The sequence below is a fragment of the Bacillus sp. DJP31 genome (assembly GCF_049310945.1).
GTDB lineage: Bacteria > Bacillota > Bacilli > Bacillales > SA4 > Bacillus_BS.
Genome location: NZ_JBMERO010000006.1, coordinates 115,344 through 172,868, shown reverse-complemented (window position 1 = coordinate 172,868; position 57,525 = coordinate 115,344). Strand labels below are relative to the sequence as shown.

General features: G+C 37.7%; 63 protein-coding genes, 2 pseudogenes and 1 riboswitch (2 of these 66 running past the window's edge). Of the genes and pseudogenes, 26 read left to right on the top strand and 39 right to left on the bottom strand.

The features are described from left to right. The 5 genes from ACOI1C_RS08335 to ACOI1C_RS08315 all read left to right on the top strand — a co-directional run. On the top strand, positions 1–403 hold the 3' portion of the coding sequence (locus ACOI1C_RS08335; RefSeq protein WP_422509830.1) for an alpha/beta hydrolase. It extends 326 nt beyond the left edge of the window; only the last 403 of its 729 coding nucleotides appear in the window; the start codon falls outside the window, past its left edge; the stop codon is at positions 401–403. 95 nt (positions 404–498) lie between these two features. Then, positions 499–1,014 carry a YjcG family protein gene (locus ACOI1C_RS08330; protein WP_422509828.1) on the top strand — a complete coding sequence of 172 codons (516 nt, stop codon included), beginning with the start codon at positions 499–501 and terminating at the stop codon, positions 1,012–1,014. Between the two features lie 2 nt (positions 1,015–1,016). Then, positions 1,017–1,439, top strand: a complete 423-nt coding sequence (locus ACOI1C_RS08325) for a GNAT family N-acetyltransferase (protein ID WP_422509826.1) — start codon at positions 1,017–1,019, stop codon at positions 1,437–1,439. 129 nt (positions 1,440–1,568) lie between these two features. Beyond that, positions 1,569–2,000, top strand: coding sequence for an IS200/IS605 family transposase (gene tnpA / locus ACOI1C_RS08320; RefSeq protein ID WP_422509824.1), 432 nt, complete (start codon positions 1,569–1,571; stop codon positions 1,998–2,000). Between the two features lie 223 nt (positions 2,001–2,223). Next, positions 2,224–2,898, top strand: coding sequence for a DUF421 domain-containing protein (locus tag ACOI1C_RS08315; RefSeq protein WP_422509822.1), 675 nt, complete (start codon positions 2,224–2,226; stop codon positions 2,896–2,898). A gap of 54 nt (positions 2,899–2,952) precedes the next feature. On the opposite strand, the gene ACOI1C_RS08310 is transcribed toward ACOI1C_RS08315, so the two are convergent. From ACOI1C_RS08310 to ACOI1C_RS08280, 7 genes are all read right to left on the bottom strand, one after another. Beyond that, positions 2,953–3,234 (bottom strand): hypothetical protein, encoded by a 282-nt coding sequence (locus ACOI1C_RS08310; protein WP_422509820.1) that lies wholly within the window; start codon positions 3,232–3,234, stop codon positions 2,953–2,955. Positions 3,235–3,500: 266 nt separating this feature from the next. Beyond that, positions 3,501–3,590, bottom strand: coding sequence for a YjcZ family sporulation protein (locus ACOI1C_RS08305; RefSeq protein ID WP_422509818.1), 90 nt, complete (start codon positions 3,588–3,590; stop codon positions 3,501–3,503). 187 nt (positions 3,591–3,777) lie between these two features. After that, a complete protein-coding gene (locus tag ACOI1C_RS08300) occupies positions 3,778–4,638 on the bottom strand; it encodes a DUF421 domain-containing protein (protein WP_422509816.1) in 861 nt (286 codons plus the stop codon). A gap of 15 nt (positions 4,639–4,653) precedes the next feature. Further along, complete coding sequence (gene spoVAE, locus ACOI1C_RS08295; RefSeq protein WP_422509814.1) at positions 4,654–5,010, bottom strand: stage V sporulation protein AE; 357 nt, start codon at positions 5,008–5,010, stop codon at positions 4,654–4,656. Further along, positions 5,010–6,023 (bottom strand): stage V sporulation protein AD, encoded by a 1,014-nt coding sequence (gene spoVAD, locus ACOI1C_RS08290; protein ID WP_422509812.1) that lies wholly within the window; start codon positions 6,021–6,023, stop codon positions 5,010–5,012. The genes spoVAE and spoVAD overlap by 1 nt, the downstream gene beginning before the upstream one ends. Then, positions 6,024–6,503: a stage V sporulation protein AC gene (spoVAC, locus tag ACOI1C_RS08285; RefSeq protein WP_422509810.1), complete on the bottom strand. Its 480-nt coding sequence runs from the start codon at positions 6,501–6,503 to the stop codon at positions 6,024–6,026. 22 nt (positions 6,504–6,525) lie between these two features. Next, the gene (locus ACOI1C_RS08280; protein WP_422509809.1) at positions 6,526–6,990 is read right to left on the bottom strand and encodes a YhcN/YlaJ family sporulation lipoprotein; all 465 of its coding nucleotides are present in this window, start codon (positions 6,988–6,990) and stop codon (positions 6,526–6,528) included. A gap of 172 nt (positions 6,991–7,162) precedes the next feature. On the opposite strand from ACOI1C_RS08280, the gene ACOI1C_RS08275 reads away from it, so the two are divergent. Continuing rightward, positions 7,163–8,044 carry a vanadium-dependent haloperoxidase gene (locus ACOI1C_RS08275; RefSeq protein WP_422509807.1) on the top strand — a complete coding sequence of 294 codons (882 nt, stop codon included), beginning with the start codon at positions 7,163–7,165 and terminating at the stop codon, positions 8,042–8,044. A 281-nt stretch (positions 8,045–8,325) separates the two neighbouring features. Here the strand turns inward: ACOI1C_RS08275 and ACOI1C_RS08270 are convergent, their stop codons facing one another. The 7 genes from ACOI1C_RS08270 to ACOI1C_RS08240 form a co-directional block, all read right to left on the bottom strand. Continuing rightward, entirely contained in the window at positions 8,326–8,682 is a 357-nt protein-coding gene (locus ACOI1C_RS08270) for a DUF1360 domain-containing protein (protein ID WP_422509805.1), read from the bottom strand. A gap of 501 nt (positions 8,683–9,183) precedes the next feature. Further along, positions 9,184–9,405, bottom strand: coding sequence for a hypothetical protein (locus ACOI1C_RS08265; protein ID WP_422509803.1), 222 nt, complete (start codon positions 9,403–9,405; stop codon positions 9,184–9,186). Between the two features lie 102 nt (positions 9,406–9,507). Further along, the gene (locus tag ACOI1C_RS08260) at positions 9,508–10,353 is read right to left on the bottom strand and encodes a bifunctional 5,10-methylenetetrahydrofolate dehydrogenase/5,10-methenyltetrahydrofolate cyclohydrolase (RefSeq protein WP_422509801.1); all 846 of its coding nucleotides are present in this window, start codon (positions 10,351–10,353) and stop codon (positions 9,508–9,510) included. 46 nt (positions 10,354–10,399) lie between these two features. After that, positions 10,400–10,484, bottom strand: a riboswitch (ZMP/ZTP riboswitch). A 210-nt stretch (positions 10,485–10,694) separates the two neighbouring features. Further along, the gene (locus ACOI1C_RS08255; RefSeq protein ID WP_422509799.1) at positions 10,695–11,726 is read right to left on the bottom strand and encodes a YheC/YheD family protein; all 1,032 of its coding nucleotides are present in this window, start codon (positions 11,724–11,726) and stop codon (positions 10,695–10,697) included. A gap of 6 nt (positions 11,727–11,732) precedes the next feature. Further along, positions 11,733–12,956 carry an ATP-grasp domain-containing protein gene (locus ACOI1C_RS08250; protein ID WP_422509797.1) on the bottom strand — a complete coding sequence of 408 codons (1,224 nt, stop codon included), beginning with the start codon at positions 12,954–12,956 and terminating at the stop codon, positions 11,733–11,735. Between the two features lie 97 nt (positions 12,957–13,053). Further along, positions 13,054–13,506, bottom strand: a complete 453-nt coding sequence (locus ACOI1C_RS08245) for a CotY/CotZ family spore coat protein (RefSeq protein ID WP_422509795.1) — start codon at positions 13,504–13,506, stop codon at positions 13,054–13,056. 70 nt (positions 13,507–13,576) lie between these two features. Then, positions 13,577–14,590: a YheC/YheD family protein gene (locus ACOI1C_RS08240; protein WP_422509793.1), complete on the bottom strand. Its 1,014-nt coding sequence runs from the start codon at positions 14,588–14,590 to the stop codon at positions 13,577–13,579. A 261-nt stretch (positions 14,591–14,851) separates the two neighbouring features. Here ACOI1C_RS08240 and ACOI1C_RS08235 point away from each other — a divergent pair, with 261 nt between their 5' ends. The 4 genes from ACOI1C_RS08235 (at position 14,852) to ACOI1C_RS08220 (ending at position 17,032) form a co-directional block, all read left to right on the top strand. Continuing rightward, positions 14,852–15,022, top strand: coding sequence for a hypothetical protein (locus ACOI1C_RS08235; protein WP_422509791.1), 171 nt, complete (start codon positions 14,852–14,854; stop codon positions 15,020–15,022). 151 nt (positions 15,023–15,173) lie between these two features. Then, on the top strand, positions 15,174–15,536 hold the full coding sequence (locus tag ACOI1C_RS08230) for a hypothetical protein (protein WP_422509790.1): 363 nt from the start codon (positions 15,174–15,176) through the stop codon (positions 15,534–15,536). Between the two features lie 18 nt (positions 15,537–15,554). Continuing rightward, positions 15,555–16,097, top strand: a complete 543-nt coding sequence (locus ACOI1C_RS08225; protein WP_422509788.1) for a hypothetical protein — start codon at positions 15,555–15,557, stop codon at positions 16,095–16,097. A gap of 50 nt (positions 16,098–16,147) precedes the next feature. After that, entirely contained in the window at positions 16,148–17,032 is an 885-nt protein-coding gene (locus ACOI1C_RS08220; RefSeq protein WP_422509786.1) for a hypothetical protein, read from the top strand. 79 nt (positions 17,033–17,111) lie between these two features. Here the strand turns inward: ACOI1C_RS08220 and ACOI1C_RS08215 are convergent, their stop codons facing one another. The 5 genes from ACOI1C_RS08215 to ACOI1C_RS08195 all read right to left on the bottom strand — a co-directional run bounded on the left by ACOI1C_RS08215 (position 17,112) and on the right by ACOI1C_RS08195 (position 23,230). Then, a complete protein-coding gene (locus ACOI1C_RS08215) occupies positions 17,112–17,879 on the bottom strand; it encodes a hypothetical protein (protein WP_422509784.1) in 768 nt (255 codons plus the stop codon). Positions 17,880–18,098: 219 nt separating this feature from the next. Then, positions 18,099–21,743, bottom strand: a complete 3,645-nt coding sequence (locus tag ACOI1C_RS08210) for a copper oxidase (protein ID WP_422509782.1) — start codon at positions 21,741–21,743, stop codon at positions 18,099–18,101. 18 nt (positions 21,744–21,761) lie between these two features. Continuing rightward, positions 21,762–22,058 carry a hypothetical protein gene (locus ACOI1C_RS08205; RefSeq protein WP_422509780.1) on the bottom strand — a complete coding sequence of 99 codons (297 nt, stop codon included), beginning with the start codon at positions 22,056–22,058 and terminating at the stop codon, positions 21,762–21,764. Positions 22,059–22,073: 15 nt separating this feature from the next. Continuing rightward, a complete protein-coding gene (locus ACOI1C_RS08200) occupies positions 22,074–22,364 on the bottom strand; it encodes a hypothetical protein (RefSeq protein WP_422509778.1) in 291 nt (96 codons plus the stop codon). A gap of 95 nt (positions 22,365–22,459) precedes the next feature. Further along, positions 22,460–23,230 (bottom strand): hypothetical protein, encoded by a 771-nt coding sequence (locus ACOI1C_RS08195; protein ID WP_422509776.1) that lies wholly within the window; start codon positions 23,228–23,230, stop codon positions 22,460–22,462. Between the two features lie 194 nt (positions 23,231–23,424). On the opposite strand from ACOI1C_RS08195, the gene ACOI1C_RS08190 reads away from it, so the two are divergent. The 3 genes and pseudogenes from ACOI1C_RS08190 to ACOI1C_RS08180 all read left to right on the top strand — a co-directional run bounded on the left by ACOI1C_RS08190 (position 23,425) and on the right by ACOI1C_RS08180 (position 25,890). Then, positions 23,425–23,880 (top strand): CotY/CotZ family spore coat protein, encoded by a 456-nt coding sequence (locus ACOI1C_RS08190; protein WP_422509774.1) that lies wholly within the window; start codon positions 23,425–23,427, stop codon positions 23,878–23,880. Between the two features lie 141 nt (positions 23,881–24,021). After that, positions 24,022–24,462 (top strand): annotated as a pseudogene (locus ACOI1C_RS08185) (CotY/CotZ family spore coat protein); the annotation flags it as partial. Positions 24,463–24,798: 336 nt separating this feature from the next. Beyond that, a complete protein-coding gene (locus ACOI1C_RS08180) occupies positions 24,799–25,890 on the top strand; it encodes a glycosyltransferase (protein ID WP_422509772.1) in 1,092 nt (363 codons plus the stop codon). A 254-nt stretch (positions 25,891–26,144) separates the two neighbouring features. Here ACOI1C_RS08180 and ACOI1C_RS08175 read toward each other — a convergent pair whose 3' ends face one another. Continuing rightward, positions 26,145–28,508 (bottom strand): BclA C-terminal domain-containing protein, encoded by a 2,364-nt coding sequence (locus tag ACOI1C_RS08175; protein WP_422509770.1) that lies wholly within the window; start codon positions 28,506–28,508, stop codon positions 26,145–26,147. Between the two features lie 227 nt (positions 28,509–28,735). Between ACOI1C_RS08175 and ACOI1C_RS08170 the strand changes: the two genes are divergently transcribed. Further along, the gene (locus tag ACOI1C_RS08170) at positions 28,736–29,092 is read left to right on the top strand and encodes a transposase (protein ID WP_422509768.1); all 357 of its coding nucleotides are present in this window, start codon (positions 28,736–28,738) and stop codon (positions 29,090–29,092) included. A gap of 180 nt (positions 29,093–29,272) precedes the next feature. Here the strand turns inward: ACOI1C_RS08170 and ACOI1C_RS08165 are convergent, their stop codons facing one another. The 3 genes from ACOI1C_RS08165 to fabI form a co-directional block, all read right to left on the bottom strand. Then, entirely contained in the window at positions 29,273–29,719 is a 447-nt protein-coding gene (locus tag ACOI1C_RS08165) for a CotO family spore coat protein (protein ID WP_422509766.1), read from the bottom strand. Between the two features lie 164 nt (positions 29,720–29,883). After that, positions 29,884–30,282: a hypothetical protein gene (locus tag ACOI1C_RS08160; protein WP_422509764.1), complete on the bottom strand. Its 399-nt coding sequence runs from the start codon at positions 30,280–30,282 to the stop codon at positions 29,884–29,886. 229 nt (positions 30,283–30,511) lie between these two features. Next, on the bottom strand, positions 30,512–31,288 hold the full coding sequence (gene fabI, locus ACOI1C_RS08155) for an enoyl-ACP reductase FabI (protein ID WP_422509762.1): 777 nt from the start codon (positions 31,286–31,288) through the stop codon (positions 30,512–30,514). A gap of 187 nt (positions 31,289–31,475) precedes the next feature. On the opposite strand from fabI, the gene ACOI1C_RS08150 reads away from it, so the two are divergent. From ACOI1C_RS08150 to prpE, 3 genes are all read left to right on the top strand, one after another. After that, entirely contained in the window at positions 31,476–32,369 is an 894-nt protein-coding gene (locus ACOI1C_RS08150; protein ID WP_422509760.1) for a YitT family protein, read from the top strand. A gap of 348 nt (positions 32,370–32,717) precedes the next feature. Next, complete coding sequence (locus tag ACOI1C_RS08145; RefSeq protein WP_422509758.1) at positions 32,718–33,890, top strand: FtsW/RodA/SpoVE family cell cycle protein; 1,173 nt, start codon at positions 32,718–32,720, stop codon at positions 33,888–33,890. Positions 33,891–34,071: 181 nt separating this feature from the next. Continuing rightward, positions 34,072–34,821 carry a bis(5'-nucleosyl)-tetraphosphatase PrpE gene (gene prpE, locus ACOI1C_RS08140; RefSeq protein ID WP_422509756.1) on the top strand — a complete coding sequence of 250 codons (750 nt, stop codon included), beginning with the start codon at positions 34,072–34,074 and terminating at the stop codon, positions 34,819–34,821. A gap of 215 nt (positions 34,822–35,036) precedes the next feature. Here the strand turns inward: prpE and ACOI1C_RS08135 are convergent, their stop codons facing one another. Genes ACOI1C_RS08135 through ACOI1C_RS08120 form a run of 4 tightly spaced genes read right to left on the bottom strand, consistent with a single transcriptional unit; the run spans position 35,037 to position 37,819 of the window. After that, entirely contained in the window at positions 35,037–35,933 is an 897-nt protein-coding gene (locus tag ACOI1C_RS08135; protein ID WP_422509754.1) for an RluA family pseudouridine synthase, read from the bottom strand. A gap of 19 nt (positions 35,934–35,952) precedes the next feature. Next, positions 35,953–36,747, bottom strand: coding sequence for an NAD kinase (locus ACOI1C_RS08130; protein ID WP_422509752.1), 795 nt, complete (start codon positions 36,745–36,747; stop codon positions 35,953–35,955). Between the two features lie 20 nt (positions 36,748–36,767). After that, entirely contained in the window at positions 36,768–37,391 is a 624-nt protein-coding gene (locus ACOI1C_RS08125; protein WP_422509750.1) for a GTP pyrophosphokinase, read from the bottom strand. Positions 37,392–37,432: 41 nt separating this feature from the next. Beyond that, positions 37,433–37,819, bottom strand: coding sequence for a hypothetical protein (locus ACOI1C_RS08120; protein WP_422509748.1), 387 nt, complete (start codon positions 37,817–37,819; stop codon positions 37,433–37,435). A 138-nt stretch (positions 37,820–37,957) separates the two neighbouring features. Between ACOI1C_RS08120 and ACOI1C_RS08115 the strand changes: the two genes are divergently transcribed. The 6 genes and pseudogenes from ACOI1C_RS08115 (at position 37,958) to ACOI1C_RS08090 (ending at position 41,397) form a co-directional block, all read left to right on the top strand. Then, positions 37,958–38,554 (top strand): CYTH domain-containing protein, encoded by a 597-nt coding sequence (locus ACOI1C_RS08115; protein WP_422509746.1) that lies wholly within the window; start codon positions 37,958–37,960, stop codon positions 38,552–38,554. 5 nt (positions 38,555–38,559) lie between these two features. Beyond that, on the top strand, positions 38,560–39,183 hold the full coding sequence (locus tag ACOI1C_RS08110) for a lytic transglycosylase domain-containing protein (RefSeq protein WP_422509863.1): 624 nt from the start codon (positions 38,560–38,562) through the stop codon (positions 39,181–39,183). A 172-nt stretch (positions 39,184–39,355) separates the two neighbouring features. Beyond that, a pseudogene (locus ACOI1C_RS08105) lies at positions 39,356–39,664 on the top strand (MFS transporter); the annotation flags it as partial. Positions 39,665–39,814: 150 nt separating this feature from the next. Next, positions 39,815–40,228: a globin gene (locus tag ACOI1C_RS08100; protein WP_422509744.1), complete on the top strand. Its 414-nt coding sequence runs from the start codon at positions 39,815–39,817 to the stop codon at positions 40,226–40,228. Continuing rightward, entirely contained in the window at positions 40,221–41,078 is an 858-nt protein-coding gene (locus tag ACOI1C_RS08095) for a ClpXP adapter SpxH family protein (RefSeq protein WP_422509742.1), read from the top strand. The genes ACOI1C_RS08100 and ACOI1C_RS08095 overlap by 8 nt, the downstream gene beginning before the upstream one ends. A gap of 139 nt (positions 41,079–41,217) precedes the next feature. Continuing rightward, a complete protein-coding gene (locus ACOI1C_RS08090) occupies positions 41,218–41,397 on the top strand; it encodes a hypothetical protein (protein WP_422509740.1) in 180 nt (59 codons plus the stop codon). Between the two features lie 207 nt (positions 41,398–41,604). Here ACOI1C_RS08090 and pepF read toward each other — a convergent pair whose 3' ends face one another. After that, positions 41,605–43,428, bottom strand: coding sequence for an oligoendopeptidase F (pepF, locus tag ACOI1C_RS08085; RefSeq protein WP_422509738.1), 1,824 nt, complete (start codon positions 43,426–43,428; stop codon positions 41,605–41,607). A gap of 219 nt (positions 43,429–43,647) precedes the next feature. Here pepF and map point away from each other — a divergent pair, with 219 nt between their 5' ends. Continuing rightward, positions 43,648–44,397, top strand: coding sequence for a type I methionyl aminopeptidase (map, locus tag ACOI1C_RS08080; protein ID WP_422509736.1), 750 nt, complete (start codon positions 43,648–43,650; stop codon positions 44,395–44,397). A 371-nt stretch (positions 44,398–44,768) separates the two neighbouring features. Here map and ACOI1C_RS08075 read toward each other — a convergent pair whose 3' ends face one another. The 4 genes from ACOI1C_RS08075 to mecA all read right to left on the bottom strand — a co-directional run bounded on the left by ACOI1C_RS08075 (position 44,769) and on the right by mecA (position 48,588). Then, on the bottom strand, positions 44,769–44,906 hold the full coding sequence (locus ACOI1C_RS08075) for a hypothetical protein (protein WP_422509734.1): 138 nt from the start codon (positions 44,904–44,906) through the stop codon (positions 44,769–44,771). Between the two features lie 113 nt (positions 44,907–45,019). Further along, a complete protein-coding gene (locus ACOI1C_RS08070; RefSeq protein WP_422509732.1) occupies positions 45,020–46,213 on the bottom strand; it encodes a competence protein CoiA in 1,194 nt (397 codons plus the stop codon). Between the two features lie 103 nt (positions 46,214–46,316). After that, the gene (cls, locus tag ACOI1C_RS08065) at positions 46,317–47,828 is read right to left on the bottom strand and encodes a cardiolipin synthase (RefSeq protein ID WP_422509730.1); all 1,512 of its coding nucleotides are present in this window, start codon (positions 47,826–47,828) and stop codon (positions 46,317–46,319) included. Between the two features lie 67 nt (positions 47,829–47,895). Further along, entirely contained in the window at positions 47,896–48,588 is a 693-nt protein-coding gene (gene mecA / locus ACOI1C_RS08060) for an adaptor protein MecA (RefSeq protein WP_422509728.1), read from the bottom strand. A gap of 538 nt (positions 48,589–49,126) precedes the next feature. Between mecA and ACOI1C_RS08055 the strand changes: the two genes are divergently transcribed. Then, a complete protein-coding gene (locus ACOI1C_RS08055; protein WP_422509726.1) occupies positions 49,127–49,795 on the top strand; it encodes a TerC family protein in 669 nt (222 codons plus the stop codon). A 43-nt stretch (positions 49,796–49,838) separates the two neighbouring features. On the opposite strand, the gene spxA is transcribed toward ACOI1C_RS08055, so the two are convergent. Further along, on the bottom strand, positions 49,839–50,234 hold the full coding sequence (gene spxA, locus ACOI1C_RS08050; RefSeq protein WP_422509724.1) for a transcriptional regulator SpxA: 396 nt from the start codon (positions 50,232–50,234) through the stop codon (positions 49,839–49,841). A gap of 840 nt (positions 50,235–51,074) precedes the next feature. Then, positions 51,075–51,653: a GNAT family N-acetyltransferase gene (locus tag ACOI1C_RS08045; protein WP_422509722.1), complete on the bottom strand. Its 579-nt coding sequence runs from the start codon at positions 51,651–51,653 to the stop codon at positions 51,075–51,077. 282 nt (positions 51,654–51,935) lie between these two features. On the opposite strand from ACOI1C_RS08045, the gene ACOI1C_RS08040 reads away from it, so the two are divergent. Next, on the top strand, positions 51,936–52,127 hold the full coding sequence (locus tag ACOI1C_RS08040; RefSeq protein WP_422509720.1) for a hypothetical protein: 192 nt from the start codon (positions 51,936–51,938) through the stop codon (positions 52,125–52,127). A 49-nt stretch (positions 52,128–52,176) separates the two neighbouring features. On the opposite strand, the gene ACOI1C_RS08035 is transcribed toward ACOI1C_RS08040, so the two are convergent. The 5 genes from ACOI1C_RS08035 to opp3b form a co-directional block, all read right to left on the bottom strand. Next, positions 52,177–53,385 (bottom strand): putative glycoside hydrolase, encoded by a 1,209-nt coding sequence (locus tag ACOI1C_RS08035; RefSeq protein WP_422509719.1) that lies wholly within the window; start codon positions 53,383–53,385, stop codon positions 52,177–52,179. Positions 53,386–53,729: 344 nt separating this feature from the next. Beyond that, positions 53,730–54,665 (bottom strand): ABC transporter ATP-binding protein, encoded by a 936-nt coding sequence (locus ACOI1C_RS08030; protein ID WP_422509717.1) that lies wholly within the window; start codon positions 54,663–54,665, stop codon positions 53,730–53,732. Continuing rightward, positions 54,658–55,737, bottom strand: a complete 1,080-nt coding sequence (locus tag ACOI1C_RS08025; protein ID WP_422509715.1) for an ABC transporter ATP-binding protein — start codon at positions 55,735–55,737, stop codon at positions 54,658–54,660. The genes ACOI1C_RS08030 and ACOI1C_RS08025 overlap by 8 nt, the downstream gene beginning before the upstream one ends. Before the next feature lie 18 nt (positions 55,738–55,755). Next, on the bottom strand, positions 55,756–56,769 hold the full coding sequence (gene opp3C, locus ACOI1C_RS08020; protein WP_422509713.1) for an oligopeptide ABC transporter permease: 1,014 nt from the start codon (positions 56,767–56,769) through the stop codon (positions 55,756–55,758). Then, on the bottom strand, positions 56,769–57,525 hold the 3' portion of the coding sequence (gene opp3b, locus ACOI1C_RS08015) for an oligopeptide ABC transporter permease (RefSeq protein WP_422509711.1). It continues 173 nt past the right edge of the window; only the last 757 of its 930 coding nucleotides appear in the window; its start codon lies beyond the right edge, outside the window; it ends in the stop codon at positions 56,769–56,771. Before opp3b ends, opp3C begins: the two co-directional genes overlap by 1 nt.

The following is a 57,525-nucleotide window of genomic DNA, read 5'->3' as shown; positions in this document are numbered from 1 at the left end:
CCTTGACAATCACTACCCGACCTACCAAATGGGTCGAGGCAGAGCCTTAATTGGTGATTCTCTGGGTGGAACTGTTTCTCTATTAGCGGGCTTACAATACCCTCATACATTCGGGAAAATTGCCATGCAATCTCCTTTCATTAACGAATCTATAAAAAATAAAGTCATACATTTTCAATCCCCACATTTATTGCAGTTGTATCATGTTATTGGCACCATGGAAACGGCAGTTGAAACAACAGATGGTAAAGTCAAAGACTTCCTCACTCCTAATAGAGAGCTAGCTGAAGTAATTCACTCTAAAGGCTTTGAGTCATTCTTTGACGAGTTCGATGGAGACCATACCTGGACCTACTGGCAACCCGATTTAAGGAGAGCTTTAAAATATATCCTTAAGGATTAGTGTTCTATATTTTGAAAATTTGGTATAATGTTATCTAACATGAATGACCAAAATACTTTTCATCAAAAATGTATCTACTTGAAGGAGGTTAACCTATGAAATATGGAATTGCTTTATTTCCATCTAGAAAACTACAAGATTTAGTAAATTCTTATCGTAAGCGTTATGACACGAACTATGCACTGATCCCCCCCCATGTCACGTTAAAGAGTGGTTTTGAGGCTTCGGAAGACACAATTAAAGGAATAGCTCTAGAACTACATAAAATTGCAGCAGACATAAAGCCTTTTAATTTGAAGGTATACAAAGTAAGCTCTTTCCACCCTGTAAACAATGTCATTTACCTAGGTATTGAATCAACATCTGAGCTTGAAGAACTTCATAATAAAATGCATTCAGGTGCTTTTCCAACGGAGCGAGAATATGCGTATGTTCCGCACATTACAATAGGTCAAAAACTTTCAGATGACGAGCATTCAGATGTAGTGAATTCATTAAAAATGATGGATTTCAAACATGAAGAAATGGTTGATCGTTTTCAGTTGCTTTATCAATTAGAGAACGGTTCATGGACTGTTTATGAAACATTCCATCTTGGAAAGGAATGTTAACCTTGAAAGTTTTAGTGGTTTCGACGAAGAAAGAGTTTGAAGATGCCCTCCACGTAAGACGTGTTGTGTTCATAGAAGAACAGCAAGTACCAGAAGACGAAGAAATTGATCAATATGAAGATGAGTGTACACATGTTGTGGTGTACACTCAAAATCAACCGGTTGCGGCTGGGAGGCTACGTAACTATGATGGGATTGGTAAGATGGAGAGAATTTGCGTTATAGAATCACATCGAAAACTCGGTCTTGGTAAAGTAGTGATGGATCAACTCGAACTGCTAGCTAAAGAAAAAGGGTTCCAGAAACTAAAACTGAATGCACAAACCCATGCAGAAGCCTTCTATGAAGGACTTGGCTACCAAACTGTATCTGACATCTTTATGGATGCTGGCATCCCTCATGTTACGATGATTAAACAAATTTAATGAAAAGGATGCTATTTTTTATAGCATCCTTTGTTTAATTTACAAATGCGTGGTTTAAATCCACCGTCTTTAGACGGTATACGCTTTTAGCCTTATCTTTAAATGTCCATACTACAATAGAGGTGAAGTATGGACGGTTATCAAAAAAGTAGTCATGCTGTATTTGATATAAAATACCACGTTATCTGGGTCACAAAATATAGGTATAAGGTTTTCCATGGTCCAATTGCCAAAAGAACGCGAGAGCTAATAAGGCAAGGATGCGAAGCCAGAGGGTTCACTTTTCAGCAGGGAAGTGTGGGCAAAGGTCACATCCACCTGTTATTATCGTGTCCTCCAAGCCTTGCGCCAAGTAAGATTATGCAGTACCTAAAAGGACAATCATCCAGGCTTATACAAGATGAATTTCCAGAACTAAAGAAAAGATTCTGGGGACAACATTTGTGGGCAAGAGGGTACTTCTGTGCAACAGTTGGCAATGTCACTGAGGAAATTATTAGAAACTATATAGCTAACCAGTTTAGTGAGGGAAAAGATGAAATATTCAAGATTGAAGAATGAGTTTAGTCTAATTTAGTATGCTTTTAGCACAAGGACTTTGAGAAGACTTCAGTCTTGATATACGACTTTAGTCGTTGACATTTATGTCTAAATCCACCTGCTTTAGCAGGTGGTCGTTTAATTAATTGGTTTGGTTGATATTTCTACTTCGTCCTAATTTTTTCTCATAATTCTTTCATTCCCAGTACATCCTATTGATGAGTATGTGAGGATGGTGTCGAAAATGGATTTCATAGGAATTACCCTTAAATTAGTGATTGGATACATCGTACTAATGGTTACCACCAAAATCCTAGGGAAAACCCAAATTAATCAATTAACCCCTTTTGATTTTATATCTGCTTTAGTACTGGGGGAGTTAGTTGGAGGTGCCGTACACGATAAAGATCTCGATTATTTACATGTTATCTATGTTGTGGCGATTTGGGGATTTCTGATTTTCATTACTGAATTTATTACACAGAAATTCAAAAATACTAGGTCTCTACTAGAGGGAAGACCTGCCATTGTTATTCACAAAGGTAAAATAAATTATAAGGCATTAAAATCCAATAAGCTCGACTTAAATCAACTTCTAAACTTATTACGTAAAAAGGATGTCTTCTCAGTTAGAGAGGTTGAATTTGCCATCTTAGAATCAGATGGAACCGCTAGTGTGTTAAAGAAGTCTTACTTCGATAAGCCAACAAGAGCTGACTTAAACCTCAAAGAAAAACCCGTATACTTACCTATTGCTTTTGTCAGTGATGGAGAAATTATTGGAAATAACCTCAAAGAGGCTGGTTTCAATGAGGAGTGGCTTAGAAGCCAGCTTCAAGTTCATGGCTGTAACCGTGTTTCTGATTGCTTATATGCAGAGTGGAAAGAGGGAGAATCTCTTCATGTTATTAAGTACTAGGGGTCTTACTTATGTAATTTTCAAATCTATTAGTAAGGAAACTATGACTACAAATTAAATATACTCGTTTATATGTCTACCTTTTCCTGTAATTTCGGAAAGTAAATGGTAGTTCATTGCCGAAGCCTGTATAAGTGTATTCTTTTTTCTAGCTGACCTTGTTAGGTTTGAAGCTACTTCAATAAATTCGTGTGATTCACGATGTTCATCATTTAGCTTCTTCTCCATCGTTGCTTTTACTACAGAATTTATTACAAAAGGAGATTTTGTGGATTTCAACATCCTGTTTGCATACTGTATATACTGAAATTGAGTAATTGGTAGAATATAACCCATCCTTGTCTCCTCCTTTAGTTTTTATTGTTTTAAATTATTCGAACTTATCCTTTAGTTTATGACTGTATTACAATGAAGTTCTCATTTTGAATGCCTCGTAATTATAAGCTAAATTTTCCAAAAACATTGACGGAATCTGGAGCGAAAGCTGTAGAAAGAAGGAATCACAGTAAAAATTATTCGACAATCAACTCTTCACCTATCAGAAATTCTTTATCATTTAAAATCAAAAAACGGTCTTCTATTCGAAGACCGAAAAATTAGCATTAGTTATAGTAAACCGCACCAACGATGACCAACAGGATAAATAGTACAACGATTAATGCGAAACTATCACCATAGTCATATCCACCCATACTTATACCTCCTTATCTTTCAAGAGGAGAACCCTCGGTTCACTAATAAGATATGCTGGTACATAACAAAAGAACTGGACAAGAGTAGAGGGCTAGTGTGGATTTTTTTAGACAAATTACTATAACAAATAAGGCGGTAGGGTTCATAGAACCCTACCGCCTTATTTGTTAATGTATCCCGCTTTCTTTATTTTTTCTGATTATTAGTTACTTCTAGGATCAGTTGATCGATGTTATCTGCGTATTGCTTGTATAGAACTTTAGCATTTTGATTTTTTGTTTGTAGGGAAAAGAGTTCGAGATCTACTTTACATTTTGTCATTGATGCAAAGAGAAGCTCTGTTGCAACCGGTTCTGAAACCTCTCGTTTGTCATCATATAAATCTATGTGAAGTTTACCGTATGTGTCAACTTCACCAAGGAAGATCTGTTTTGGTTCAACACCTATTTTCTCTAACTCACTATCTAGCCATTCACGTCTTAATTGGAGGGCGCTTAAAGAATCATCAAGTACACTTCCATCCATTATCACAACTTGGGGCTCTTTTTCTTCTTTTGGGTTTTGAACGAGATCCCCTACAGTTACTGGCTGATATTTCTTTTTTAATAACACACTTAATTGACCTGTTGGCTCATATGTAGCAAACTCCACCTCTGAAGCTCGAAAGACACCTTTTGGGCGAAGCATTTCCATTAATTCATCTGCTGTAATTTTCTCTTTTTTTAAATTACCTTCCAATATCTTTCCATCTCGTATAAATACACTACTCTTACCTTCGACAAAATCTCGTAATTTCTTGTTTTTTCCTACGAAACGATCTATTAGAAAAGGGAACATTGTCCAACATAATATAGCAGCTAGTCCATGTGTATATGGGATGTTGACATCTACCGAAAGTGTTCCAGCAAAATCTGCAATGGTTAGTCCAATTATCGTTTCAAAAAAAGATAGCTCTGATAATTGTTTTCTACCTAAGACTTTCAAAATAAAAAATAGGGCTACTAAAATGGAGACAGAACGTATAATGACCTCGGTCCACTCTGGCATGGATGATCAAGCCTCCTACCCCTTCGGCTTGAACAAAAGTGCTCCGATAAATGCGAAGATAATGGCTGCCGATATTCCGGAACTTGTCACTTCAAACATACCTGTCAATACACCAACGAGTCCATGCTTCTCTGCTTCTTCTAAGGCTCCATGAACTAAAGAGTTACCAAAACTTGTTATGGGAATAGTTGCACCTGCTCCTGCAAAGGCAATTAATGGTTCGTACAAACCAAACCCATCCAGAATAGCTCCAGCTACAACAAGTGTGCTTAATGTATGGGCTGGAGTGAGCTTTAACACATCAAACATAATCTGGCCAATGACACAGATAGCTCCTCCAACAACAAATGCCCAAAAGAATGTAGCGAGCATTATGAATCACCTCCATATTCAATCGAAACGGCATGAGCAATACACGGAATGGATTCTTTCTGCTGGAAAGTTAAAGGAGAAAGTAAGGCACCTGTTGCCACTACTAATATCCGTTTTAGTTCTCCTCTTCTCATCCGGTTTAAGAAATGCCCATATAGAACAGTTGCTGAACAGCCTGCTCCACTTCCCCCAGCTAGTACTGGCTGATTGTCCTTGTAAACTAGGGTTCCACAATCCTGAAATTGCTCTGCTGTAATTCCAACTTCATGCTCAGTCATTAAATCTAGGGCAACTTTTCTACCAACTCTCCCAAGATCGCCGGTGATTATTAGATCGTAGTAGGATGGATCAAGATTTCGTTCATTTAGATGGGCTTTAATCGTATCAACAGCAGCCGGTGCCATCGCTCCTCCCATATTAAACGGATCTGTTAGTCCCATGTCTACAACCTTACCAATCGTAGCTGATGTCACACGCGGTCCTTGCCCACTTCTTCCTAAAACACATGCCCCTGCACCTGTTACCGTCCATTGAGCAGTTGGTGGCTTTTGACCACCATATTCTGTTGGATAACGGAATTGTTTTTCAACTGCTGAGTTGTGGCTAGAGGCTGCTGTGACAACATGTTCGGCTCCGCCATGATTGACCATGAATGCCCCTAATGCAAGTCCCTCCATAGATGTGGCACAGGCACTGAATAAACCAAAATAAGGAATTCCCATTCCCCTCGCTGCAAAACTTGAAGGTGTGATTTGATTGATTAAATCTCCAGCTAAAAGAAATTGAATATCGTTATTCTTTAAATTTGCTTTTTCTATGGACTTCTTAATGGAGTCTTCTAGTAAAACTCTATGTGCCTTTTCATAAGTGTCTTCCCCTAGCCAGAGATCCTGGTACAATCGATCAAAATCATCTGTCAAATTTCCATTGGCTTCAAAAGGACCACCCACAGCAGCAGATGATACAATAACAGGTTGGTTCTCAAACACCCATGTACGATGCATTTGGTTCATTTAGAGTCCACCCCATGTTGTAAATATTGTTTTAATTAATGCGACAACAAATGCTGAAAATGTACCAAATAGAACAACTGATCCCGCTAGCTTAAACAGGTTGCCTCCTACCCCCAAGACAAATCCTTCTGTTCTATGTTCAATTGCGGCTGAAATGACCGCATTTCCAAATCCAGTGACAGGAACGGCACTACCAGCACCAGCAAATTGGGCAATTCGATCATACACACCAAAACCAGTTAACAGCATGGAGAAAAAAATCATGGTCGCAACAGTTGGGTTTCCAACTGTCATTTCCGTAAAATCAAAATAGGTCATATAAAAAAGAGAGACGGCTTGTCCTATGGAACATATAAGTCCCCCAACCAAAAAGGCTTTCATGCAATTCATTAAAACAGGACGCTTCAATTCTCGTTTTTTTTGAAACTGTTGATATTCTTCTTGTGTTGGCGTCAGTGCTTTCTTTTTTTCATCTGCCATATCCATTACCTCTTTCTATGTGTTAGGTTTTTTCCAAGGAGAGTTCTTTAATTTTTTGAAGACGCATTTTAATTGCTTCCTCAGTAAGCGAGCTTTCTTCATTTTTTAACTTTTTTAATTCCATTAATATCTTCAGATCATGTGAGACGACGATAATTTCATTGGGATTACTTTTTTCTAAGTCTCGTTTCACTTTATCTTCAATCTTCTTAACTTTAAACTCCTGAAACTTTTTCACATTAAACCCAACAAACAGCTGCATATCATGGTGTATGGCGATGACTTCATTAATCTCCTTATATTCTAGGATTTGTTGTTTTGCTCGTTTAGCAACTGCGTTTTCTGTTAGGCTCTCGTATTGTAAAGAGCCATTAGTTGATACATTTGTCGGCTTAATCTTACTTTGGCTTTGTTGGTCTTTCCCCTGTTCATCACTACAAGCAACTAAACAAAAGAATACACATGACACCAGTAATCCTTTTTTCATGATCAATCATCCTTCATATATGTTCTAAAAACTGATGAAAAGTACATAATTTAGCATGTGTTTTTCTTATTAGATTTATAAGGAAACATTTCTTCCAATATTAGGTGTTTGCACATGCTATTCTTTATCTTCAGCATAAAAATACTTTATAACGATAAATGGAGGAAGAATGATGTCATTTAAAAAATGGTCAGAAACACCCTATGCAGGTGAGTCAAAACCACCTCGTAGCGGGGTAGAACCACAGGCTGGTAGTTGGCCTTTAACCTATCTATTAAGAGATGATGAGGGAGATTTCCTTGATCCTGATGGTACGAGAATAAAGCTTGCTATTAAGAAGCCAGAGACAATTGATTGGAATCAACAATTGCGAATTGTTCAAGGCGTGGATCAAAATCTAACTGAAGAGGAAAAGTTAATTGCCACTTACTGGGGAACTGGAGTACCGACTAAACAATTTACACCTATGATGGATATATTAATTGACACATATGCTGTCTCACCACCAAGAGCAACAAGAATGCTAGCCGCATTACAGGATGGATTAAACGATGCATTTATTGTAACTTGGAATTTGAAGTACAAATGGGATGTTGCTAGACCTAATCAATTTGATTCCAATTTAACCACATTTCTATGTACACCAAATTTCCCAGCCTACCCATCAGGTCATTCTGTTGGTGCAGGTTGCACGGAAGAGATCTTGAATTATTTCTTCCCTGCTGAAAGTAGAAAAAATCATCGTTTAGCAGAGGAAAATGCACAATCTCGTTTATATGCACTTGTCCATTTTCCTATTGATAACTCTGAGGGACTTCGTTTAGGTCGTCAATTAGGAAGGTTAATCGTAAAAGAACTGAAAAAACAAAAAGATGGAAACCTTCGTCCTATTGATCAACCTTATACACGATCCAAAAACGCAAAGATAAATCCTGATTTAGAACAACAAGCCATTCCTTATGATTTCCCAACAGGCTGTAACTCATTACTAAGAGACAATCAAACAGTGGAATCTGACAATGGCTCACAAAATAAGCCGAAGCTGTATTATTAAAGAGGGTTCCACCCCTCTTTTAAATACTGAAATAGAAAAAACAGGCTCAAAATGAACCTGTTTTCTTATTGTTGTTGCTCTCGTCTCTTTCTACCACAGCCGCACCCTTTTTTCTTTACTTTTTGCTCGGTATTTGCTAAAGGAGCTTGTTTAACATTTGTGGAGGTTTGTTTTTTCTGCATTTTACTTCCCCCTAATAGTAGTATCAAACCTTTAATATCATATGCTTGTGATCATTTTGTCGTTACGAAACATTACCAAAACAGGCTTTTGTTCTGCCATTACTCGTCATCAGACAATTTTAGAACAATCGTTTCAATGATTGCAGCACACCCGGCGATAGCAAGAATCATGATTAATGGTTCTGTCCCCGTTGGCCAAAGAAACCAAGCTACATATAAAAAAGCTGCACACCAAATCCCTGTACACCAGTAACAGTTTAAAAGCTCACCAAACCACTTCTGTATTCCTTTTCCTTTTATGACGATATAAGTAGAAGAACTCCCATCCTCTTGTGTTTCCGTGATTTCTTCATGAAACGGTTTTCGAAGAAATGTTGTTATGTTGTCAAATACGATCAATCGAGTTAATCGGAAGCTTGCCAAGCTTAAAAGAAAAAAATGTAACAATGTCACCATACCGCACTCCTTTTCAGGTCAAACTGAATGGTAAAGTTTATACAACTTCATGCCCACATAGAACTATCTGATACCATGATCATTTATAAACTATTCAGCTAGTACATGTTTGGTTCCCTAAAAAATAAAAAAAGACAGAAAGACAAAGTTTCTGTCTCCCTATCTTTTCAAGCCTTTATGAATAAAATAAAAAACCAATCTATTGCATACAAAGAAAAAAATAAAACCTATAAATGAGTAGCTATGTGTCCAATTGTCTAATGAGAACATGCCAAAGTAATCGAAAATAGATTTAACAACTAGGCAAAAAACAAAGAAGCGATGATGGAAGCAATTAGATAGGATTTCCACGAGTTAAAATATTGATAGAGAATCATACACGACACTGGGATGATGACAAGATCGGCTGGGAAAAGTGGTGGTATCATCGAAAATAACTTATCAGGATACCCCTATAGTTAGAGGTCTACCCCAATTACATCTGTTATGGTTGCGATCATACTAATAGAAGAAACCGAACGAAAAGATCTCAAAGAATCTGCTTTTATCAACAATTTTCCACCATAAGATATAAGGTAAAATCGTTGCCATTAGTAACACCCACCAAGTAGGTGAAAAGAGATCATCATGCTTCCAATGCTCAATAGTGAGATCACTTAGTTTTCTCAGGGCATCTTGAATGTCATGATAGGTTGGTATTTGCAGCAGGATCCAAGCCTTCATAAAACTCTCCTAATCAACACGCTTTTTTACTATTATTCGAATCAGGAGATACTTTATGTAAGCGTTTCGACAAAATCCTACAATTCATCAGATGTATATCTTTTACTTTTTCGCTCTCAGTTCTGCTGAATCAACCGTATGCTTAAGTAGCATTGAGATTGTGACTGGTCCTACTCCCCCAGGTACTGGAGTAATGGCACTTGCTTTCTCAAAACAAGCCTCATAATCCACATCCCCAATATTACCTTCATTATAACCGGCATCCAATATCACAGCCCCTTCCTTTATCCAATCTCCTTGTATAAAGTTCGGTCTTCCAACTGCTGCGACTATAATATCAGCTTGCTTTACGATTTCAACAAGGTTTTGTGTTTTCGAATGACAGGTCGTGACAGTTGCATCACGATTTAATAACATAATGGAAGCAGGCTTTCCAAGGATCGGACTTCTCCCAACAACTACAGCATGCTTACCTTCAATTTGAATATTATAGTAATCGAGGATCGTCATAATAGCTGCTGGAGTGCAGCAAGGATACTTCCCAAAGCCAAAGGCAAGTTGACCGAATCCATAGCTCGTTACACCGTCAACATCCTTTCTCAGATCAATTGCTTCGAATGCTGTACGTTCGTCAATTTGAGGTGGTACCGGATGCTGTAGCAATATTCCATCAACGTTAACATCAAGATTTAGCTCTTCAATGCACTGTACCAATTCCTCAGTTGTTGTTTCTATTGGTAAATGTATCCGCTTTGAAACGATGCCTAATTTTTCGCAAGTGTTCCCTTTCATTCTTACATATGTAGCTGAAGATGGATCGTCCCCTACTAATATCGTGGCTAAACATGGAGTAATCCCGTTTTCCTTTAGCTTCATTACTCGGTCATGTAAATTTTTTTTAATATGTTCAGATACTTCAATTCCGTCTAAAATGAATGTCGTATTCATTGCACCCTCCTGCCCCCTTAAAATGGTAAAAGGCAAGGAAATCCCTTACCTCTGCCCAGACGACCGGCTCTACCCTCTGGCGCAGCTCCCTCGTGGTCTCTTCCACATTGTCGTCAGTTACTGCGGGTTTATACAAAAAGCGAAAGCGCCCCTTTTAGCCTCAGGAATAGCAAATGTTTTCAAGACATAAAGGCGCTTTATGCCTTTTTAGCTTGAGGTTATTTGACCTCAGGTGGGCTGGGTGCTTGCGCTAGATTCAATACACGTCCCATAAAAATATTTTAATTATTGTTTATAAAACTAATTGTAACACAAAAAATCCGAATAAACAATTAAATATATCATTTTTCGTTCGTCTTTACACCTGCTAGAAACACAGCATATTGTATCATATTTCGAGCAACATCTAGTTCTAGACTGTAGGTCGGAGGGGTTCCTGGTCTCCAATTCACTTCATAAATCCATGCTTTTCGGTTTTCATCAATTCCAACATCGATCCCTAATTCATCAAGAGGCTTTTCATACAATTTATCAAAGTGAGTAGCAAAGCTTAAGGCAAAATGCTCTAAATATCGTTTCATATTAAAATAGTCATCATCATATTCAATTCGCAAGAAATCTTCGACTATATTGGTATAACCACCACTACTTATATTCGATACAATTCCCTTTACTGTAACCCTTGGATAAATGGAGGTGATGACCCATTCTCCAAATCCATCTTTTTGAACATGTAAACGAAAGTCAAATGGATTACCGTCTTTGGTCACAGATTTAATATAAGGCTGTACGACCCACTTATTTATTAGCAATAGATCCATCACATACTGCCCAAATTGTTTGGCGTTTAGGAATATTTCCTTTCTCCTTACCAATATTCGGTATTCTTGACTAGTAAGCTTTTCGAAAAGAACAATATTCTCACCTTTTCTACCTGAAACAGGCTTCATGACAATCTTGTCATATCTTTCGAAAAACTTCGTTATGGTTCGCAATGCAGACACCGACTCCGTTGGGATTAAATAGTGTAGGAAGTCTTTGCCTTTTTTTATACGCTTATACACACTCATCTTATTGCCGATTGAAAAACTCGTAAAAGGTACCCATTCTCTTAATAAACGATCTACCTCTGATTGTAGCTCACTGTCTGCACCACCTGCATTGTAAATGACATCTGGGTATGAAAAGGTGCCAAGGATCCAACTTCCATTCTCATATTTGTAGCCTTCTATTTTTTTTGACTCGGTATTAACCTTTCCAAATGAAAAATAAAAAAATTCAATTCCTTCCATTTTTGCTGCTGCAGCATAGGCATAAGCCTTTATAACTGTACTAGGATGTTTACGAAAGTGGAGCATCCCGATAGTAGTCACGTAATGTCACTCCTGTTCCTCAATATAAAACTTGATTTCCCTTGCGGCCGAGAGTGTTAGTATCCCAGCTTCAGCTTTAGAATCAGCTGAAGCCATAACATAGCCATACCGTTGCCCCATTGAAACTGGAGGTGCGATAAACATTCCTTTTCGAGGTTTAATATAGACTTCTTTAATACCTTCAAAGCTTAATGCACGGCTTTTTCCAACAACCTTGATCAATCTACCTTTTGAGCTGGAGGTGATATAATGAGTGTATACGTACTTCTCCGATTTACGTTCTAGAGAGAATGGAAGTCCAAGGTATATCTTGATGGTTTCTTCTACTAAGTTAATCCCAAAGCTGTGATATATCATTGAATTCATGGCTCCACCAGAAATCCGAGGATTCACTTCAATTAATTTCCAATGTCCGTGCTTTTGTCTGAGTTCAAAATGACAGGTTCCCTTTTTCATACCTAGAGTAGTAATGATTGAGGTTAAAGCCTCTTTTAGATCAGAGAGAAATTCCATTTCTAGCTTCGGAATGACATAATAGCCTGTAATAATAAACCTCTCACCTTTTGTAACCTCTTGCTCAATTACCGCGACTATTTCTACTTCACCGTTTAGTATGACAGTCTCAACTAGCCATTGTGGCCCATCAATATATTCCTCAAGTAAGAGCTCTCGGTTATTACCATTATTTACCAATGATAGAATGGCAGCTTTTAATTCAGTTCGTGTTTCAGCAAGGATAACATCCTTTGAACCAGTGGAAATTGGTGATTTTACAATAACCGGTAGCTCGAGCTTTGAATTGTCTAAGAACGTTTCAAGTAATCCTTCATTTGAATAAATCTCAAAATGAAGACTCTCATCACAGTCCTTCAATGCCATTCGAGTTAGAACTTTATCCTCCATGATCTCTATAGCGGAAGCAGTAAATCCCTCTATTTCAAATCGGGTAGAAAGCTTGGTGGCAATGTGAACAAATGGATCAACAAAACTCAGTATTCCACGGACTATTTTCCCTTGACTCTCAAGACGATAAAGTCGAGCAATCATTTCTTCCTCGTCCAATGTATTTATATAGATCATCTCATGCACATCATAAAACTCAATACGCTGATGAAGTAACTTTTTACGGCTTGTAAAAAGAATTGTATAATACCCTAGCCTCTCAGCTGCTTTTATCGCGTCCCGACTAGAGCCTGATTTGTTTGTTTCAATAAAAACAAATGCATTCAACTCTGTCACCTACTTTTTGAGATAGTGTATTGTAGTTAGATACAAATAAAAAGGGTAATGATCTAAAAAAATCATACCCTTTTTCTTTTACTAATCTTCACCACTTCGGCTCAACCACAGGAAGCTTTCGGTTCACCAAACGAGGATCTGCAAATTGAATTCCGCAAAATTTTTCGATATTTAGGGTTAAGCAACAACGAGTTCTTTCCAAACGGTACACTTCACTTATGCAAGAAGCGATTTCACCATCTATATCTAACGGAAGTAAGAAACTAACCGTTAAGCAGCACCCCTGAGCGTTAACATCCTCTATTCGAAAAAACACCGTCTTAAAGCCAAGAACCCTGTGTCCTCTTGAACTATATATAAAACCTAATCCTTCAAAAAACGATCCTGAATCCCCTTCTGTTAGTAATAAGAATGGGATTGTATCCTCCCCCATTTTGCCAGGGAGCATTGTTCTAAAATAAGAAGACATAAAATCATAAAAGGTGTCTTGTAGGTTTTTGGTTTCAGTTAGTATGGTGCATAAGTGTTTGCCGCCACTCATTTCAAATTCCCCCGTAAAAAGCATCCTTATATAACATATGCATTGGGCATTCGACCAGTGACTTCTTAGCCTAGATTTTGTTTTTCGCTAAATACATAGCATAATCAATCAAATATTTAGCTGTTTCAAGCTCACGATTTCTGCAACCAGGTCTCCAATTCACTTCAAACAGCTTTAACTGATTTCCATTCTGTAATCCAACGTCAATTCCTAGTTCATCAAACTGGCATTCATATAATTTTTCGAAATTCATTGGAAATTCTAGCGCTAGACTTTCTAAGCTTCTATATATCCTTTGGTAGGTGATTGGATATTCCTCTTTTAAAAAATCAAATAAGCTTGTACGGTACCCTCCACTATGAATATTACTTACAATGCCCTCTCTTTTACCGATTCTAGGATAAATTTCATTTATACTCCACACTCCCGTTCCATTTTTCTGAATGTGGATTCGAAAATCGAAGGGGTTACCATTCTTTGTTTTACAATGTATATAGGGCTGTAAAATATAGGACCGCGTTGAAAGCCTCTTTTGAATTCTTTTGTTTGCTTCCTCTATACTGACTTCTTCTGTTTTACTATTCTCTGTTAGTAGTAAACTCTCAGGCTTCTGTTCTACAAACATGATTTCCTTACCTTTACTGCCTTTTTTAGGTTTAATAACAACACTTTCATATTCGAAAATATATTCCATAACCTCATGACCCTTACTTACTTCATGAGAAGGGATTAGTACGTCTTCAAATTTCCCGGAATTTTGCATTCTTTTATAAACGGAAAACTTATTTCCAATTGGATGACTTGTAAAGGGAATCTTCTTTTTTAGTTCTCGGTAGATTTTCCTTTCAGACCGATTTCTTGGGGAACAAGCATTATAAATGACATCTGGAAAAGGAAAATGCCTTTCAATCCATTCTCCATTTTCATGAATATGACCAATAATGTACTCAGGATCAAGCTTTACATTATTTAATGTAAAGTAATAAAACATAGAACCTTCCATTTTTGCTACTGCTGCGCAAGCATACGCCTTCCTTACTGTATCAGGGTCCTTCCGTCGATAGAGCATGCCTATAATGGTCATCTTGCATATCTCTCCTTATTACGACAATTCACCTTCACCCGTCCAAATTACCTATTAACGCTTCATTCTATCGTATTACATTCCAAGAAATTGGTGTATGCTGCCAGAACAATCAATCTATCCTCTATGGTGAGAAATATTTTAAAGCAGTTGGATACACGTACCTGTCCGTTTATTTTTCTTCACATAAAATAGTGTATCTAGCCACGAAAAGAGGTGAAAGTATGAGCAAAAAGAAGAAAAAATGCAAGAAACATCACCATGATCCTTGTTGTAAATCTCTTTGCTGCCGTCCAAAATCCTATTGTAATTTCCGATGTCACTCATTCTGTGAATGTGATCGTTGTCGTCCTGTATGTGATTTCCGTCATGACTATTGGAAGCCTGATTGTTTTAAGCAGAGTTGTCACGGATATTATTAAAGATGATTGAGAGTGAACAGATTTTTGTTCTCTCTTCCTTTAGGTTGGATTAATTAGAGGATAATTCTAATTATTTTCTGTCAATCAAGGGCATGTGTACCTTTCCATATACTTGAAAAACCATAAACTATAGTATGTCAATGATAGGAGGACTTATCAGAATGTCATTACATTATTATTCACAACAAAAGTGTAGCTGCAATCTTAGCCACCACAGTCATCAGCATCATCATGATAATCAAAGGAACCAATTTTGTACCTGTGATACCCACTCAAATTATGACAAACGGACAAGAAATAACTTGTGTGAAGTCACTCGAACACCAATCAGGCATCATCATCATGGCACACACCGAGTGCTTAACCCACTTCCTAAAAGACATGGTGGTTCTTTAATAGATACTTTATGTCATGATCGAGTTCATCATCAGCATCATCATTCTGAACATAATCATGGAAAAGGCATTCAAATTCACCCAAATGACAATGGTTCAGGTCAAAAAAGTGTCATAATCTTTATGTAACTAAGGAGGAACTCTAGAATGAGTCATAATTGTCATTCATGTGGAAATGTTAAACGCGATCATCACTATGATCATCATGGACACTGTGATGTTAGAAATCACCACCATAATTCTTTTGGACATCATGATCAATTCGAACACCATCATGGCTATCATGGTTACAATGGTCACCATGGCCGCAAAGATATTTGTGATCGCTTTATTTGCGACGACGACTTTCGACTTCGTTTAGGTGGTCTTCAAGGCGGACTAAACTTCCGTATGCGACAGCTAATTGGCTGTGTCGTCGTGATGGAATTAGAGAGTGGAAAGAAAATCAAGGCAAAGCTTTGTTATGTAGGAACTGATTTTGTCGAAGTTAAGGTTATTAAAGTTTTAGAAGCAGAACTTGTAGAAGCAGAAGAAGCTGTAGTTGAAAAAAAGCCTAAACGCAGAAGAAGAAAGAAAAAGAAGAACTGTCACTTAAAAGCAATGATTATTCCCTTTGCAGGTATAAGTTTTGTTGAAATAGAAGATAAATGTGACCACGACTTCTTCTGTGACTGTCATCATAAACACTAATACTCTAATCAGCCGTCTTTAGATAGCTCTTCTGACGGTTTACATATACTATGAAAGGTGGTGCAAAAAAACATATGGATTGCCTTATTCATCAAATAGAAAAAGTAATGAAAGCTCAAAGAAGGCTTGAAAATTTTGTTTGTAAGCCTAACTTCCTACTTGGTTTTACATTTAATCTCACAGACGGTTCTGCTCTCCAAGTATATGGGAATATCGAAAAAAAGCCATTTCAAACTAATTGTTTTCAGATCAAGCATATTGATCTAGAAAATCACTGTATCTTTGCATTACCAATTAATAAAGACTATCCAAATATGACTGTAGTTGAAAGAATCACTTTAAATGCTCGAGATCTTTGTAGTGTTGAAGTATGTAAGATAAAATTGAGCTTCTCTGAAAAGCATTCAATCGAAAAGAGAGCAGAAGGCAAAGTAGAAACGACCGCAAAAAGGGATCGTTCAATGCAAAGAGTTAAAAATCTTAAAAGATATCAACATCTAATTCCAGTTTTTCCAACTGTTGATCTTCATTTTAAAAACGGTTTATTCCAAAAAAAGAATAAAAATAATTTCTCACTTTCAAAGGAAAATCTTTTTAAGCGATATAAGCACTTGATTCAAATGGTTCCAACTGCTCCTCCTATAAATGAAATCACTAATGTTGCTATAGGTTCAGAAAAGAAAAATAGAGTATACTCTCTCAATAAGGAAAAAAAATTTAAGAAATATATCCAAATGACTCCAGTGTATCCATCCTTTAAGACGCATGTAATAGATCCGAGGAATGAAGTTGTAATCCCTAAGATGGAAAATGATACCCTTCTTTCCGTTAAATCTACTATACCTTCTAAAAAGAAACGCTCCTCCAAACATGACTATAAATATATGATTATCCCATTTACCCAAATTATGAATATTGAAGAGTTTACAGACTAAGAAAACAGTAGCATTTGTTCTCTTGGTTTTTTTCTCACTAAAAAACTTGTGTAAATCACTACACAAGTTTTTTTATTCTTTACCTCTTTTTAGCTAAAGGAGGTCTAGTAGCAATCACCATTTTACACACTTTTTCAAAAGGAATTTCACGTTTCTTCCCTTTCATTTTAAGCGTTAGGGATTCTTCATGAACCTCATTAATTGTACCTCTCATTTGTATTCCTTCCATAACAACCCTAACTTTTTCCCCTACAAGTAGTAGAAGGTAGATTTTAAGTCTTAGTCTATAAAATAATTGGATGAGCTCTGGAGAAGAAGAGACGACTGCTCCAAAATTATAGGTTAGCTCTCTTCTAAAGCAAGGATCAATATCTTGTAATCTTCTTTTTTCATCTGGTTCAGCAAAGCGATTATCGAGTCTTATAAATTGAATTTTCTCGAAAGGAACGATAATCTCTCTTTTTCCTCTTCGTAAAACAACGAAATCAAAACCAACTAAACATACACGTCCCCTTGTAAAAATGTTTCGAACTGGATTCTGTATTCCCAAGCAGACTAGTACCACTTTTACATATTGTCCGACTAATCCATCAAATGCAGCTTGAAAGACCTCATCTGATGTTCTTTCCTCTGATAGAGCTAGATCTAGCAATCGTTTATTAGCCTTATCTATTTTTCTATCAAGAACCTCTAACTCTTCAAGAGGTAAGCAGCTGTTAGCTGATGGATACTTTGGTGTTTTTATTCGTTCCGGGCAGCATTGCTCGGGAATACAAAAATCATCTGGAGCATTCGCCGGAACAAATTCCGGGCAACGAAAATCTTCACAACCTTGTTTTATTGACATGTTTTGTCACCACCTTTTTAGAAAAGCGCAAGCGCTTTGTTTAGCCTCTGGCATAGCAAATGTTCTAATAGCGAAGAAAAGGGTGATCTTCCCTTTTATTTGATTCAGGTTATTTGACCTCAGGCGGGCTAGACGCTGGAGCTAGATCATTTCCCTAGTTAAGAAACATATAAATTCTGATATTAATAAACTGAGGGGGATTTCTCCCCCCCTTATAAACTAAAATTCCAATGGTGGAAGATGTGGACGAGGCTTACCATGAACTCGCATAATTCCCCACATCCCTTGTTCTATATCCCATAGAATGTTACCGGAGCGATACATATAGTCACCTGGGAATCCATAGAACCCTCCTGCTCCACCGATTAGCTCTAAATCCCTTGCTTCCCCAATTACACTAAATCCTACAAAGGATTCAATTCTGGAATTCAAGTCTTTATTATCAAATCTCCAATAATGTCCATGAAGATGGAAGGTATGAGCACGTCTTCGCTCGGCTGGTTGGACTAATCGAATGATAACCGGATCCCCAACATAGGCTTCAAACACAGGTGTTGCAGGATCACCATGTACCTCAGAGCTAAATAATTTACTTAAATCCGGGACGTCGTTATATCGGTTGATGAGACGTTCCGTTCGATAGTTAAAGCCTCTCGATCCCTGATCGTACGTGTCAACCTCTTCCACTTCACCTTCTGGAGCTAACAATATGCCATCTGTCGGGTCAATGATGACTTGCCCAGCCTTATCAAACAACCGAACCCCGTCTTGCATAAGCAGAACAAACTCACGAATATTCGGTAGGAATGGGTTAAAGAGGATAACGTTTGCTCCTGAACTTACAGGCTCTAATGTGTAAGGATCAAGATATTCCGTTCCTCTTGGCTCCGCTATAAAGGCACCAAATGCTCCCTGTGAACGATGATTTCGAATGTCTGCCATATCCCACATTGGACATGATCCAACCGCTACATCGACAAACCAGCTGTACGTAATGGATTCTCCTGGTCCAACCGTTTGGTCTGGGTTAAAGCCAATTGTCTGCCCTCCAGATGTTTTCACATCATAATCCAAGAGCTTCGGGTGAAGAGAGATTCTGACAGAAGGGGGATAAAAGGCTTGCTCTTTTACCTGTGGATATGGGTAGATTCCATCTTTAAATTCAAAGCGATCGAATTCTAGCATACTCGTTAGTGTAACAAGTATTTCGTCTCCAACATTTCCACGAATCACTAATGGTTCTGGGTTTTTATTACCATATAAGATATCGTCCATTTCTTCTCTAAGGGCAAATATTATGCCAAACGGATCATGTTCACCAAAGGCCGGGTTAAAGACGATTTTAGTTTGAAATGCTACTATATCAAAGCGTTTGATTGGACTTCCTGGAGGTGCAACGCTAACAGGAGATAAAGGCATAGCAGGTGGTTTCCCTGTTCCTTCAGGTAATGCTTTCGTTCGTATAGGTGGCAATGGACGGTCTGGCAATGGAATGAGATCTGTTACTTCTTCATCATAAGCCCGGATTAATCCCCAAAGTCCATTCCATAAATCCTCTTCATCCTCAAAAGTCCACAGATAATCTCCTGCTCTTGGGATATAGGTCTCTAAGGTGAATGATTCAGAGATTCCGATATGTTGCTGAGCTTTTAATTCGGAATCCAAATCTTTTCTTTCAGATAACCACTTTAAACCGTGTAAATTAAAGCTGTGTGACTCTTCTTGAGCACCTTGAAGAAGGCGTATACGGATTGGGTCTCCTTCGTATGCTTTAAAAATAGGAGTAACTGGGTCTCCTTTGACAAAGGAACTAAATGAATAGGCTGGATCCTTATCCTCACCAAGTCTAAATTGAAGTGGTTCATTTTTATAATTAACGCCAAACACCCCTGGATCGTCCTGAGAGCCTGGATATTCTGGTGCTTGAATAGGTTTCCCATCCTTCGTAAACAACAGGGCGAAGTCTTGAGCAAATAGGGAAAAGTCGCGGTAATTTGGAATTATTGGGTTAATAGCTGTAATTTGTGTTCCTCGTTTTGTCTCTAGACCTGTCACAGAATCAATTAAGTCTGTAAATCTCGGATGAATGACTCCTGATGCGAAGCAACCATGCTGTTGGTGAGATGTCGCAAACAAATGATCATGAATAAACCATGCCTTTAATTCTACATCTGCAAAATATTCATATCGAATGGTCTCACCAGGTAAGACACTAGAATCATAGTTCCATCCTACATTTGCGCCGTCATTGACAAGTACATCAAATTTTACGAAGTGAATATGCATACCCGTTTCATATGTTCTTGTTACTAACTGGAAGGCATCTCCATCTAGAATATGTGGGACTCGGTTTGTATAGTTAATTCGTAAACACGTATTTGCTTGTGCATGGAATACCAATGGTTCTGGCATCTTTCTTCCGGAACAAACATCTTCAATGTCTTCATCTAAAATTAATATCCGTCCTTTTGGATCATTCCACCCCTGCCTGTTATACACAAGGGGAAGTTCTATAAGTGAAACATTGAACTCTCTAATATTTGGATTTTGTAAACAAGGATCTGCGAATACTGCACCAGGCCTTGCATTTGGTACAAAGGCATTTACTTCAAGCTCAGTTGATTCTCTTCCACCAATAATTCCTAGCGGCGGTCTTGGGGCTTTACACCCCACTTTTCCAGGTATAAAGTTTGGAAACCCTGGGCGCTCTTTTGTTGGTCTTGGAGGGGCAGGCCGATCTGGTAATGGCTTTAGTGCTGCAATAGGGACACCATTCGGGTAGCACCCGCTACCATCCTGCAACGTATCAAATACTCGGTTTATTCCCCACATACCCGCTTCAAAATGAGGATATAAGTGACAGTGAATGATTGCATCTCCGTATGAACCTTGCAAGCTTCCTAATCCGTAAAAAGGCTGAATATTATAATGAGACTGTGGACTAGTTGCTTGAGAATCAAATAGCTCAGAATTCACGTTTTGAGGATCTCTTGCCCATTGGTGAACATGATAGTGGAACACATGTGTTTCTTTTACCCCACCATGAATGAGACGAATTTGGGCTGGATCTCCCAAATACCCTTTTAGAATCGGTGTAGCCGGATCTCCGAATACCCAAGAATCGTGGTGAACCTCTTCCCCTTCACAATCTGGACAGACGACCCCTTCGTCTATAAGTCGTTTTCGGTTTCTTAATGGTTCATACCGATAGTTAACCGCATGAACAGACTCCGACTCTTGACCAGTTGTCGGATCAAGTGGACGGTTCCCTGTTAGATCATCAGCTTCTAGTTCATCCAGGAAAATCCAAGCGTATTCTCGGAATGAAGGCAGTAATGGGTTATGAACATCCGCATATACACCACTATTTAACTCTCCTCCGGTAACCGGATCTGTCCACCATGAACCTCTCTTCTCAACAAATAGAGCTCCCCATAAGCCGTGTATATTAGACCCGTTTTCACTACTTGAAGGATTTCCAAGATCTGAAATATAATAAATACCTTCAATAGTTGTTTTTAAACGATATAATATTCTTCCTCCTGTTGGAACGGTTGTATCTTTATTAAAACCTACATCTGCACCATCTGAAGTTAGAACATCATAGTCCGCCTCTTGAAAATGCATACTGGTAGCAAACGGAAGTTTATTTTCAAATAAGATGTCCACCGTATCTCCAGCATTTGCACGTATTATTAAAGGCTGAACGAGTTCTACAGGAGTAAATGGATTCTTCTTGACAAGTTTTTTGACTTTACTCTCGTTTTCTTTTAAAACATACATATTCCCGTTCGGATCATGATCACCAAAATTATTGAGGACAATCCGGATCGGAATGGCAACTACATGATAGCTGCGCTTCATCTCGTGACCTCCTTTCTATCAATCTCGTAACACTGGGATCTGCGGCTCACCTGGACGTTCAATATAAAAGACTTCAATTGAGTGGATATGAATGTGCCAATCTCTGTTTTCTAGTTGAGCATAATGAGTAGTCTCGACATCAAGGACAACAAAGTCATCAACAACCAACTTTATTAAACCAATAAATAAATACGGAAAAGCAGGGGTGAGTAAGAAAACCTTATGACCAATCCCATCTTGAAAATGTTCAATAAGTGCTGTGTCATGGATAGCATTGATATCCACAGGTACTGATCCAGATTGATTATTTAACATGGTTTCTAGCCTCCTTTATGTTAATGGGAAAATCATATTACAATCAAAATCTGTCGTTAAGTTATTTATTTTTTCGAATGGAATACTTAAAGGTGTAGGAAATTCAAAAAATGGTGCATTTACCATTTTGATAGTGACTGGAAACAATGTCACATGTCCTAGCTCAACCTCAACAATTGTTCCACAAAAGATTGGACGAAAGGTTTGCCCTAATAAGTTTAATTGACTCGATTCTGTGATAACTAATATCTGCTTCCCAAGCATTTCAAGTAAGTCTCGATATAGTGGGTCCTGTGATTGACTCATGAAGTTGCCTCCCTGAAAAAGTATTTGGTACATGTAACTATATACCTAGCATATTCACCCTACTAAAATGTGTATAAACAATTAGACTATTCACATTAGATTTTAAATGCCCAATTCACAATTTTTGTAACAACTTGAGTGAAACGAATGGTTTTAACAAATGTCACTTCCTTAATAGGTATTTCCACTTTGTTTCGTAGTTGCTTTAGTTGGATGGTTTTACTGTTTACCTCAAGTATTTTCCCAACCACTGTTTGGTTACCATACGTCAACTCGACCCACGATTCCCTCCAAGTATTTAAATTAGTCCTCAACGTCTCTTCATAAAATAACTGCTTCAACGCGTCCTTCTTGTATACTGTATTTCCGAAGCTTTGAACGAGCTTCGTTCTCATATCATTGTCATATAAAAAATGCTGATGGGTGTTTGAAAACGTAGGAACACCCGTCGGAATATTTGCTGATTCAATTGTAGAATACGGAATCCACATACGCTTTTTTAGATCTGTTAACATGACAAAGTCTCTACCAACAGCTGTCACTTTTCCTTTTAGAGTTAAAAGTGACTCCTTCTTCATTAATTTAACCAGGACCTCTTGATTCCGCTTCATCTTAAAAAATTTACCCAACATTAATCGTTTTTTCCGTTTAGGATCAGCATTGGAGACATTAAATAGGTTTTTTTGCTCCATATATTCCGTCAATAAGCGGTTTTCTTCTAATGAAGTTGAGCTTACTGGGGACGAGAAGCCCTCTTCTTCCTCTCCTAAGCTATAGCTCATTTCCTGCTTTCGATCTACAAGCTTTTCACGTTCTTCCCACATTCTTCTTTGAATATATTCATCTAGCTTAATTGACTCCTTCATATTGAATCCTCCCTTCCATTATCAATATGAAAAAGTTAGACAATTGCCTCCATTTGGTACTTGGGTTTGCTTGTTTTTAAATTAATGGCCCATTTTTAAAGACTAAGGACACCCTCCCACACCAAAATGTCATATTTCCATACTTTAGTAGGGACGATACGTCAAAAAAACAAATTTTAAGGAGATGAATATTCATGAGTTGTAACAGTGGAAATAACTGCGTATGTGATGCAGTCCAAGCAATCCTAGACGCTCAAGAAGCTGTAGAAGATCAATGTCCTACAAGCTGTTTCAGTAATCTTTTAAGCCCAGCGGTGTCACCAGGTAGAGATACGATTCCTTTTATTCTGTACACGAAAAAAGGGAAGCCATTTACTGCTTTCGGAAACTTAAACCCAGGCTTAAACTCTTTCCAAACACCTTTCTTCCGTGTAAGAGCACTTGATGGCTGTTGTGCAACATTAGAACTTCTTGAGTCTAATGATGAGCCAGATTGCAATGTTGACGTTGCTCAACTAATTTGCAATACTGAACAATTATTCAGAACACAAAACTGTATCGAAGTAGACTTAGATTGCTTCTGCGCAATCCAATGCTTAAGCCCAGACCTAGTAGCAAACTTTATGGGTCAACATAAAGTAAAGCGCTAATGATAAAGAGCTCGGGTTTTCACCGAGCTCTTTCATTTACATACAAATTTGGTCATTCACCTATGGAACATGTGACTTTGTCCCCTTATATGATAGTAGAGACTAATCAGGTCATAAAAAACTTCGGGAGGCAAATTCATAATGAAAAAACATAAAGATGACTGCTCTAAGGATGACTTCGGAAGAAACTGTGTTTGCGAAGCTGTTCAAAACATTAAAGACCTTCAAGATGCCGTAGAAGATCCATGTCCTACAAGCTGTTTTTCAAACCTTTTATCTCCAGCAAACTTTGTAGGTGACACCATTCCTTTCCTTCTTTACACAAAAAAGGGTGAGTTATTCAAAGCATTTGGAAACGTTGGAGAACTTAGAGGGGGAGATTGCTTCAAGACTCCATTCTTCCGTGTAGAAAACGTAAATGGTGATTGCTGTGCAACACTTTCTTTACTAAGACCCATTGGTACAGATTTCAATTGTAAGGATGACATTTGTGATGTTGAGAATCTAGTTAAAACAGACTTCTGTATTGAAGTAGACTTAAGCTGCTTCTGTGCGATTCAATGTTTAGATCCAAGATTAGTAGTTGATTTTTTTCCAATGAACAACAACAATAGCGTTGCTGGTGTAGAAGACAACGATGACAACAATGACGATAACAATAACAATGGCCGTCGTAGAAAGAAACATCATTCTTAATTGAATTAATAGTATTTTCAACTTACTGTTAATACTAAAACTATGTGATTTCTGATAAAATGCTTAACATTTTATCAAGGGTATGAAGAGATAGAGTGGACAGAAATTTCATCTGCTTCTCTATCTTTTTTATTTTGCTACTAAATATGAATGGTAGGTAAGGTGAAAACTTATTTCCACTCATGAAACAGCCTATAAAATTAACGATTTGATGGTGATAATATGAACACTATTAGTCTTTGTATGATAGTAAAAAATGAAGAAGAGGTACTTTATCAATGTTTAAATAGTGTAAAAGAGATTTGCGATGAAATAATAATTGTCGATACAGGATCAACAGACAAGACAAAAGAAATAGCGAAGCAATTCACTAATAAAATTATCAATTTTGAATGGATTGATGACTTTTCAGCTGCAAGAAACTTAGCATTTAGTCACGCAACAATGGATTATATATTATGGTTAGATGGGGATGACATATTACTTGAAAGAGACCAAGAGAATCTTAAAACGCTAAAGAATAATCTGGATTACTCGATTGATGCAGTATCTATGATTTATGCAATCGATTTCGATGAATATGGAAAACCGACCTTTAGTTTTAGAAGAAATCGTTTAGTTAAAAGAGAGAGAAATTTCAAATGGATAGGTGCTGTCCACGAATATTTAGAAGTGAGTGGTCATATATTACCTGCTGATATTGTCATAACACATCGTAAATCAGATAAATCTAGCCAAACTATTCAAAGCGATCGTAACCTGAAAATTTATAAACGTCGCCTAAGTCTTGGAGAACAATTTACACCGAGGGATTTATTTTATTATGCAAACGAATTAAAAGATCATGCTCAGTTTCAAAGTGCAATACATTATTATCAAAAATTCTTAGATACCAGAAAAGGGTGGATAGAAGATGAGATCCGCTCTTGTATTAATATGTCTGCCTGCTATAGAAATCTTGGAAACTTAGAAAAAGAGAAAGAGGCTTTGGTATTGTCGATTAAGTATGATATTCCACGTCCCGAAGTTTCTTGTCGATTAGGGGACCTTTATAAGGCCAATAAAAGTTACAAAAAATCCATTATTTGGTATAAATTAGCTCTTAATAGTGATGTAGAAGACAATCAAGGATTTAAGCAGGAAGCCTATTCAACCTGGTATCCTCATCTTCAGTTATGTGTTTGTTATTGGGAACTAGGTGATCTTGAAAGGTCTCTGGAACATAACACTCATGCAAAAGTATTTCGACCGAATGACACAACCGTGAAGAACAATGAGGAGTTTTTTAAAAACTTTATTAATAGGATAGGTTAATAAGCAAGAAATAATGTTGAGCTAATCAAACTATATAAGCTTTCTCTAGTCTTAAATTATAACTTGCAATTAAAAAATCTCCCTTAGAAGGAGATTTTTTTACAAACGTTATAAATATCAAAACTCTTAGTCATATGGCTCTCAAGTTTTCAAGACTGACATATTTCCTCCATTCAGTACATACAATTGCATCCAAAGTTAGGAATCTACTACAGTTTCACTTTAATTTAGATAGAGCTTACTATCCACTCGAACTAATTTAATTTTTTAAGGACAATTGAAGCGTTTACGTTTGTTTGTGTTCCACCTGCCAGCGTTTGTAGAGTAACGGCTGCAGCAGAAGTATGATTTTGAAGAGTAAGAACGTCACCGGCAGCAATAGCAATAATAGCCTGACCATTATTTTGCTGAGTTCCTGCACCTGAACCGTATACTGTTCCCGCTACTTCTGCTCCATTTAAAAATAGTGCGAATTGGTTTGGTTCTACACCCGATACGGAGAAAGTAACCTCATATTCTCCTGGACTAGTAACAACAATTTGAGAAGTTCCTGGGGTATGAGTAATGCCAGGTGTTGTTATTCCATTTGAATCAAAAAGGACAGGTGCTTCTACAGCTACCGTTTGAGGACTTAGGTTATATATATATGCGTATTGAGATAAACCACCATTAGCACCGGTTGCTCCGGTTGCTCCTGTTGCTCCCGTTGCTCCTGTTGCTCCGGCTGGGCCTGTTGCTCCATCTGCTCCTGTCGCTCCTGCTGGGCCTGTTGCTCCTGTTGCCCCCGTTGCTCCGTCTGCTCCGGCTGGGCCTGTTGCTCCCGTTGCTCCCGTTGCTCCTGCTGGGCCTGTTGCTCCTGTTGCCCCTGTTGCTCCGGCTGGGCCTGTTGCTCCGGCTACTCCCGTTGCTCCTGTTGCTCCGTCTGCTCCGTCTGCTCCTGCTGGGCCTGTTGCTCCGGTTACTCCCGTTGCTCCTGTTGCCCCTGTTGCTCCATCTGCTCCTGTCGCTCCTGTTGCTCCGGCTGCGCCTGTTGCTCCGTCTGCTCCTGCTGGGCCTGTTGCTCCGGCTACTCCCGTTGCTCCTGTTGCCCCTGTTGCTCCATCTGCTCCTGTCGCTCCTGTTGCTCCGGCTGCTCCGTCTGCTCCTGCTGGGCCTGTTGCTCCGGCTACTCCCGTTGCTCCTGTTGCTCCGGCTGGGCCTGTTGCTCCATCTGCTCCTGCTGGGCCTGTTGCTCCATCTGCTCCCGTTGCTCCGGCTGGGCCTGTTGCTCCATCTGCTCCTGTCGCTCCTGCTGGGCCTGTTGCTCCCGTTGCTCCTGTTGCTCCGGCTGGGCCTGTTGCTCCTGTTGCTCCGGCTGCGCCTGTTGCTCCATCTGCTCCGTCTGCTCCGTCTGCTCCGTCTGCTCCGTCTGCTCCGTCTGCTCCTGTTGCCCCTGTTGCCCCTGTTGCTCCATCTGCTCCTGTTGCTCCTGTTGCTCCATCTGCTCCGGCTGGGCCTGTTGCTCCATCTGCTCCTGTTGCTCCTGTTGCTCCGGCTGGGCCTGTTGCTCCCGTTGCTCCTGTTGCCCCTGTTGCTCCATCTGCTCCTGTCGCTCCTGTTGCTCCGGCTACTCCTGTTGCTCCTTTTGCTCCATCTGCTCCTGTCGCTCCTGTTGCTCCTGTTGCTCCTGTTGCTCCGGCTGGGCCTGTTGCTCCCGTTGCTCCTGTTGCCCCTGTTGCTCCATCTGCTCCTGTCGCTCCTGTTGCTCCTGTTGCCCCGGCTGGGCCTGTTGCTCCCGTTGCTCCTGTTGCCCCTGTTGCTCCATCTGCTCCTGTCGCTCCTGTTGCTCCGGCTACTCCTGTTGCTCCTTTTGCTCCATCTGCTCCTGTCGCTCCTGTTGCTCCTGTTGCTCCTGTTGCTCCGGCTGGGCCTGTTGCTCCATCTGCTCCTGTTGCTCCTGTTGCTCCGGCTGGGCCTGTTGCTCCCGTTGCTCCTGTTGCCCCTGTTGCTCCATCTGCTCCTGTTGCTCCTGTTGCTCCGGCTGGGCCTGTTGCTCCTTTCGCTCCATCTGCTCCTGCTGGGCCTATTGCTCCTGTTGCTCCCGTTGCTCCTGTTGCTCCTGTTGCTCCGGCTACTCCTGTTGCTCCCGTTGCTCCCGTTGCTCCATCTGCTCCTGCTGGGCCCGTTGCACCCGTTGCTCCTGCTGGGCCTGTTGCTCCTGTTGCTCCGGCTGGTCCTGTTGTACCTGTTGCACCATCTTTTCCGTCTTTTCCATCTCTTCCATCTTTCCCAGCTGGTCCCGTTACGCCTGATGGTCCTGTCGCTCCGGTTACTCCATCTCTTCCGTCTCTTCCGTCTCTTCCGTCTTTCCCAGTTGAGCCTGTTTCTCCTTTAGGTCCTACTGGTCCTCTTGGTCCTCTAGGACCTCGCTTTTTCTTACACTTACATACTATATTGTCACAACATTGACACCGTTCCTTGTTACACTGACAAACTTCCTTTTTATAACTTTGATATAGTTCTTCTTTGTAGTGATAATCTCTGTTTTCACAGCAATGGCATCTTTCTGTTTTGCCGTAATATTCTTCTTTTTCACAATGCTGACAACGCTTTTTATTTTTAACATTTTTTTTCTTCACATACCATTCTCCTTTCTTGTTTGATACATATATATCGAACAAGGGTAGGAACCGGAACGGCTAATACACATTAGTATAAAAAAAGGTAGATATAATCTTCACATTCACAAGATTTACTATTCAATTTCAAAATGCAACTTCCTATTATGTAATATCATGAGTGTTGATTAACCAATAAATTCCAACAAAATAATACCAAAAAGGACACCTTTCTTGTAGAATGATGTTTGCTGACAAACAAACTACAGAAGAGGTGCCCTCATGAAGAAGACATGTACAAAGCAAGATGGAGAATTGAAACGCTCTTTCGATGGATTAAAAAGAACTTAAATGTCCCTGTTTTATTTGGCACGACTGAAAATGCCGTTTTTAATCAACTCTTTGCCGCTTTAATGGCTTATGTTCTATTAAAATGGCTCTATTCAAAGACAGCTGAAGGTCGAGTATTCACCAAATTATCGTTTATCTCTTTTCAAAGAAAGCTATTAATAGACAACTTACCTATTGACTGGCGTTCTGAAATGGCTGTTTTTTTGATGAAACGCAAAAAATCCCAAGGGATAAATATGTATATTTTTGGATAATCAACACTCGTGATGTAATATGTTTTATAAGTCCAAGTGTATAATTCATTATTATTGATTGCCGTTATAAACATCTAGGTCTATAAGAATTGTATCCTCTTAGGATTCTCTCCAAATCTAGTAAATTAAAATAAAAATACACCACTCGGTTATTAGTGATGTATCCTTTTCGTACTCTTTTTATAAACTAATAATGTTAATACCCTTGATGTCTTTAATAGAAAGCTCAACCTTAAACGGATCCTTTAGTGTTCGAACAGTTACAATTCCTTCAAGGTGAGAAATAATTCTCCCTCTGTAACTCTCTGATTCTGTTGTGATTTCACAGGTTGCTTTTGGAACATTAACAGGGAGATTGATAAAAAAATCGACTTTCTCTGCGACTGTTAATTCCGGAAATTTTCTTCTTGTTTGTGTTGTTCTTTTGGGATTCTTTTCTTCAGCCTTTGCTTCCTGTAAAGGCTTTTCAACAATCTCAACAGTTTCAACTTTCTGCTGCTCAGCTTTGCTTATAATGGGTTCGTTTTTCACCATTATGGACTGCTGCATATTCACAAATGCCGGTTGAAAATTGGGCTGTGATATATACATGAGGGGACGTTGTTTCACAGATTGGTTTTCTTTCATGTTAGTCATCCTCCGTTACCTTTTATTCTTCACCTTAATTGTATGCTTGTAATATAGGGAATGTGCCTATTTTATATGTATAGTATGTAAGTGATTAGAGATTGGATGGCATAAAACTCATTTTGATGCTTATACACATTCAATCTCCTATCCTAAAACTTCAATTAATCTTCTTTATTCTCATTTAAGAGTCGAATAAACCCTACTAATTTAGAGACCTTCTCCAAATCAAGGTTGTACTTCTTCAATATTGAGAAAGGATTTCCATCTTCACTATCATACAGTTCATTTATAAAAGTTACGGTTGTCGTTAATGTTTCAAAGTCGAGCTTAAAATGCATCCTCTTTAAGAAATCAAGTAACTGGTTAGCTTGTGGGCTTTCTTTTTCAATGCTTTCTAATTCAGCTCGTAAACACTTTAGCTTTGGACGTTGTTTCTTTAAAAGTAGAGCTGATTGTTTGCCTTGGTTTTCAAGTATTCGAACCCTCTTTCGCAGACGAGTCATTTTTTTAGTAAGACCCTTTAGAAGCTTAAAGAAACCGTTGTTAGAACCGTTTGACATTGTCGTTCAACTACTTTTCATTTGATTGTAAGATCTTTTACCTTACTATTTATATGTAAAATGAACCTTATTGATTGGACAAACCCATTGGTGTAAATATGGATATTTCATATTACTTTCATAAAATTAACCTTCACCTCAAAATTCAGGATTTCGGTGCACAAGTTACAACCTCTAATTAGTACAAAAAAAAGAGCATGCACTTGTGCACACTCTCCGTTTTATTTATTTAATTTGCTAAAATATGATACCCAGAATCTACGTGTATCATCTCACCTGTAATACCACGAGATAAATCACTAAATAGGAATAAAGCGGTATCTCCAACTTCTTCCTGAGTCGTTGGACGGCGAAGAGGTGAACGCTCTTCAATTTCTTTTAGAATAGAATTGAAATCACTAACCCCTTTAGCTGAAAGTGTACGAATAGGACCAGCAGAAATGGAGTTTACACGAATCCCTTGCTTGCCAAGGTCATTAGCAAGATATTTAACACTAGCATCCAATGACGCTTTTGCCACACCCATTACATTGTAATTATTCACAACACGCTCTCCACCTAGGTACGTAAGAGTAACAATACTTCCACCTTCTGTCATCAAATCCTTAGCAACCTTGGCAACGGCAGTTAGCGAATACGAGCTAATATTATGAGCTAGCATAAAACCATCCCTAGTCGTGTTCATATAGTCCCCACTTAGCTCTTCCTTATTCGCAAATGCTATACAATGAGCGATCCCATGAATCACACCTACTTGCTCTTTAATTGAAGCAAAGCATTTTAGGATATCATCATCATTTGTTACATCACAAGGTAAAACGAGTGAATCGCTTCCTTCTAAGGATTCAGCTAGTTCTCTTACACTCTTTTCTAAACGTTCTCCAGCATATGTGAAGACTAGTCTTGCACCTGAGTCATGCAGTGAACGAGCTATTCCCCAAGCAATACTTCTCTTATTTGCAACACCCATTACAACATATGTACGATTTTGCAACGATAAATTCAAAGTTGTTTCCTCCTAAATTAACACGAGTTATTAGTACCTAGTCATAGCATAACATATTTAGAGATATAATTACTATATCTAGTTTCCTTTCTATTAGCAAACACTGGTTCTACAAAGGCAAGTTATTCGTTTTGTAGTGAAAAACACGATATAATAGAAATAATAAGAAATATGTAGGAGGTAATGAATGACAGATTTAACAATAAACGGTGTTCAAAAAACACATCATAAGAAAAAGTCAAAGGCTAAGATAATAAGTAGAGGAATTTTGATCACTCTTGGAGCTATTTTAATGGCAGTCGGACTTGAAATTTTTCTTGTCCCAAATAAGGTCATTGATGGCGGGATTGTCGGGATCTCCATTATCCTTTCTTATTTAACCGGCTGGCAATTAGGATTATTTTTATTTATTTTAAACCTTCCTTTCTGCTACCTAGGCTATAAACAAATAGGTAAAACCTTTGCTATCTCAACAGTTTATGGCATTACGGTTTTGTCTATTGCAACAACACTACTACATCCAGTACCTGCTTTTACAGAAGATTTACTGTTAGCGACTGTGTTTGGTGGAATCATATTAGGTATTGGGGTTGGGATTGTCATTCGGTATGGAGGATCTCTTGATGGAACCGAAATTTTAGCCATTCTATTTAACAAACAGGTGCCATTTTCTGTAGGTGAAATCATCATGTTTTTCAATATTTTCATCTTAGGTAGTGCAGGTTTTGTCTTTGGACCGGATCGTGCTATGTACTCCCTTATTGCCTACTTTGTGGCTTTTAAAACCATTGATATCACGATAACAGGGCTAGATGAATCAAAATCAGCATGGATTATCAGTGATCAATCAAAGGAAATTGGTGATGCAATCCTTAACCGTTTAGGTCGTGGTGTTACGTACATGAACGGTGAAGGTGCTTATTCAGGTGATGATAAAAAGGTTATATTTTGTGTAATAACCCGCTTAGAAGAGGCGAAATTAAAGGAAATTGTAGAGGAAATAGATGCCTCAGCTTTTCTAGCTGTCGCTGATATTGCCGAAGTACGTGGCGGAAGGTTTAAGAAACGGGCTATTCACTAAATAAAAGACAGTAGGGAAATAATTCCTTTACTGTCTTTTTTATTTTTATATTTTAGCATGAGTTCAATTTTTTTGTCCAAACACTAACATTTTTTATAGCCTATTTCTTAGTGTAACTTCTAACTTCAATCCCCCAACTGAATAGTATTGATAGGTTACACTTAATTGGACAGATAAATTAAGGTCAATTAGACTACAAGTACAAATAAGCTTGTCATAAAATTAACTAATCAATCGAATAAATCTATATACTCTAGTTAATCCTTTCCTTTGCATTTCAATGAAACATTAGTAAAATGTAGGGTAGAACATTATAAGAAATCATTACATATCTAGAAGGGATTTTATATGGATTCAGAAAAAACAACGCCACAGCGCATTGATTATACATTACTCTTTATTTTATTTTTATTAGCCATCGCCAGTACATTTGCGATTTTAAGTGCTCAACCCTCTCTTCCTGCGAAGCTGCAGAATATTAATTTCGTAGCCCAACAATGGCAATGGTATGTAATTGGTACAATTGCCATCATCGTAACGATGATTATTGACTATGACCGGTTTAAACAGGTTGCCTGGTATTTATATGGTTTTGGTATTTTCTTATTACTTGGACTAGAATTTAATGTTCCAAGTAATCTTGTTCAAACCATTAAAGGAGCAACAAGCTGGTACAAACTCCCTGGTATTGGGAATTTCCAACCATCTGAGCTTTTAAAAATTTTTCTAATTTTGGTTTTAAGTCAGCTCATTGTAACACATCGTGAAAAATACCAAGAAGGTTCCATTAAGTTAGACTTATATTTATTAGGAAAGCTATTTCTCACCACATTAGTTCCACTTTTATTATTAATAAGACAGCCTGACCTAGGAATGTCTATGGTATTTATGTCAATTTTTATATCCCTATCCATTGTTTCGGGGATTCGCTGGAGGATTCTATTTTCATTAGGATTTACTTTTTTAGTATCAATAACAACTCTTGTTTATATTTTCTTTGCATTTCCCGTCTTTTTCAGGGAATACATCTTAGACGAATATGCCTTGGATCGATTCTATGGATGGTTGGCTCCTTATGAATATTCAAGTGACGAAGGGTTTCAGCTCATCAAATCACTATTAGCCATTGGTTCAGGAGAGTTGTCTGGTAAAGGATATATGAAAACGGAAGTGAACCTACCAGAAGCACATACCGACTTTATATTTGCCATAATTGCTGAGCAATATGGTTTTATTGGAGCCAGTATCGTTATTTCTCTTTTCTTTCTTCTGATTTACCGAATGATTCATATTGCTCTAGAAGTTAATGATCCCTACGGTAGTTATTTATGTGCCGGTATTATCGGTATGATTACGTTCCAAGTATTCCAAAACATTGGAATGACCATCCAACTCCTTCCTATAACAGGACTCCCGCTCCCTTTTATAAGCTATGGCGGTAGTTCGCTCGCCACCTATATGCTGGCCATTGGCATCATCTTAAATGTACGATCTAGGACCAAAAAGTATTTATTTGACTAAAAAGCAGCGAGTATGCTGCTTTTTTTGTTCATATGATAAGAAAAGCAGAATTACTCGGAAAGGCTCTGGCTTAGGAAATGTACTGAGTTTTGAGAGAGTATCGGTTTTTTTTTGGTTCATGCTCTTTGACCTCGAGGTTCTAGGGTGTACAAAAACCAATAGTTCAACAGGAGGAATTCGTTTGAAGATTGATATTATCGGCGATATTCATGGTTGTTTTGAAGAGTTTGTGGTTTTAACCGAGAAACTGGGTTATAGGTGGAAGGATGGCTTACCCATTCATTCAGACGGCCGGGTACTAGGTTTTGTAGGAGATTTAACAGACCGTGGACCTCTCTCTCTTCGAGTCATACATACGGTCTATCGACTTGTCATTGAAAAAAGGCAAGGTTACTACTGCCCAGGAAACCATTGCAACAAACTGTATCGGTATTTGCTTGGTCGAAATGTTCAAATAACGCATGGATTGGAAACGACAGTGGCTGAGTATGAGGTATTGTCGAACAAAAATAAGAAGTTTGTGAAGGATCAATTTATCCAACTTTATGAGATGTCTCCTTTATATCAAGTTTTAGACAACGGGAAATTAGTATTTGCACATGCCGGAATTTGTGAAGACTATATAGGGAGAACAGATAAAAAAGTGGAAACCTTTGTGTTGTATGGTGACATAACTGGAGAGAAACACCCGGACGGCTCACCAGTAAGGAGAGATTGGGCACAGGATTATAATGGAGTAGCATGGATTGTCTATGGTCACACACCAGTTCATCACCCTCGCATGATCAATAATACTATCAACATTGACACAGGTGCAGTTTTTGGTGGAAAATTAACAGCTTTCAGGTACCCAGAAATAGCGACAGTTTCTGTCCCGTCCACTATGCCCATGGTTGAAGAGAAATTCCGGACATTTAGTGAGAAAGTTTAGTTAATAAGTAAAAGGTGCCAGGTGCTATAGAGTAAATTGGTCATTTACGGAATCGTTTTGGAACTATTCTGCTTATCGCTGATATATTTCAATAATCGCCGATAAAAATCGATAATCGCTGATATAATCAAAAAATAGCCGATAAAAACCAATAATCGCCGATATAATTTAAATATAGTCACGCGAATACAAAAAAGACTAGCAACCACCCGCTGCTAGCCTTCCTTCTCTATAACTTTTTTCATATCGTCAGGTAATCCAGCTGTAAATGTAAGGTTTTCCCCTGAAATAGGATGAACGAATGATAATTCACAGCTATGCAACGCCTGTCGTGCCATCAAATTCCTCTTTCCTCCATATAAGTCATCCCCTAATAAAGGATGGGCTAAATATGCTAGATGAACACGAATCTGATGTGTTCTGCCTGTTTCGAGCTTTAAGGAAACATGAGTAAACTCATCATAGCCGGTCAAAACAAAATAATGTGTCACGGCTGGCTGTCCGTCTTCTCTGACTTCTCGCGCAATGATGCTATCCTCTCTCCTGCCAATTGGAGCGTCGATCGTACCCCTTTCAGGAAAAAGATGCCCATGAACAAATGCTTCATATCTTCTTTTAATAGACGCCACTTTTTGTTGTTTAGAAAACAGATGATGGGTAAAACGATGCTTTGCCACGATTAATAAGCCTGATGTATCACGGTCTAGTCGATTTACGATATGAATCGTACAAGCAATTCCCTGCACTTCATAATAATGAAGGATGGCATTAGCGAGCGTTCCCGTCGGATGCTCTCTTGACGGGATGGTCGCCATATAGGCTGACTTATTAATGACAAGCAAATAGTCATCCTCATACACAATTTCAAAAGGGATATCTTCCTTAAGAATTCCTAAGCTTGGCATCTCAGGAGGATACACGACCCTTAGCAAATCACCTTTCTTTAAAACGTAACGAACGGTCATTTCGTTTGAATTAACCGTTATACTTCCACCGCCAAACTTAATATCTGTTAAAGCTGCCTTTGATATCTCTCTTTCTTTCAAAAATTGCCTAACAAGCTTTCCCTCGTCTTGCAATTCAATCGTCCAAATTAAAGTAAATGGTTTCACAAAGTGATTCCTTTCTTACTTATTCTCCAACAAATGAGTCTCTTACTCTTTTCCAAAATGGTACAGGGCGAAATCTAGCAAATCTAATTTTTTCATCGGCAACACGGTGCTGTATTGATTTTACATCCTTATGCAAAAGGGTCAAGTGGTCAATTGTTATTTGAAAATCATCATTTTTAACTGGCTTTAGCATGCAAGAATGATGATTAGGTAAAACAAGTGGTGAGCCAATTGTCCGGAATACTCGGTTGTTTATGGAGGCCATTTCCGCAATTTGAATGGCTTCAATTGATGGGTGTAAGATGGCCCCACCTAGTGCTTTATTGTAAGCCGTACTACCTGTTGGAGTCGAAACACATAAACCATCTCCACGGAACGTTTCAAAATGCTGGCCTTTAATTTCTACATCCATCACGAGTGATCCTTCAACTGCTTTTACCGTACACTCATTCAAGGCTAAGTACCGAACTTCTTTTCCACCGTTTATATAACGAATAATCACTTCTAATAACGGATATTCAACTGTTTGATAAGGTGTTTTTGCAATGGCAATGACGAGCTTTTCTACTTCGTCAGGTACCCAGTCTGCATAAAAACCAAGATGTCCAGTATGAACACCTACAAATGCCGTTTTATCAAGTCGATGACTATATCGATGAAAGGCATATAGAAGGGTTCCATCTCCCCCAACTGAAATCACGAGATCAGGCTCTTCTTCATCATAAGTAAGTTCAAAGTCCTGTAAATAATTTCTCATTTTATGCATGAGCGTATTTGAGACAGTATCCCCTTTTGATGTGATCGCAAACTTCATTGTCGCCCACCCTCCTTTTTTTAAGAGTCTTGTTTTCTGGAGAAAACTGCTTGTGCCTCTTGTATTTCATCACGAATAAGTGACATTTCTTCATCTAGTCGAAAAGCAGCCTCTGCTGCTCGTTGCAATCGTTGAAGAATTTTAGGTGGTATTTGTCCACTATATTTATAATGTAACGAGTGCTCGATCGTTGCCCAAAAGTTCATAGATAATGTTCTAATCTGTATCTCCACTAATATGTTTTTCTCACCATTCAGTGTATCAACCGGATAGCGAACGACTAAGTGAAACGAACGATAACCGCTCTCTTTCTTTTGGGAGATATAATCTCTTTCCTCCACAATGACAAGGTCCTTACGTTTGCGTAAAAGCTCGACCACTGTTTTGATGTCCTCTACAAACTGACACATCATTCGGACACCAGCAATATCCTGCATTTCATCCTCTAACCTTGTCAAGTCAATCTTTTTTCGTATGGCTTTATCAAGAATACTCGGGATTGGCTTCACTCTACCTGTTACAAATTCAATCGGTGAGTGAAGTGAATTCTGTTCGAATTGGGCACGAATACCTTTAAATTTGATTTTTAATTCATCAACTGCTTGCTCATAGGGAGCTAAAAACACATCCCAGTTCTCTATCATAAAACCACCGCCACTAAAGTCTACATGTTGTTAATACTCTTCTATTTAGTTGATTGATCAGTGCCTAGGAAAATTTTTTCTACCTCGTTTACCATCTCGTCACCGTAATTGGCATTCCCTTTTATATTGCTGCTTAAGTATAAAAGTTCTTCCACTATTTCTACTAATTCTAGTTTTTGGTTATTGAACACTACCATCACTGTTGAACGATCTGTTATCGCCTTTTGTAAGTCTCTCCAATACTCTCTTGAAATGGATACATACATATAATCAGTAGATGTTTCTAGTATGTAAATAAAAGCAAGTCTCTTTGAATCAGCTAACATTCTTCCTGTTGGTGTTAGAGCTTCGTCCACATCACTATTCGAAGAAAGTAAGAGTTTCCCATTATTCCACTCTACTTTTTCTATTATAATTTTTGTACTCATACTTGTACTCCTTCTTAAATAAATCTAGTTATAAATTCTAAATATATTTTACCATAAAAAGCCTACCAACATTAACAAACAGGATATAGTATAATAAGAAATATATGAATACGTTCGAGAGATGAGGAGTCATAATTAATGAACCAAGAAATAGAGATTGAGTTTAAAAACTTACTAGTAAAAGAAGAATTTCAGTTCTTGCTTAATGAATACTCCCTTACTGAAAATCGGTTTACCTTACAGCAAAATCATTATTTTGATACAGCAACATTCGATCTTAAAAGTAACGGTGCTGCACTTCGAATTCGCCATAAAAATGGTGTCTATACATTAACACTAAAACAGCCTATTGAAGAAGGTATTCTTGAAACACATCAAGTTTTAACCGAACAGCAAGCAATGGGCATGTTATCAGGTGGAACTCTTCTTGATGGGGATATACAGAATATTATAAAAGCACTTCAAATTGATTCGGCAAAGATTGTACACTTTGGTACACTCGAAACAAATCGTGCAGAAATACACGACTTAGACGGAATACTTGTCTTTGACCATAGCCGTTATTTAAACCAAGATGATTATGAACTAGAATATGAGGTACAGGATTTTAAACATGGACAAGAGAAATTCCTTGCATTCCTTCATAAGCACGGTATTCCTATTAGAACGACTGAGAATAAGATCAAACGATTTTTCAATGCAAAACTGTCTAGCAAAGAGGTGGAAAAAATATGAATAACATGAATATTAGTCAGATGAAAATGATGTTAGAAATTCAGGCACTTCGTAATTTTTCTGAAACAACAGCACCTGGACAAAATGATACGACTTTATTTCAAGAACTCTTTTCCAAGCTAATGTCTGAAGGACTCTCCACTACCAAAGATGCTTTATCCTCTCTTCCTAATGCAGTTGAAAAAATAACATCTAGCCTACCTAGTATGGAGTCATTAAAAAATGCACTCCCTCCTATTCAATTAGGAAATATGGAAGAAATGATTCAACAAGCTGCAAAAAAATATAATGTTGACCCAAAGTTAATTAAAGCTGTCATTAAAAATGAATCTAATTTTAACCCAAATGCAGTCAGCCACGCTGGTGCAAGTGGACTCATGCAATTAATGCCATCTACTGCCAAAAGCCTGGGAGTCAAAAATATGTTTGATCCTGCTCAAAACATCGAGGGTGGAACAAAATATTTGCGTAATATGCTAGACCGTTATGATGGCAACACAAAGCTCGCACTTGCAGCCTATAATGCGGGTCCTGGAAATGTGGATAAATATGGTGGTATTCCTCCATTTAAAGAAACACAAAACTATGTAAAAAAAGTTACGAATACGTATAGTCAATTAAACGTTTAGGGTTCCCTCATGGGAGTCCCTTTTTTTTTACAAAAAAATGATGGAGGTTTTAATTATCGACAAAAAAGGAATAGTAAAAGAATAAGGGAGGTCGTCAATATGTCAAATTATAAACAAAAAATGATAGAAAGTGTTCCACAATCAGATTTCTACTGACATCCATCGGGCTTATTCACTAGTAAACCCCTTATGGCTTTTACTCAGTTATTTCATTGTTGTATTAGGAGAATTACTTTTATCACCTGTAGGTCTTTCAGCGACCACAAAATTGGCTCCTGCTGCCTTCTCCGCACAAACAATGAGTGTTTGGTTTTTATCCAGTGCTGCTGCACAGGCCATTAATGCGCAGATTGTTCAGCTTTATACAGTTGTGAACGAGATGTCGTATTTTGGAGTGATTGGTGGAGCATCGATCCTGCTTAGTATTCTTCTCTTTATTCTTTCGTCAAAGATCCATGTATATATGAGGGGCGTGAGGTAATTCACTTTTTAGCAGATGGAAATAGATGCATAAGTCACTTTATTTGAAGATTGAAGATATGGTTGTTAAAATAAAGAACGACACATTAACTTTAACTGTGCTGAAATCCCAACAATGTAGCTTTCGTACACATAAAAGGAGTTTATTTATATGACAGATCAAGAGCATTTTACTACCCCTTTTCATGCTATTGGAGGTGATGAGGTAATCTCTCGTTTAGTAGATGCCTTTTATAAAAGAGTAGGAAATCACCCTGATCTATTTCCTATTTTCCCTGATGACTTGACTGAAACAGCCCGGAAACAAAAACAATTTCTAACCCAATATTTAGGTGGACCACAGCTTTATACAACTGAACACGGGCACCCAATGATGCGTGCACGCCATATGCCTCATGAAATTACGCCAAAACGGGCAAATGCATGGTTACAATGCATGAGTGATGCAATGGATGAGATTGGTTTGGAAGGTCATTTTCGGAAGGAATTAAATCAACGGTTAGTTTTAACAGCACAACATATGATTAACACTCCGGATACAAAGGAGGAAATATTCCGTGATTGATCGTCAAGGTCGTTCAGCATGGCACGAATGCGGGAAGAAGCCTCTTGAGATTTATGTCTTTATTGACCCACTATGTCCAGAATGCTGGGCTCTTGAACCGATTTTGAAGAAGTTGCAAATTGAATATGGAAAGTACCTCTCCATTCGACACGTTGTGAGTGGTCGTCTCGCTTCATTAAATTTAAGGAAGGGCACTCTTAATGGAAGTCTTGCTGATGTTTGGGAAAAAACAGCAAGTCGGTCTGGGATGTCATGTGACGGAGATATATGGCTAGAAAATCCAATATCCACACCCTATATAGCTTCTATTGCCATAAAGGCAGCTGAACTACAAGGAAGAAGAGTTGGATTGAGATTTTTGAGAAAGCTTCAAGAGCTTTTATTCTTACAAAAACAAAATATATCGGATGAAACTGTATTAATAGAATGTGCTAAAAGTGTTGGTCTTGATGTGGATGAACTCATCAAGGATTTACATTCAGAGAGTGCTGCGAGAGCCTTTCAATGTGACTTAAAAATCACAATTGACATGGAAGTCGACAAGATTCCGACCCTCGTCTTCTTTAACGAAAATTTTGAAGAAGCAGGAATGAAGGTTACTGGCTGTTATCCTTATGATGTGTATGTGAGAATTATTCAAGACCTCCTGCAGGATATTCCTGATCCAGCTCCTCCTCCTCCGCTCGAAATATTTCTACAATACTTTAAGTTTGTTGCAACAAAAGAAATCTCAGTTGTTTATAATTTACCAGTCAATGAAGTTGAAAAAGAAATGAAAAAGCTGTTACTCAAACAAAAAGTAGAAGTTGTCCCAGTTAAATATGGAACATTTTGGAGATATTTAGGTTGAAAAGGACTTGGTGTTTAATGCCAAGTTCTATTTTTTATGGATGATATTCCAGCAAACCCAATAATTATTTCACTTTATATTTCTTTTCCTGTCCCATTTGGCATATACATGGAACAACATACACCATGGAGGGTTAGATATGAAATGGAAACTCACCTTTGCCATCGTAGCATTTATTATGGCCTTATACTTTCAGATTCTTGGAATGTTAAACCTAGTTCCAATTATTCTGACAACCCCAGTTTTATTCCTCGTTATATTCTTAATTATGTATGTAGTAAATAATCGAAATCGTTTTAAAGGCTATACGCGAAACTAAGAGGTGCAGACATGCACCTCTTAGTTTTTTTTGTTGAGTGTAATGATTCCTGTTTACGCATTTGCGAGAGCTCTGATACCTTATCACACATGTAATGTTGGGCTTGGGGCATCATTTCCCAATAATATAATACCCCTATCAAACATATCTTTTCATTAGAAAAAGGATTGGGAAATCCCAATCCTTTTAATGCATTTCACTAAAAAATTATTTTAATCCCTCTAGCAACTGCTCCATCTCTGTTAACTTTTCTTCAAATACTTTCAACGCTAACTCGATCGGCTCTGCAGAAGTCATGTCCACTCCCGCTTTCTTCAATACCTCGATTGGGTAGTCTGAGCTTCCTGCTTTAAGAAACTCGATATAACGATCTACCGCTGGCTGACCTTCTTCAAGAATTTGCTTGGATAGAGCTGATGCTGCACTAAAACCTGTTGCATATTGATAAACATAGTAGTTGTAATAAAAATGAGGAATTCTAGACCACTCTAAGCCAATCTCCTCATCAATCACAATTTCATCGCCGAAATACTTCTTGTTTAACTCATAATACATGCTCGTTAATAAATCAGGAGTTAGGGCTTCTCCTTCTTGAGCCTTTAAATGAATACTGTGCTCAAATTCAGCAAACATCGTTTGACGGAAAACTGTACCACGGAAACCTTCTAGATAGTGGTTCAATAGGTATAAACGCTTCTTCTCGTCGTCAATTGTTTTGAGCAGATAATCATTTAATAGGTTCTCGTTACATGTTGAAGCAACCTCTGCAACGAAAATTGAATAATTGCCATAGACAAATGGTTGTGTTTTCCTTGTGTAATAGCTGTGCACAGAGTGACCAAATTCATGTGCTAATGTGAACAGATTATTCACATTGTCCTGCCAGTTCATGAGGATATACGGATTTGTACCATATACTCCAGACGAATAGGCACCACTCCGCTTCCCTTTATTTTCATGGACATCAACCCAACGATTCTCGTAGGCTTCCTTGAGAATGCTTTGATACTCCTCGCCAAGTGGGGCCAGTCCGTGTAATACATGATCCATTGCTTCTTCATAGCTTATCTCCATCTTCACTTCTTTCACTAGTGGCGTATAGAGGTCATACATATGAATTTCATCTAATCCTAACACCTTTTTTCGCAATGACACATAGCGATGAAGTAGATGAAGATTGTCATTCACAGTATTAACTAGGTTCTCATATACTTGTTCAGGGATAGTATTGTTACTTAGTGCTGCAGCACGGGCTGATTTGTAATTTCTTACACGTGCATAGAAGTTATCCTTCTTCACTGTTCCTGAAAGCGTGCTTGCAAATGTATTTTTGTACTTCCCGTATGTTTCGTAAACCGCTTTAAAGGCTTCTTCTCTAACTCGCTGATCTCCACTTTCTAGGAAACGTATATAGCGGCCATGAGTAATCTCAATTTCTTCCCCGTTTTCGTCTTTTACAGAAGGAAATTTTAAATCTGCATTATTTAACATACCAAATGTGGTACTTGCAGCACCTGTAACGTCTGAAACTTCAGCAAGTATTGCTTCTTCCTTCGCTGATAAGACATGAGGTCTTGTTCGCGTGATTTCCTCAATGGCATGCTCATATACCTTAAGCTCAGCCTTTTCAGCTAGGAATGACTTTACTTTTTCCTCATCAAGGGCTAAAATTTCAGGTACAACATAAGCTAATGCACTTGAAATTTGCGTATATAGGTTGGCAGCTCGATCGTTCAATCCTTGATAATGAGAATTTGTAGTATCTTGGTCATATCTCATATGAGCATATGTATACACCTTACCCATTCTCATCAACAGTTCATCTTGATAGGTAAGCAACTCTAGAAAAGTGGTAGAAGATTCACCAAGCTTCCCTTGAAACTCACCAGCCTTTGAAATCATTGCTTTTATTTCTTTAAACCCTGCTTCCCATAAATCATCAGTGGCAAATATATCTTCTAATTTCCAAGTGTCTTCCGAGCGTACTTCACTTCTCGTAGGCAGCGATTTTGTTGCTGTTTTTTCAGCCATTTTAAATAGGACCCCCGATACTTTTTATATTGTTTTGACAGTCGAAATATTTGTCTATCATAATTATTCGATAATCATCAATTTATTTCCTCTTTTTTTCCACATATAATAGTTTTTACGTGGAACTTTTTTTTATCCGTCTTGACATGCACGATATAATAAGGAAAGTGAAGTTCCTATGATACTTTTGATAAATACTGATATTAAGGACGTGAATATATGATTACAATTAAAACTGAGAGAGAAATTGAATTAATGCATAAAGCAGGGGCATTGCTTGCCACTTGCCATAAAGAGCTTGCAAAACTAATCAAACCTGGAATCACGACCCAACAGATTGACGAGTTTGTGGAGGATTTCTTAACTAAAAATGGTGCGACTCCTGAGCAGAAAGGGTTTCGTGGCTATGAATACGCAACCTGTGCATCGATTAACGACGAAATCTGTCATGGCTTTCCACGAAAAGAATCCTTAAAGGAAGGTGACCTTGTAACAATCGATATGGTTGTAAATTTAAATGGGGGTTTAGCCGATTCTGCTTGGACTTATGCCGTTGGAGAAATACCTGAAGCATCAACCAAACTAATGGAAGTAACAAAAAAGGCTCTTTACGTTGGTATCGAGAAAGCTGTCGCAGGCAATAGAATCGGCGACATAGGTCACGCCATTCAAACCTATGTAGAAGCAGAAGGTTTTTCTGTTGTTAGGGATTTCATTGGTCATGGCATTGGCCCAACCTTACATGAAGAGCCTCAAGTGCCACACTTTGGATTACCAAACCGCGGTCCGCGATTAAAGGAAGGTATGGTTATTACAATTGAGCCGATGGTTAACATAGGAACTTGGCATTCTCAGATGGACGCAAATGGCTGGACAGCTAGAACATTTGACGGCTCTCTATCTGCACAATACGAGCACACCATTGCCATAACTAAGAATGGGCCCATTATTTTGACTGAGCAGCACTGAGGAGTAGCCTAGCTTCGGTTATCTTAGGATAAATGTTAATTTGTAATCCAGCGACATTTATAGTAAAAACGATGCGATATTGCCAGAAATATACACTAATTATGAAGGAAATCCACTGTTGGTTATGTGGTTTTCCTTTTTTTCACCTTTATGTGTGTCAAAGAGGACTATATTTGCTACCATGTTCAAAAAAGTTTTTTATCGTCGATTATTTCGGCGATTATTCCATTTAATCAGCGATAAGAGATTTCTTCCCTTATATCATACTTTCCACTGCAAGCACGGAAAACAAATCTATCTTTTAAAACCAATCCTCCATCCCAAAAAACAAACTGCCGAGAATAGAATATCTCGGCAGTCAAAAACCCACGTTATTGGAATATTTCCGGTGTATCTGTAACGAAATCATTCTTCTCGTTATGCATACCTTGACCATTTTTCCTGTTTGACATCGAGCGTGTGACACCGTAAGCTACAACACCTGCTCCAACCATCGCAAGAGTTGTCATCGCTATTCCTTTTTTTCGTCTTTTCAGTGTACTCAGTCCCTTCACTTAGAGTTGAGTATAAGATTCCCCAGGTGAAATTGAACTATACTCAGGCGAAAAACAATTACCATACATCACATCTCCCGCTTCTTTTCCTTCAACATGAGTAACAATCGCTGATCCTCCAAGAGGGCCTCCTCTATTTGTGAAGGAAACTGGCAGTTCCTCATCTTTTGAAATGTTTTTTTATCGATATACATCAATAGTCCAGTATCAACTAAACGGTCTAAATACTCCATTATGGCAAAAGAATAATGACTATTCGTAATAAGTGGAAGCTCTTTAACAAAAAATAGCTGACTTTTCTTCTTCATCTTAATAAAGTGATAAACGGATTGGAATGAAAATTGACTGTAGGTAGGAAGGGTTTCAATATACTCTAGGAGAATCCAGGATTGCCAAATCATGGGGGATGTTTGAATCCAATACATGGAAGGGACTGGAATTCCAACTTCAGAAGGTATTAAGCTTGGATAAATCTGTTTTAAATACAAGAAATTTAATAGCTTCTTCATACTATGAGATGGAAATTGGGTGCAATTTAAACGCCAACTCTTCTTCATATCAAGCCAAGCATCGATTGGATAAACCATATTACTCACTTGATTCTGTAAGCTTGTGAGAGATCGTTCGTGAGGGGATATGATATCTAGAGTTGCGATAACGGTGCTTGAAGTAAGGGGAACAATTTCGTGTAGGATTAGAAATTTCTTTATCTCCGGGCAGTAATATAGGAGACTCGGTTTTTTATTTATAAGTTTTGTGAACATCCAATCAAATGTAGAGAGGGTAAATCGGTTGTTTGACGTTTGTTTCAGTCTTTTTCCACCTAGAATCCAAAGCGGGCTAAAACCATTTAGGATATAGTTTTCGGTTCGCTCTTTGAATCTATTGGAATCCAATGCTGAGCATTGAAATTCAATGGTGTATTGGTACTTTTGATTACACACAAACAAATCTGGTCGTTGCTTTACCTTTTTAAAATATGGTTCAAGCTCTGGAGAATATCCTTGATGGGTTAGCCATTCATATAGCTGAACCTTCCCCTCTAAATGGTAAGCCGATTCTCCTTCAGAGAATGAATCACAATCACTTTTTTTCACGTGTGCGAAATGCGGTATTCGATGGTTTCCGATTCTTAATAGGACTGTCTTCTTACAGCTCGGGCACAGGAATGTTTCACTCTCTCTTAGACCTAATAAAGAATCCTTCGCCCATACACCATTCATCGAGAACATTCTTCCTTTTTCATTATGAGCAACTAGCACTTCAATTCATCAGCTCCTTTTTTTTACATCCTACTTAATTCTTCCTTGATTTCAATAATCCTGCTTAAAACTAGAAAAAAAGCAATTCAATCAAGAATTACTTTTACAATAAGGGTGATAGCAATTTAGATAATGATTCAACTATTCGTTGCATGAGTGTTCTCTTGATGAACACCTCGTAGTCAATTTTTGCCGAGTGCTGCAGATCAAGCTGAAATTCTTTAACTAATACATCGATACTGCTACATTGATATAAGAAAGCATTGACCTCAAAATTTAAGTGAAAGCTTCTCATGTCCATGTTTGAGGTACCAATGGAGGCTAGAACTTCATCAATAATGAGGAACTTGCTATGCATAAACCCTTTTTCATACTCATATACACCAACTCCAGCTTCTATTAGTTCGAGAAAATAAGAACGAGATGCATAAAAAACAATTTTTTTATCAGGACGACTTGGTACGATAATTTTTACATCAATACCACCTAAAGCGGCAACTTTTAAGGCTGTAAGTATGTCCATGTCAGGAATTAAATAAGGGGTGGCAATCCAAATTGACTTTTTTGCAGTAGATATCATTTCAAAAAAGAGATTTTTGATTACTTCCCATTCATTATCTGGTCCTCCTGCAACAAGCTGTAAGGCCCCATAGCCTTCTCCTTGTTTAATGGAAGGTGTTAGATAGCTAGTTGTTAAAAGAGCCTCACTGGTCATATAATACCAATCCTGTAAGAAGATTAGTTGTAGACTTCTGACTGCTTCCCCCTCTAGAAATAGGTGAGTATCACGCCAGAATCCAAAATATTTATCCTTCCCTAAGTATTCATCCCCAATATTCAAACCACCTACAAACCCTTTTATCCCATCCACCACAATAATTTTTCGGTGATTACGAAAGTTGACTTTATGATTGAGGAAAGGAAGTCTCACAGGAAAAAAAGGAACCATTTCAACGCCGGCAGCTCTTAAATCAGTAATATACTTTTGGGACAATCTCCAGCTACCAACCGCGTCAAATAGAAAACGCACCTTTACGCCCTTTTTTGCTTTTTCCATAAGTATATCTTTAATTTCACGGCCAATTTCATCATCTTTTACTATGTAATATTCCATATGTATATGATGCTTCGCATTGTTTAATTCTTGTACTATTTTTGAAAATGTCTCTTCCCCATTCGTAAGTACCTCAGAATAGGTTTTTGATGATACTGGACTCTTACTTAATCGGCTAGCAAGGGTATACAGCCTTTTATGATGATCTTCAAAGAATTCTATGCCTTCTAAAGTTTCAAAACGGTTACCCTCGATTTTTAAAAAGGTATTCTCATCAATGATTGCTTTCTTTTGAAAAATTTTCTTCTTTCTAAAATTCCTACCGAACATCATATAAAAAATAAAACCGAGAACGGGAAAAGCACCAAGAACGAATAGCCACGTAATTGTTTTGGTAGGATGACGATTTTCAAGGAAAATAACGAAGCCTATTAAAACAGCAAGTATGGTGAACAAAATGCTAATTGCACCTAGTAACTGCTGACCAGTGAAAGTTTGGATTGAGTAAACCGAAAAGAAAGTAAATGTAATAAAAACGAAAACCTGTAACGTTTGTTTCATACCTTTCCCTCTTTCCATTAATTTAAAAATAAAGTGTAAAAAAACCGATTCCTTCAAATGGAATCGGCTAAGGTTTTGGAGTAAAATGCTTACGCAAAATTTCAAATGTTCGTTCTGCAATGATTACTTTTCCATATTCCTCAATGCGATGGATGGTTAATTGGCTTTCATAACCATATTCAAGTAATAAACTGAGTGTATTGTCGAGATGCTCTTCCTCTATATCTTCCATAAAATCCACATATAGAAAGTAGCGGTTCTCATAGAGAAAAAGTTTATCTGAAATAACCTGTTGTAGATCTAATCTGTGACTCAATGATATTACATCCTCAAAATCTGCGAAGCGTATGATGAATTGAAGTGAGTCAGTTTCCTCTATTTCTTCTATTTGAGAATCATCAGATACATTACGTTTTGTTTGAAAATGCTGATCAAGAAGAGATTCGATCTTATCATCGACAGGAAGATCAATCGTTTTATCGTCAGATAAGGAAAGTTCGATCTTTTGACCGTCTTTAGATAATTGAGCTTTTGTAACAACAACCTCAATTCCCTTATCAAGTGCTTGAACTTGTATCCAAAGTGGTCCCTCTACAGAAAATTCTTCTTTATGATGAACTTCATCCATCATCTCCCAGAAAAGTTCTTCACTTCTTTCCCTGTTGTACCAAATTTCCTCGCGGTCAAAGCCTCGATCTTCTATATCACCGTAGGTTATATAAAACTTTACAGTATGTTCATTAATCCGTTCAATTTCCATCCTTCAACTCTCCCTTCTCATTTAAACGACTGAAGGGACATAACCCCCAGAGCGAAGTGCTCTAATTTCTAGTTTTAAAAATTATTTCTTAATTTAGTTTCATACCCTAGCTCCAGTTCCTAACTTCCCGAGTTCATATAACCTCGAACTAAAAAATGTAAGATATCGTCTTGAAGTTCGAGAACATCTGCATTTCGAGGTTGAACATGTGCTCGTGCATTTCTTATCAATGTACCCATTTTTTTAGTGTATCAATCTTATCACATACACTTTACGCTATCCACTGAGAACAATTATTCAATCACAAGGAATATTTTCAACCTTGTACTTCTATTTTATGATAAATATCTTGATTAGGGAAATAAAAACACCTATTTTTTAAAAAACAAACGTATGCCTATCCATCGGAAAAAATACGTATCTGTTAAAAAATTTAGGGCAGCCTTTTACCTGTTTACAGCCCTTGTTTTCATTGACAGGTTGTCTAATTAATTCTATATTTAGGAAGTCAATCAAAAAAACGGTAAGGGTGTTTTAGATGGAATTAGAATTTTTGACTGCACTACTACTAATTATAGGAATTGATATTGTACTTGGGGGAGATAATGCCATTGTTATTGCATTAGCAAGTAGAAACCTCCCAGACTCACAACGAAACAAGGCTATTTTCTTAGGGACTGGCCTTGCGATTGTGGTTAGAATTATCTTAACGGTTCTAGCAGTCTATTTGTTACAAATACCTTATCTACAATTAGTTGGTGGACTTCTATTAATTTTTATTGCTTATAAACTTCTAGTAGATAACGAGAATGATACTGCGAATGTAAATGCGGCTTCGACACTCAGTGCAGCTGTAAAGACGATAGTGTTTGCTGATATCGTAATGGGGTTTGACAATGTCATTGCCGTTGCAAGTGCAGCACACGGGAACATTTACCTAGTTGCGATTGGTTTACTTGTATCTGTACCGATCATTATTGGGGGAAGCAAGCTAATCTTATACTTAATGGAACGCTTTTCAGCGCTAGTTTATGTAGGCGGAGGGATTTTAGCCTTTACGGCTGGTAGTACAATTACGCATGAGCCTAGACTACTATTATTCTTCGAAAACTATGAAACAGTAAAAGACGGGTTGCCTATTTTAACCGTAGCATTCGTTTTAATTGCAGGATATATAGTGAATATCCTAAAAAAACAAAGACATTAAATAAAAAATTCTACAACAATTGTTGTAGAATTTTTTATTAAGCTTAGTTCACTAAGCGTTGTGCTTCTCTTAGTTGGAATGTCCGAACTCTTCTTGGTAGAAATCTTCTGATTTCATCCTCGTTATACCCTACTTGTAGACGCTTCTCATCAATTATAATGGGCCTTCTTAATAACCCCGGGTTTTGTTGGATGAGTGAGTATAGTTGTTGTAAGGGTAAAGATTCTACATTTATATCTAGCTTCTGAAAAACTTTAGAACGAGTAGAAATAATTTCATCTGTCCCATCCTCAGTCATTCGAAGGATTTCTTTGATTTCTTTAATAGAAAGAGGCTCTGACATGATATTTCTTTCTGTATAACCAATATCATGTTCTTCTAACCATAACTTCGCTTTGCGACATGATGTACAACTTGGTGATGTATATAATGTAACCATTAATACTTCACTCCCTTATTTATAGTAAACACCTAATTTGATTAATAATGATTTTCATACTTACTTTACAATAAGTACTAAATAGAAATCTTTATATTTAATATTATATACGAAGAAACACAAAATTAACAGTGATTTTCTTGACTATTTTTGACTTTTTAATGACGCTTTTTCATCACCTTCTTCTTTTAAGAATTTATATGTATATATGAATATACGTTTCAATAGGTCAAAAGGTTGCATGTTTATTGTTCTTTTCCCAAAAATGAAGAGTAGTAAACATCTCTTTGTCACAAATTAGCTACATCTTATATTGAAGGCGCATTACTTTTTTAAATAAGGCTGTTTTTGTAAACTTTATTGCTACTAAGCAAAAAAATTAGTGGTTGATTTCGAGGGCGTTGAAAAAGTCCGCTTTTTAAAAAAAGTATGTGTTAAATTTACCTGTTGATTTCCGCTACAGGATGTACCTGTCCCACTGTTCTAAGCAGGAGTTTCTCACCTTCTGCTCCAATCAACATATACTCCCTAAATTAGCTCGTTTTTCGAGAGTATCTACTATTTCAGTGGCTTCGTTAATTTCGACGTATTGCTTTAACAAAACTCCTATTGAACAAAAGGCGCAAGCGCCCCGGTTAGCCTAAAGCGCAAGCAAATGTTCCTGAAAGATAAAAAGTGTGATATTTCCATTAAATCCTTTTAGGTTATTTTGATCTAAGTCGGTCTGGGTGCTTGAGCTGGATTCAGATGCACCCACCATATAAATTCATATACTATAAAAAAACAACAATCTTCTAGGAAAGAGCCGTGAACTATTCCCAAACCTGTTCAACGTCCTCTTCAAAGATTTTTTAATATATCAGTTGTTGCCTTTTCATCTTCATGTATTGATAAAACTTTATCCACATTTTCATAGGCTTCACCGTATATTTGTTTATCTTTATATGTGTGGATCATTTCGTAGGTTTTTTTCATCCCCTCATATATAACTCCTTCACTTTCTTCTGTAGGAGACCAATATAGAATCTCCATTGGATTTATTTCATTCGTAGCTAGAGAACGTCTCTTATAGCCAATAGAACTAGCATGTAAAAAATCGGCACGTTTGTAAAAGTGCAGCCTCTTTTCTGAATCAGTATCCACGTAGTTTATTGGCTCTACTTCAAGAATAATTGGTTTCTGCTTTTGCTTCAGCATATCAATTAGTTTATTACCAAGTCCATGACCTCTTGCGTCCTTCGAAACAAATAAGTAATCAATAAAAATAAAGTTATCTAATTCTGCAAACATTAATACATGGTTTGACCCTTCATTTTTATGGTATATGTCACCTCTTTCTTCTAATAATATATCCATATGTTCTTTTGATTTCATTTCTTCGACAGGGAAATATTGATTTAACTTTTCATACCAATTCATTAAATGACTCCTTTTTTCCTGATTTTTTTTCTAATAGATTGTAACAGTATTTATGAACTACTTAAATTAACTGCTATGATGTAAAATGGTCTTGGAACGAAGTGTTTCTTCCCTTATATGTTTTACAAACTTAAGGGAGTGGAAAACATATTTGATAAAACATTCCAAAATATTCATACTTGTTCCTAGAAGTAACATACCCCTCTTTTCAAATGGCTAAACATTTAATACAATAGAGATATAGAATATTCACGTCCTAAAAAATTCGGAGGTACTACCCTTATGTTTTTTGAATATATTCTTGATTTTAGTTTAGTTGCTTTATTAGTGATTGGATTAACAGCCATTATGGGAGTCTTAACGAATGGCATCGGTGAAAAGCTTGCTGGTGGCAAAGGAGATCCTGAAAGCTTTAATCAATCTGCCAAAACTCAAACAGGTTGGAACCAAGTTGGTGGAAGAGTCAAGAAATAAACCTGCATCCTAGGGATGCAGGTTTTTTCTATTTTCTCTCAAATGGTTGTTAGTTCAAGGGTGTATAATCTACATTGGGAGTATATGAGTTTCCAGCATTCCACAATAAAAATTCATTGATACCATTTTCATTCAAGGCTTTAATTTGTGCTTCTACTTCAGCTTTACCATATTTTAAATAGTTGCCCTTACCTAAATACGAAGCAGTGAAATCTTGAATCCAAGGACGTGATATGGGAGAATTATTGAGTTGTTTTAGTTTCTCGTTCTCAACTTTTGAATATTCACTAACTAAACGATACGGTTCGAGATCTGGTTTTGTAATCCCAAAGTATGCTGTCCAATGACTTGGGTATATCATTGAAGAGATAACGTCTACATTCTCTGAGATCTTCGAAAAATTCTGTCCTATACCAGGTGCTTCAGGCAAAGTAGCCGTGTAGCCAAAAATATCTACAGAAACCTTTACATTATACGGCTCTAGCTTCTCTTTTGCATATTTTACAAAGTCAGTAACAGCTTGAACTCGTTTCTGTACATTATCCATCTGAGTATCTTGATAGTCACCTATTCCATAGCTTAACTCGCTATCCCGTTTCTCAAAACCTTCTGGGAACCGAACGTAATCAAATTGTATTTCTTGAAAACCCAGCTTAGCGGATTCGATTGCTATGTTCACATTATGGTCCCAAACCTCTTTTAAGAAAGGATTGACAAAGGATTCCCCACGTCCATTTTTCCACACTTGGCCGTTTTCAACAAAGGACAAATCAGGCCTTTCCTTTGACCAGATACTATCCTTAAATACGACAATCCGTGCTATGGGATATATTTGGTGACCCTCCATAATTTCTAATTTACTTCTTACGTCTTGAATGTACGGTTTACCGATTGAATGAAAGGGTGATGAAGGCTCTGGGATGTAGGTTAGATTGCCCCAATCATCCTTGATATCTATGACCATTGCATTTAAATCAGTGTCATCCATTAGCTTAACCAGTCGGTCGAATCGATCTCCACCTGCTGAATGACCTGTTACGTAAATACCTCTTATAGCATCAGGATATACAAAAGTTAGCCCTGAGTTAAAGGTAAAACGTGAAAGATTCTCGGGGATAACCTTACTTTCAAGAGCCATATCTCTTTCCATATGGTTCAAACTTGTTCTTCCCGTTTCTTCTGCAAAAACAACACTCGACCCAATCATCATACTTATTAAAGTAAAAGCCAAAGTTTTTCTAAGAAGCAATTTCCCCATATTTCAATCTCCCATCTATGTTGATACTCTATTATAAGTCAAAATCCGACAAGTTTGCTTATAATTCTACAATCATTCTTAAGTATTATCACTTTATTTTTTTGTACCTTAACACCATTTATGCTATCTTTTTTAAATTTAGAACAACCTCTAAAGATGAGGAGGGACGAAGATTACCTTTATAAAGAGATTATAAGGTCTATTCACTATTTATTATGAGGGTACATTATAAAGTGTCTCACAAATTCATGATGAATTTTTATGACTTCGCAAATACAAAGAGTGGATAGTCCTCAATAAAAAAGGTCAATTGGCACAAGACCAATCGACCTTTCTTATATAGATTATTTACCAAATTTCGCAGTGTACTGCTTAAATTCTGACTCTGAACAATAAACGAAGTGTCCAGGCTTAATTTCACGCATTGTTGCTTCTTCTACATCATAATTATGTTGATCTGGATCATACATAATACGTTTTCTCGTCTTTTCTGTATCTGGATCTGGTAATGGAATCGCAGATAATAATGAACGGGTATAGGGATGAATTGGATTTGCATACAACTCATCACTTGTAGTAAGTTCAACAATTTTACCACGGAACATAACCGCAATACGATCGCTTATATACTTAACCATCGATAAGTCATGGGCAATAAATAAGTAGGTTAAGCCTTTTTCTTTTTGAAGCTTTTTCAATAGATTCACAACCTGAGCCTGAATCGAAACGTCAAGAGCTGAGATTGGCTCATCTGCAATAATAAATTCAGGATCTACTGCTAAAGCACGAGCAATTCCGATTCGTTGTCTCTGACCACCAGAGAACTCATGTGGATAACGACTTGCATGCTCTTTATTTAGGCCCACTGTCTCAAGAAGCTCGTATACTTTTTCCATACGTTCTTTCTTTGTTTTAGCTAGACCGTGAATATCAATACCTTCAGCAATGATATCTGAAATAACCATACGTGGGTTTAATGATGCATATGGATCCTGGAATATCATTTGCATTTTACGGTTAAATTTTTTCAAATCTGCCTTTGATTTCTTACCATGAACATCAACACCATCATATTTAACATCGCCACCTGTTGCATCATAAAGGCGGATAATTGATCTACCAGTTGTCGATTTACCACAACCAGATTCACCAACAAGTCCGAATGTTTCACCCTTGTAAATATCAAATGTAACACCGTCAACAGCCTTTAGTGTATTCCCTTTACCAAGTCTAAAATGCTGTTGTAGGTTGTTAATTTCAAGTAATTTTTGATTACTCATTACGGCCACCTTCTTTCACACTAACAGCAGGTTTTTTACTACCAAAAGAACGTTTCTCCCTCATGCGTTGAACAGTAATAGGAGGTTCAACCTTTGGAGCATCTGGATGTAAAAGCCATGTTGAAGCATAGTGAGTGTCAGAAACCTTAAACATTGGTGGCTCTTGCTCCAAGTCAATCTGCATTGCATATTCATTACGTGGAGCAAATGCATCACCTTTTGGCGGTACTAGTAAATCGGGAGGTGAACCAGGAATAGCATATAGTTCATGATCTCCTGATTCTAAGCTAGGCATAGAGCTTAATAATCCCCAAGTGTATGGATGCTGAGGATTATAGAAAATTTCTTCAGACGTACCGATCTCAATAATTTTCCCACCGTACATAACCGCTACACGATCAGCCATGTTTGCTACAACTCCAAGATCATGAGTGATAAATATAATGGATGTTTCTGTTTTTTGTTGTAAATCTTTCATTAATTCTAATATTTGAGCCTGAATCGTTACATCTAGTGCAGTCGTAGGTTCGTCTGCAATTAGAACCTTAGGGTTACATGCTAGAGCAATTGCAATAACAACACGCTGTCTCATCCCGCCAGAAAATTGGTGAGGATACTGATTTAAACGAACTTCAGCTTGAGGAATTCCAACTAGACGTAACAATTCAAGAGAACGCTCTTTAGCCGCTGAACGACTTACCTTTTGATGCTTTAGAATACCTTCCATGATCTGATGTCCAATTTTCATCGTGGGATTTAAAGAAGTCATTGGATCTTGAAAAATCATTGAAATTTCAGAACCACGAAGTCCTTGCATCTGCTTATCAGATAATTTAACAATATCTTTACCATCAAATAAAATTTGACCCTCTTTATACTTACCTGGAGGTGTTGGAATAAGTTTCATTATTGATTTTGCTGTAACTGATTTACCTGAACCAGACTCTCCAACAATTGCAAGGGATTCCCCTTTGTATAAATCAAAGCTTACACCACGTACTGCTTTTACTTCCCCAGCATACGTGTCAAAAGAGATGTGTAAGTCTTTTACTTCTAATACTTTCTCTGTCATCTCTTCCACCTACCTTATTTAATCGCGCATTTTCGGATCAAGTGCATCACGCAATCCGTCTGCTACTAAGTTAAATGCAATCATTAGAATACTAATAACCAATGCAGGGAATATCATCAAATGCGGAAAGATTTGAAGCGATTTCGTACCGTCTTCAATTAATACCCCTAAAGATGCTAAAGGTGCTTGTAAACCTAAACCGATAAAGCTTAAGAAAGCTTCAAAGAAAATAGCAGATGGAATGGTAAACATTGTATTAATAATGATAATTCCAGCAACATTTGGGATTAAGTGCTTCGAAAGTACTCTGCTATCTGATGATCCTAACGTTTTAGCAGCTAAAACGAATTCGTGTCCCTTCAATCTTAATACCTGACCTCGGACCATACGAGACATACCAATCCATCCTGTAACGGTTAAGGCAATGATAATGGAGGTTAGTCCAGGTTTTAGTACAAGTATCATTAAGATAACTATAATTAAATTAGGAATACCTATTAATACTTCTACAATACGTTGCATGATATTATCTACTCTACCACCGTAATAGGCTGATATACCACCATAGGCAACTCCAACGACCATATCAATCACTGCAGCAACTATTGCAATAAATAAAGATACTCGAGTTCCTTCCCACGTCCGTGTCCAAAGATCACGACCAAGACCATCTGTACCAAACCAGAAATAGGAGTCAATCCCTTTAGCTTCATAAATGTCAATACCTTTTTCGTCTTTTCCATCTACACTCAGGAAGCTAACATTTTCAAGAATTGGGATTTTAGGAGGTAGTTTTGCTCTTGATAGATCTTGATCATCCATTCCATACTCACTAAACATTGGTCCAAATAATGAAAGGAGAATAACAATTGCAAGTAAAAAGATACCTACGATAGCAGCCTTGTTTTTGCGGAAACGGATCCACGCGTCCTCCCAATACGTTAAGCTAGGTTTTTCAATTCTTTCACTTTTATTTAGATCGATTTGAGCTGGTTGAAATAATTCTTTAGATATCTTTTGTTGTTCATTCATTAGCTCTTACCTCCAGCTAATCGAATTCGTGGATCGACAATTCCGTATAATAGATCTACCACAAACACGATAAAAATAAATAAAGCGGCAAAGAATAGGGTTGTACCCATTATCATTGGAAAGTCATTTGACATAATAGAACGAACAAATTGTTCCCCAAGTCCAGGTATAGCAAAAATCCTCTCAATAACAAGTGTACCTGTCATTAATCCAACTGCCATTGGTCCTAGTACTGTTATCAATGGGATTAATGAATTTCGAAGTGCATGCTTAAAAATAACTGCACCTCCACTTACACCCTTCGCTCTCGCCATTAAAATATAATCAGAATGTAGAACTTCGATCATTTCTGTTCTAATAAAACGTGCTGAAGCCGCCATTGGGAAAATCATTAAAGCAATCGTTGGTAATACTGTGTATTTAGGCCCTTCCCAAAATGCAACAGGGAACCAACCTAGCTTAACACCTACAATATATTGTAATAGTCCAGCAAACACGAAAGATGGCACAGCCTTTCCGATAACAGCTACAATAGTTGAACCATAATCTAGAGGGCTATTTTGATTCGTTGCAGCAATAATCCCGAGAAGAATACCTAAAAATGTCCCAATGACCAATGATTGGAATCCTAAATAGGCAGATGGTCCAATACGGTCTAGAATTAAATCGGTTACATTGCGGTTATTGTACTGAAATGAAATTCCTAAATCACCTTTTGCTACGTTCCCTATGTATTTCACATATTGAACTGGAACT

Coding starts and splice junctions, on each gene's coding strand:
- ACOI1C_RS08330 (WP_422509828.1), top strand. CDS start 499: ATGAAATATGGAATTGCTTTATTTCCATCTAGAAAACTACAAGATTTA.
- tnpA (WP_422509824.1), top strand. CDS start 1,569: ATGGACGGTTATCAAAAAAGTAGTCATGCTGTATTTGATATAAAATAC.
- ACOI1C_RS08315 (WP_422509822.1), top strand. CDS start 2,224: ATGGATTTCATAGGAATTACCCTTAAATTAGTGATTGGATACATCGTA.
- ACOI1C_RS08310 (WP_422509820.1), bottom strand. CDS start 3,234: ATGGGTTATATTCTACCAATTACTCAATTTCAGTATATACAGTATGCA.
- ACOI1C_RS08305 (WP_422509818.1), bottom strand. CDS start 3,590: ATGGGTGGATATGACTATGGTGATAGTTTCGCATTAATCGTTGTACTA.
- ACOI1C_RS08300 (WP_422509816.1), bottom strand. CDS start 4,638: ATGCCAGAGTGGACCGAGGTCATTATACGTTCTGTCTCCATTTTAGTA.
- spoVAE (WP_422509814.1), bottom strand. CDS start 5,010: ATGCTCGCTACATTCTTTTGGGCATTTGTTGTTGGAGGAGCTATCTGT.
- spoVAD (WP_422509812.1), bottom strand. CDS start 6,023: ATGAACCAAATGCATCGTACATGGGTGTTTGAGAACCAACCTGTTATT.
- spoVAC (WP_422509810.1), bottom strand. CDS start 6,503: ATGGCAGATGAAAAAAAGAAAGCACTGACGCCAACACAAGAAGAATAT.
- ACOI1C_RS08280 (WP_422509809.1), bottom strand. CDS start 6,990: ATGAAAAAAGGATTACTGGTGTCATGTGTATTCTTTTGTTTAGTTGCT.
- ACOI1C_RS08275 (WP_422509807.1), top strand. CDS start 7,163: ATGTCATTTAAAAAATGGTCAGAAACACCCTATGCAGGTGAGTCAAAA.
- ACOI1C_RS08270 (WP_422509805.1), bottom strand. CDS start 8,682: ATGGTGACATTGTTACATTTTTTTCTTTTAAGCTTGGCAAGCTTCCGA.
- ACOI1C_RS08265 (WP_422509803.1), bottom strand. CDS start 9,405: ATGAAGGCTTGGATCCTGCTGCAAATACCAACCTATCATGACATTCAA.
- ACOI1C_RS08260 (WP_422509801.1), bottom strand. CDS start 10,353: ATGAATACGACATTCATTTTAGACGGAATTGAAGTATCTGAACATATT.
- ACOI1C_RS08245 (WP_422509795.1), bottom strand. CDS start 13,506: ATGAGTGGCGGCAAACACTTATGCACCATACTAACTGAAACCAAAAAC.
- ACOI1C_RS08240 (WP_422509793.1), bottom strand. CDS start 14,590: ATGACCATTATAGGCATGCTCTATCGACGGAAGGACCCTGATACAGTA.
- ACOI1C_RS08235 (WP_422509791.1), top strand. CDS start 14,852: ATGATCCTTGTTGTAAATCTCTTTGCTGCCGTCCAAAATCCTATTGTA.
- ACOI1C_RS08230 (WP_422509790.1), top strand. CDS start 15,174: ATGTCATTACATTATTATTCACAACAAAAGTGTAGCTGCAATCTTAGC.
- ACOI1C_RS08225 (WP_422509788.1), top strand. CDS start 15,555: ATGAGTCATAATTGTCATTCATGTGGAAATGTTAAACGCGATCATCAC.
- ACOI1C_RS08220 (WP_422509786.1), top strand. CDS start 16,148: ATGAAAGGTGGTGCAAAAAAACATATGGATTGCCTTATTCATCAAATA.
- ACOI1C_RS08215 (WP_422509784.1), bottom strand. CDS start 17,879: ATGTCAATAAAACAAGGTTGTGAAGATTTTCGTTGCCCGGAATTTGTT.
- ACOI1C_RS08210 (WP_422509782.1), bottom strand. CDS start 21,743: ATGAAGCGCAGCTATCATGTAGTTGCCATTCCGATCCGGATTGTCCTC.
- ACOI1C_RS08205 (WP_422509780.1), bottom strand. CDS start 22,058: ATGTTAAATAATCAATCTGGATCAGTACCTGTGGATATCAATGCTATC.
- ACOI1C_RS08200 (WP_422509778.1), bottom strand. CDS start 22,364: ATGAGTCAATCACAGGACCCACTATATCGAGACTTACTTGAAATGCTT.
- ACOI1C_RS08195 (WP_422509776.1), bottom strand. CDS start 23,230: ATGAAGGAGTCAATTAAGCTAGATGAATATATTCAAAGAAGAATGTGG.
- ACOI1C_RS08190 (WP_422509774.1), top strand. CDS start 23,425: ATGAGTTGTAACAGTGGAAATAACTGCGTATGTGATGCAGTCCAAGCA.
- ACOI1C_RS08180 (WP_422509772.1), top strand. CDS start 24,799: ATGAACACTATTAGTCTTTGTATGATAGTAAAAAATGAAGAAGAGGTA.
- ACOI1C_RS08165 (WP_422509766.1), bottom strand. CDS start 29,719: ATGAAAGAAAACCAATCTGTGAAACAACGTCCCCTCATGTATATATCA.
- ACOI1C_RS08160 (WP_422509764.1), bottom strand. CDS start 30,282: ATGTCAAACGGTTCTAACAACGGTTTCTTTAAGCTTCTAAAGGGTCTT.
- ACOI1C_RS08150 (WP_422509760.1), top strand. CDS start 31,476: ATGACAGATTTAACAATAAACGGTGTTCAAAAAACACATCATAAGAAA.
- ACOI1C_RS08145 (WP_422509758.1), top strand. CDS start 32,718: ATGGATTCAGAAAAAACAACGCCACAGCGCATTGATTATACATTACTC.
- ACOI1C_RS08130 (WP_422509752.1), bottom strand. CDS start 36,747: ATGAAGTTTGCGATCACATCAAAAGGGGATACTGTCTCAAATACGCTC.
- ACOI1C_RS08125 (WP_422509750.1), bottom strand. CDS start 37,391: ATGATAGAGAACTGGGATGTGTTTTTAGCTCCCTATGAGCAAGCAGTT.
- ACOI1C_RS08120 (WP_422509748.1), bottom strand. CDS start 37,819: ATGAGTACAAAAATTATAATAGAAAAAGTAGAGTGGAATAATGGGAAA.
- ACOI1C_RS08115 (WP_422509746.1), top strand. CDS start 37,958: ATGAACCAAGAAATAGAGATTGAGTTTAAAAACTTACTAGTAAAAGAA.
- ACOI1C_RS08110 (WP_422509863.1), top strand. CDS start 38,560: ATGAATATTAGTCAGATGAAAATGATGTTAGAAATTCAGGCACTTCGT.
- ACOI1C_RS08100 (WP_422509744.1), top strand. CDS start 39,815: ATGACAGATCAAGAGCATTTTACTACCCCTTTTCATGCTATTGGAGGT.
- ACOI1C_RS08090 (WP_422509740.1), top strand. CDS start 41,218: ATGAAATGGAAACTCACCTTTGCCATCGTAGCATTTATTATGGCCTTA.
- pepF (WP_422509738.1), bottom strand. CDS start 43,428: ATGGCTGAAAAAACAGCAACAAAATCGCTGCCTACGAGAAGTGAAGTA.
- map (WP_422509736.1), top strand. CDS start 43,648: ATGATTACAATTAAAACTGAGAGAGAAATTGAATTAATGCATAAAGCA.
- ACOI1C_RS08075 (WP_422509734.1), bottom strand. CDS start 44,906: ATGACAACTCTTGCGATGGTTGGAGCAGGTGTTGTAGCTTACGGTGTC.
- cls (WP_422509730.1), bottom strand. CDS start 47,828: ATGAAACAAACGTTACAGGTTTTCGTTTTTATTACATTTACTTTCTTT.
- mecA (WP_422509728.1), bottom strand. CDS start 48,588: ATGGAAATTGAACGGATTAATGAACATACTGTAAAGTTTTATATAACC.
- ACOI1C_RS08055 (WP_422509726.1), top strand. CDS start 49,127: ATGGAATTAGAATTTTTGACTGCACTACTACTAATTATAGGAATTGAT.
- spxA (WP_422509724.1), bottom strand. CDS start 50,234: ATGGTTACATTATATACATCACCAAGTTGTACATCATGTCGCAAAGCG.
- ACOI1C_RS08045 (WP_422509722.1), bottom strand. CDS start 51,653: ATGAATTGGTATGAAAAGTTAAATCAATATTTCCCTGTCGAAGAAATG.
- ACOI1C_RS08040 (WP_422509720.1), top strand. CDS start 51,936: ATGTTTTTTGAATATATTCTTGATTTTAGTTTAGTTGCTTTATTAGTG.
- ACOI1C_RS08035 (WP_422509719.1), bottom strand. CDS start 53,385: ATGGGGAAATTGCTTCTTAGAAAAACTTTGGCTTTTACTTTAATAAGT.
- ACOI1C_RS08030 (WP_422509717.1), bottom strand. CDS start 54,665: ATGAGTAATCAAAAATTACTTGAAATTAACAACCTACAACAGCATTTT.
- ACOI1C_RS08025 (WP_422509715.1), bottom strand. CDS start 55,737: ATGACAGAGAAAGTATTAGAAGTAAAAGACTTACACATCTCTTTTGAC.
- opp3C (WP_422509713.1), bottom strand. CDS start 56,769: ATGAATGAACAACAAAAGATATCTAAAGAATTATTTCAACCAGCTCAA.